Origin of the sequence: Mycobacterium sp. ELW1, assembly GCF_008329905.1 — a bacterium.
GTDB lineage: Bacteria > Actinomycetota > Actinomycetes > Mycobacteriales > Mycobacteriaceae > Mycobacterium.
The window spans coordinates 114,248-171,918 of the sequence record NZ_CP032155.1; the positions used below are offsets into that span (position 1 = coordinate 114,248).

Consider the following 57,671-nt stretch of genomic DNA (forward strand, 5'->3'; position numbering starts at 1 on the left):
CGTCAGGTCGCCACCGACGTTCTGGCACTGACCGCTGGCCGGCCCCAGCGCCGATTGCCCGACATCGCACGGCTTTTCCCGTCGGGATATGACGAACAACGCCGGGTCGCCGAGGTCGCGCTGGCCCAGGGCCTCACCGTGCTGACCGGGGGGCCCGGCACCGGCAAGACCACCACCGTCGCCAGGCTGCTGGCACTGCTGGCCGAGCAGGCGGAGCTGGACGGTACGCCGGGGCTGCGTATCGCCTTGGCTGCGCCGACGGGGAAGGCGGCCGCCCGCTTGCAGGAGGCGGTGCGGGCTGAGGTCGACGAACTGACCACCGCCGATCGCGACCGGCTGAAGGGGCTGCGCGCCACTACGCTGCACCGGCTGCTGGGTCCGCTGCCCAGGACCTCGGCACGGTTCCGCCATCACCGGGAGAACCGCTTGCCACACGACGTGATCGTCGTCGACGAGACGTCGATGGTGTCGCTGACGATGATGGCGCGCCTGGTCGAAGCGGTCCGGCCGGAGTCGCGGCTGCTGCTCGTGGGCGACCCCGACCAGCTGGCATCGGTGGAAGCCGGTGCGGTACTTGCCGATTTGGTGGAGGGCCTCAGTGCGCGCGGCGATACGCCGGTCGCCAAGCTGATCACGCCGCACCGGTTCGGAGCGTCGATCGGGGCGCTGGCGCTGGCGATCCGGGTCGGTGACGCCAACCGCGCGATCGACGTCCTGAATGCCGGTGGCGAGCACATCGAATGGATCGACACCGAAGAGCCCGCCACCGCACTTCGTCGGGTAGTGGTTCCGCACGCGATCCGTCTGCGTGAGGCCGCGGTGCTCGGCGATGGGCGGGCGGCGCTGGCCACCCTCGAGGAGCACCGGCTGCTGTGTGCGCACCGGCGCGGGCCGCACGGCGTGGCGTACTGGAACCGTCAGGTCGAGCGGTGGTTGGCCGAGGAAACCGATGCCCCCCAATGGGCTTCGTGGTACGCGGGCCGACCGGTGTTGGTCACCGCCAACGACTACGGACTGCGGCTCTACAACGGTGACATCGGGGTGACCGTGCTGCGCGACGGGGTGTTGCGGGTGGCGATGGCCGGAGCGGACGGGGCCGCCGAGTTCGCCACCAGCCGGCTGGCCGATATCGAGACGATGCACGCCATGACGATCCACAAGAGTCAGGGCAGCCAGGTCGCGGAGGTGACGGTGCTTCTGCCGCCGACGGATTCACGATTGCTCAGCCGGGAGTTGCTGTACACCGCGGTGACCCGGGCCAAGACGAAGGTGCGGGTGGTGGGCTCGGCCGAGCAGCTGCGCGCCGCGGTCGGACGGCGGGCGGCGCGGGCCAGCGGGCTCAGCCGCCGCCTACAGGACTGACATGCGCACCGGCTCCGGCGCGGACATCATCGTCGACGGCGACGTCGTCATCAAAGTGCACCGGCCCGGTACCGACCCCGACGCGCTGGCCGAGCGATTGCGCATCGCGGCGCGCCTCGGCGATTCTCTGCTGGCGCCGCTGGACACCGAACCGCAACCGGTCGACGGCCGATGGTCGACACGATGGCCCAGGGTCGAGACCGTGCCGGTACAGCCCGGCGGATTGCCGTGGCCGGAGGCAGCGCGCCTGCTGGCGCTTGTGCATCTGGCGCCGGATCGGCCGGCGATCCCGCACGGTGCCGCTGCCCGCACCGAGCGTGCGGTGCGGGGGCTTCCCGCCGACGCCGCCGTCATCGCCAGGGCTGCCGCCACACTGCCGAAGCGAGCCCGGCAGGCCGGGTCAGCCGGCAGGCCGCACACGCTCGTGCACGGCGATTTTCACCTCGGTCAGCTGGGCCGTCTGCCCAGCGGAGGGTGGCGGTTGATCGACGTCGACGATCTGGGCACCGGTGATCCGGCGTGGGATCTGGCTCGGCCGGCCGGCTTCTGGGCAGCGGGGCTCATTCCCGACGACGACTGGGACGCGTTTCTGGCCGCCTACCGCGCGCAGGGAGGGCCGGCAGTGCCGGCGTCGGGCGACCCGTGGCCGGTGCTGGAACCGCTCGCTCGGGCAGCGGTGGTCCAAGCCGCGGCGGCCGGTGCGCATCGCCCGCGCGACGAGACGCAGGACGAGCTGGTCGCGGCCTGCGCGCGGATGATCGCCGGCTAGCTGGAGAAGAACAGCCGGCCGAATCCACCCTTGCGGTAGCGCTGGCCGCCGTGGTTTCCCCACGACGGGCCGTAGCCGTAGCCCTGTTGCGGCGGCGGTGCTGCGGTGAAGCGGTTCTCCAGCTGGGTCAGCGACTCCAGCTCGCCGAAGTCCAGGAAGATGCCCCGACAGCTGTCGCATTGTTCGAGGTGAACCCCGTTTCGCTCGTAAGTGCGCATCACTCCCGCGCACTTGGGACACAGCAGCATGTTGCCGGGATTGGGCGATCCGGGAGACTTCGGCGGCTCATATGGCGGTATCGACATGTATGCACAACGACCGAACGGCCCGGGAAGATCCCGGGCCGCTTCGACCCGCCGCGAGGGTGGCTCTGGGGTGACGCTCGGCGCCGAGGACTCTGGGGTGACGCTCGGCGCGAAAGCTACCGCACGAGCCGGCGCAGCAGTGCTGACGCCGCCGCGACACCGAGCACCGCCGCCAGCGCGAGCACCCCGAGATCGAGCCACGGATGTGCCGACGGAATGCCCACCAGCAGCAACCGAAGCGAATCCACCTCGTAGGACAGCGGATTTATTCGCGACAGCCAGCGCAGCCACTCCGGCATCACCGACACCGGATACAGCGCATTGGAGGCGAAGAACAGCGGCATGGTGATGGCCTGCCCGATGCCCATCAGCCGGTCCCGGTTACGGACCAGCCCGGCCAGCGCCATCGACAGGCAGGCGAAGAACGCCGACCCGAGCATCACCACACCCATCGCGGCCAGAATCCGCAGCGGGTTGTGCGTCATCGCGATGCCCATGATGTAGGCCAGTGCCAGCACCCCGACCACCTGCGCGATCGACCGCACTCCGGCGGCAAAGGCCTTGCCCGTCACCAACGCCGAGGCGGGGGCCGGTGTGACCATGAGCTTGGCCAGGATGCCGGCGTCGCGGTCCCAGACGATCTGGATGCCGTAGAAGATCGAGATGAACAACGCCGACTGGGCGATGATGCCCGGGGCCAGGAACGCCAGGTACGGCACCGAGCCGGTGTCGATGACGTGCAGCCGGTTGAACGTCGTCCCGAAGATCAACAGCCACAACGCCGGCTGCACCATCCGGGTGAACAGCTCGGTCCGGTCGTGGCGCAGCTTCTGCAACTCGACCCAGGCGAACGTTTCCATCCGGGCGGCCATGCGGGGCACCCGCCGCCACCCGCGGGGTGCCCGCAGGAGGCGGGTGCCTGCCGTGGAATCAACCGGCATTGCGCGCCGCCTTTCGTCCGGCCCGGATCCCGCCGAGCCCGTTGTGCTCCACGGCGTCCTCGAGCCCCGATCCGGCGTAATGGCGGAACACATCCTCCAGGGATGCCTGGGGACCGACTTTCGTCTTGAGCTCGGCCGGTGTGCCCACCGCCCGAAGCCGGCCATGGTGCATCAGCGCCACCCGGTCGCACAGCACGTCGGCTTCTTCCATGTAGTGGGTGGTCAGCAGCACCGTCATGCCGAATTCCTGCTGCATGCTCTGCACCTGATCCCAAACACTGTCGCGGGCAATGGGATCCAGGCCGACGGTCGGTTCGTCGAGAATCAGCAGCGACGGCTGGTTGACCAGGGCTTGGGCCAGCTCCAGTCTGCGGACCATGCCCCCGGAGTAGGTGTTGGCCAGCCGGTCGGCGACGTCGACCAGTTGCATCGCGGCCAGTGCCTGCTCGACCCTTCGCCTGCGCGCCGCGCGCGGCACGTCGTAGAGCCGAGCGAACCATTCCACGTTCTGCCGGCCGGTCAGCGCGGGTTCGATCGAAAGTTGTTGGGGCACATACCCGAGGTTGTATCGGATGTCCATGGTGTCGCGACGCGAGTCAAGTCCGAAGATGCGGACCTGACCGTGCTGGACCGGAGTCAACGTGGTCAATACCCGGACGACGGTGGTCTTGCCGGCTCCGTTGGGACCCAGTAGCCCTACGGTTTCTCCGGGCTGCACCTGCAACGTCAGGTCGTCGACGGCGGTGAAGTCGCCGTAGCGGTGTGTCAAGTTCTGGCAGTCGATCGCGGGCGCGGTCATGGTCGCTTCTCCTGCAGTGTGGCGGTGAGGGCGGCGAGCACCCGCATACCCTCGGCGAGGGCTCGGGCATCGTCATCGTCGAGCTGGTCGAGGGCGCTGGCCAGTGCCGCTCGCCGTGCGGCCCGCGAGGCATCGGCGAGCTTCTGCGCCGGCGGGGTGAGGGACAGGCGGCCGACCCGACGGTCGTCGGGATCGGGGGTCCGGGTCAGGAGTCCGTCGGACGACAGCTTGGACACCAGCGTGGACGCGGTGTTGGCGGCCAAGCCGAGTTCGGCGGCGGCCGCGCTGACCGAGATCCCCGGCTGCCGAGCGACCAGCCGCAACAGCTCGGCCTGCGATTCGGTCAATCCGGCGAAGGAGGCGCCCGCGGTCCGGCGGACCGTACGCCGGAACCGGCCGACGGTGCCGAACAGCTCGGCGACAAGATCGGTACGGAAGGTCACTCCACCAACTTAGCTCTGATTCAGAGCTAAGTCTTCTCGATGCGGTGTTGCTGCACGTCGGCCAGCACCCCCGACCGGGTGACCACCGTCATGTAGGTGCAGAACGGCTGGCGACGACGGTCGGTCGGCGAGCCGGGATTCAGCAGCCGCAATCCGGTCTTCGCGGTGGTGTCCCAGGGGATGTGACTGTGGCCGAACACCAGCACATCGGTGTGCGGATACTGCTGCGCCATCCGGGCTTCCCGACCCGTCGCGGCCCCCGTCTCGTGCACGACGGTGAAACGCAGGCCGTCCAACGTCACCTCAGCGCACTCCGGTAGCCGAGATCGCAGCTCGGGTCCGTCGTTGTTGCCCCAGCACGCGATCAGGCGATGAGAGCGCGCCGACAACTCGTCGAGCAGGCCGACCTCGACCCAGTCACCGGCGTGGATCACGGCATCGCACCGCTCGACCTCCTGCCACACCTGCGCCGGCAGATCGCGGGCACGCTTCGGAATGTGAGTGTCGGCCAACAACAGCAGACGCATGCGCCGATCCTTACACGAACCTCAGCCCTCGCTGCGCGCCTCAGCACCGGTCTCGCCGGCGTCGAACGAGTCGTCCGGGCCGGTCTGGCCGACGTAGCTCCCGTCGTCGCCGTCCTTGCCGGCCCGCGACGAGGCGACCTTCGGGTCCTGCTGGACGTCCTCTTCGCTCTGGTCGTCTGTTGGGTTCGTCATGGTCGGCGGACTACCCCGTGACCGGGTGCGCCAACCACTCGCAGCGGCGATGTACCCGGCCTACGCTGAGAACGAGATGAACATGAACCGCAACGATGTGGAGAAGCGCTGGCGCGATCCGGCGGCCTTCCGTGCCGCGGTCACCTATGTGGTGGCCGTCGTGGTGGTGGCCGGTGTGGCGTTCGCCGCGGCGATGCTGTGGCACTCACGTGTCGCGGGCGTGCTCGTGCCGGTGATCCTGTTCACCGGCGGGGTCGGGGCGTTGATCCAGACCTATCGGGTGTGGCGCGCCGAGGGCACCTGGCCGATCTGGCAGGGGGCGGGCTGGTTTCTGCTGGCCCTGTTCCTGTTCTGCCTGGGTGTGCCCGTCGCGGTGTGGTGAGTCGGCAAACCGCCATACTCGTCAGGTGACTGATACCCCTGACCTGCCGTTGGCCGGTGTCCGCATCGTCGAGATCTCCAGCTTCGTGGCGGTTCCGCTCGCCGGTATGACGCTGGCCCAACTGGGCGCCGACGTCATCCGCGTCGACCCGGTCGGCGGTGCGGCCGACTACAAGCGCTGGCCGCTGACGGAGGCCGGGGACAGCATCTATTGGGCGGGTTTGAACAAGAGCAAGCGCTCGGTGGCCGCCGACATGCGCTCCGAGCACGGGCAACAACTGGTAACCCGGCTGATCGCCGATGCGGGTGTACTGATCACCAATGTCGCTGGGCGGCAATGGCATTCCTACGATGAGCTGAGCGCTGTCCGCTCCGACCTCATCCATCTGGAAGTGGTCGGCCGCGGCGACGGGTCCACCGGGGTGGACTACACCGTCAATGCCGCCACCGGATTTCCTCTGGTCACCGGCTCGCCGGACCAGCGCGGTCCGGTCAACCATGTGCTGCCGGCCTGGGATGTCAGCTGCGGACTGTATGCCGCGCTGGCGGTCCTGGTAGCCCTGCGCCGCAGGGAGGCGACGGGCGCGGGCAGCCGCATCCGGCTCCCGCTCGACGATGTCGCGCTGGCCACCGCGGCCAACCTCGGTTTCCTCACCGAGCCGATGGTCAACGGCACCCAACGACCACGACTGGGCAATGCGATCTACGGCCAGTACGGCCAGGACTACACCAGCAGCGACGGCGCCACGTTCATGCTGGTCGCGCTGACCAACCGGCACTTCCGCGACCTCACCGAGCTCACCGGGACGACGAAAGCCGTTGCGGCCGTTGCCGAAGCATTGGACGCAGACTTCACCGACGAAGGCCAGCGCTACGAGCACCGGGCGGTGCTGACCGGCCTGTTCGCGCCGTGGTTTCGAAGCCACACCGCCGACGAGGTGAGCGCGGCGCTGTCGGCCAGCTCGGTGCTGTGGGACCGCTACCGCGACTTCGTCGAAGTCGCGCAGGACCCGCGGGTGACGGCGAATCCGTTGTTCAGCGCTGTGGAGCAGCCCAGGATCGGCACGTACCTGGCGCCGGGGCTGCCGATGTCGGTCGACGGCGCGCACGTCGCCGCCCAGCCCGCTCCCGCGCTCGGTGATCACACCGCGGCCGTGCTGGCCGAGCTCGGTCTCACCGACGGTGAGATCACCGATCTGGTCGAATCCGGCACTGTGGCAACGGGAACCGGTCCCGCATGAGCGCGCTGTCACGGCTGCTGACCGTTGCCCCCGACCCGTCCGGTGGGTTCGTCGGGGAAGCGAGCGGTCCGCCGGACAAACGCGCCTACGGCGGCCACCTCGCCGCGCAGGCCATGGCCGCGGCCTGCCACACCGTCGACGCCGACAAGGCACCGACCAGCCTGCACGTCCAGTTCTTGCGCGGCGGCGACGCGGGCGCGCCGGTCCACTACGAGGTCGACCACGTGTACGACGGCCGCACCACGGCGTCGCGGCGGGTACTGGCCCGCCAGGATGGGCGGCTGCTGACCACCGCCACCATCTCGTTCTCCGCCGCGGCGGACGGTCCCGAGCACGCTGCACAGGCGACAACCTCCGGTGAGCCCGAGCAACTGCCCGCCACCGGTCCCATCGGCCCGGCGCCGTCGCTGCCGCTCGACGAGATCGACATTCGCTATGAAGACGACCGCAGCACAGGCGAATTCGTGCGCAGGCTGTGGTGGCGGATCACTGCGCCGCTGGACGGCCCGGCATGGGTGGGTGCCTGCGCGGCGGTCTACGTCACCGATATCTACGGCATCGATCCGGTGCTGCAGGTGCACGGCCACTCGATGGTTGACCGCAGCCATCGCACCGCCACCACCGACTCGTCGATCTGGTTCCACCGGCCGATTCAGGCCGGCCAATGGAATCTGCTGGAATCACGCTCGCCGGCTGCCGCGCGGGGCCGTGGCCTGGTGACGTTGAACCTCTACGACGCCGACAAGATGCTGACCGCCACCCTCGTTCAGGAAGGGCTGGCGATCGTCCGGACCTGAGGCGCGGGGACGCTTCCTCGTTCTTCGGCTGGCTGTGCCGTGCGTTGTGGCCCGTACCGGCGGACCGGTGGCTTCCCGCATCGGATGGCATTACCCGCCCGACCTATGGCTGTAGTGGTTCCCTGTGTATCAGTTGTGAATTGGCTGTTAGTCGTGGTAATAAGTTGCTTCGAGTCGGATTTCCGACACGCACTCGCGGGGAGTGGGCCGTCTAAGGGGAGTAATGGTTACTGCCGACTTCGATTTTTCTTGCGCGCGTAGTCCGCGGCGATCACGGCAGTTGGTCTTTGCCCCGAATAGCAACGTAAGAAGGGAAGCTCAGAACACATGAAATTCTGTCGGGTTTCATTGGTGGCCGTTGGAATCCTGTTGACCGCGTGCGGCGGCAGTGACGACAAGTATTCAAGCGACCCGGTACTCCAGAAGGCTGCCAAGAAGGCTTGCCAGAATGCCGACGGCATGCCGAATTTGGGCGTGAACTTCAACTGGTCACACAACCTCAGTGGTGACTTCAATCCATCATTTACGGACGAAGGCACCTTTGATTGGGGCATCTACAAGAATCAGCCGCAGAAGTCTTACAAGTTCACCTGCACTGGACGTTTCGACGACGATCACCAGAATGCAAGCGCGATACTGGACCAACTCACCAAGGTCAAGAAGTGATGCGGAGGACACTGGCCGCCGGAGTTCTCGTCGTGGCCGCGACCTGCATGAGCTGTGCCAGTAACGAGTCATCGTCGGGGCAAAGTGCGGCGTCGTCGGATACATCCAAATCATCGTCACAGGCAGAGGCGCCAGCTGATCCTTGTGTCCTGACACCCCAAGCGATTGCCGACGCACTGGGACCTGCCCTGACCTCACCGGCGATCATCACCGATTCGGGCGACGGCATTTGCAACTACGACATGGGTCTGGATGGCAACCGATCGGGCATTCACATGGCGCGTTATCCCTACGCAGGACAGTGGAATACCAGCTCCGTTGGAGGATCGACGAACACCCAGCGCACTTGGGAAATTGGGGGTTCGACGCCCGCCGAAACCTATGCATCGTTCGTTCGCTGGGCGAATGTGCCGGAAGTGAAGAAGGCGAGATATGCGGAGTTGCACCCGGAGATTGGGGGCGGCGCAGCGCTCTACGATACGCACAGCATGTTCGTCGCTACTGATGGAAGTGCGTGGTACAGCTTCAGCCTGACCGGCTTGCCCTATAACCCCGAGTTGGCTCCGTATGTGGTCGGCTTGGGTAAGCAAATCGCATCGGCCGACAGGTAGCGCTGTCGTGCATCCGGAGTAGAAGTTGCGAATGTAGGTCGTACGGTGGACGACTTGACCTACCGAACGGGTAGATGGACGTGACGGCGAGCCTGCCGTTCCTTCGCCAGTGAGCGGCTCTCGTCCGACAGCGGCGCTGCCAGCATCGCGGCGACGGTGTCGACGAGGTGGCTGGTGAACAGTCGGTCGTCGGCGTGGGGTGCGGTGGCCGCGCGGCGGCCCAATTCGACGGCCGCATACACCAGCGCACCCAGCCGGGGATGCAGCGTGACGGCCACTGGGTGGAGCATCGGTTCCAGCTGAGCGCGCCAGCGCAGCAGACTGCCGGAGCGCCCGGTGAGGTCGAACGAGGGCACCGGACGGTTCAGCAGCTCGGCATGGATGGCGCTTTCGATGCTGTCCAGCAGCGCATCGCGACGGGCGTCGACCACCCGGAGATGCTTGTCGGCGATCGCGGCCAGCACCCCGGCCCGGTCGGTGAAGTGATACTGCACCGCCATCACATTGCGGGGCCCCGGCCTCGCGGGCGGTCTCCCGCAGGCTCACTCGTCGATCTGGTTTTATCGGCCGATCGATGCCGGGCAGTGGAACCTGCTGGAGCCGCGTTCGCCTGCCGCCGCCCGAGGCCGCGGACTGGTGACCCTGAACCTCTACGACGCCGACAAGGTGCTGACCGCCACCCTCGTTCAGGAAGGGCTGACGATCGTCCGGACCTGAGGCGCGGGGACGCTTCCTAGTTGTTCTTCGGCTGGCTGTGCCGTGCGTTGTGGCCCGTGCCGGCGGACCGGTGGCTTCCCGCATCGGACGACGTGCCGGACGACGACGTGTCGCGGTCGTTTTTGCTCTTGCTCGACGTCGTACGGGAGCTACCCGCGTTACGCGTCGGTGTCACGCTCCCGGCCTGCGGCGCGGCATCGTCGGGGTTGGTCGATGCGTCAGTCGTAGCCGTGCCGGATTCTTCGGAGTCGTTGGAGACGCCCACCCGAGGCACTCTCCGTCCGGACTTGGCCAAACCCGACTTCTGCGGTGTTCCGTGATCGGGATTGACGGCCGAGCTGGAATCGACGGAGTTGTTGTCCGCGGCGACGATCTTGTCCGCCGCGGCCGACGTCGCAGCCGCAGCGAACGGGTTCCAGCCACCGTAGAGGAAGTAATTCGCTTCTGCCTGAACGAAGCCCGCGAAGCGTTGTGCAGTAACCGATATCCAGTGATTCAGGTAGCCGACATCAAGTGTCCCGGCGAAGAGCACACCGCAGGTCAGAGGCAACCACACCACCGGCCAGATCAAGTAGTTGTAGATGATGTACGCCTGCCGTGCGAACACGTTAACGAAGGGGATTGAACTCCCGACCGCCAGAGTGGAATTCACCGCGTAGTCGACAGCGTCACCGGCGGTGTACGCGATCTGATCGATCGCGATCATGGCGTCTGTCCACCCGGGTATGTAGGCCATCAATTCGACGTCGTACTGAGAAACGCGTTGCAGCGCAGCACTACTCGCTACAACGGCGATCGAGCCTTCGACTCGGCCGGCGACTGGGCCATCAGGTAGCGCGGTGACGATGCCGACCGCCGCAACCCCGGCGATCAAGGTGGAGCGCAGGGACATCCGGACCAACCGCTTCCGCTGACCGATTCCACCTAGATGACTTTGAACAATCTCAACTGCCATGTTTGCGCTTCCTCCCAGGTCTACCGAACTCTGCCCGCGCGAATTCAACCGAGCGATAGATTTGCCAGAAATGGATCCACCCGTCGAAGCCGAGTTCGCGTCCGATGAACGTAACGAATCCGGCGGGGGAAGGGTGTCGCCCAAACGTACGAAACCGGCGGTGAGTGTGCAGGGCCTGCAGTCGGCGATCTGATTCGCCCCGGCTCGCGGGCGGGCGCGTGAACTGCCTCAGTGGGTAAGTTCAGATATTTGCCAGGTCGACCAGAGGCTGGGCGATCGACACACACCGCGAGTGCTGTTAACTTACGGACGCGTCGACCGAACGGACGATACCGGGGGTTGGCCCTCGGCGCTTAGCATCCGGACCATGAGTCGGATCCTCGAGCACTGTGGGCGATGACCAACACTGGTCTACCACAGAATTCATCACCACGCGGTTGGTGGCCGAACGCGTACGCCCTCGGCGCCGCATCATTGTTGGGCGACAAGGCAATCGGGTTCGTGCTGTCACCTTGGCGACCCTGAGGTGCTGATGGACCCTCACCACCCATGTCGTGAGGGCGGCGCAATCTCGACCAGTGCAGGAGCCAACCCGGTGACTGACCTGAGCGCTTCCCATCGTCACATGCTGGAGCCCGCCGCGAGGGTGGGGTTGCTGATGCGCAACTGCGTCAACTTGGTCGTCGCTTCGGTCACGTTGGCGGATTCTGGATCGTCGGCCGAACCGCGCGGCGTGTGGGTTCTGGGCGCGCTCGCCTGCTGGTCTTTGTATCGCGTTCTGACGCGGTCTCGACGTGCGCTTCCATTCGCCGTCGACTACCTGCTGGCGCTCGTCGTATGCGTGGCGATCCCGTTGATGCTCCATGATCCGCAGTTCTACAGTTCGAACACTGCGCCGCAGGCGATCGCAGGTACGGCTGTGGTCAGTTTCGCGGTCTCGGTTTCCCCCTTGGTGAGTCTGCCGATGACGTTGGGCATAGCCGTCGCCTACGCGTGGGGCAGTGCACAAATCCTCGGATGGGATCGCCTGGGTCCGGTGATTGCGCTCTATTACTTTGCTCTGCAATGGATGACAGCTGCGTTGGTGCGATTCATTCTGTTGCGAATCGCGACCACGGTCGACCGCGCGCGTAACGCACGCGCAGCGGCCGAGCTCAATCAGCAGGTTGGTGAGGCGGTCCGAAACTACGAGCGAGAGCAACTCGCACTCCTGCACGACACCGCCGCGTCGACGCTCCTGATCGTCGGCCAGAACGGAAGGTTGCCCGCGGATCGGCTCGCGACCCAGGCCCGTCGCGACCTCGAACTCCTTGCCGAGAGTCCGTGGGAAGCCTCGCCGCCACTTGTCGAACTGGTTGAGGCGCTGCGTAGAAGCGCAGCGCATGTCCGCACTCCAGGGCGCTTCGAGGGGCGTGAGCGACTCTGGCTCGGCGGAGAGGATGCCAAGGCGATCATCGCCGCCTTTCGTGAAACCATAAACAATGTCGATCGCCACGCCGGGGCGAGCGAATTGGTCGTCACCGTCACAAGCCGATCAGTTGTGATCACCGACGACGGCACCGGCTTCGATCCGCAACTTCCCCGAACGGGGCGCGGTGTAACTGACTCGATATTGAATCGGATGCACCGGGCCGGCGGGATCGCACTGGTCACATCTGCCCCCGGCGAAGGGACCCGGATCGAATTATGCTGGGCCCAGCGGCCATCCGAGTCGTCAATCGTTCCACGGGCTGATCCTGACAGATTCATCGAACGCGCCCGCGCGCGATACGGATACGCACTCATCGCCTACGCACTCGCGAACCTGGCCGTCTCGGTTCCACATGCGGCGGTCAACGTTGAGCACGGCGTACTGAACGCCATGCTGGGTGTGGTGGCGTTCGCGAGCACTCTGGCCGCCGTGCCCGCAATCCGCCGCGGTTACACCCGCGCCGCGCGGGCGGCTGCTGCGGTGTTACTGGCCGTCACTGTCCTTCAGCCCTTGTTATTGGACCCCGACGAGCTCGGTGGATACGCGCACTGGTCACAGGGTGCGGTCGGATGGTGTTTATTGCCAATGCTTCTCGGCCTGTCTACCCGGACCGGCGCCATGATTCTGATCGCATACTGGGCCGTCGGTGGTGGGGTAGAGTTCATCAGCAACCCGACGGACGCCACGTTGGTCAATATCGGACTCGGCAGCGCGAGCATTCTGGGCGTGCAGTTGTTCGCGCTCGTGTTCAACGGGTTGATGCGAGATGCCGCCGCCGCTGCCGAGGTCGAAGTCAACGCCTACAAACGCTTAGCGCTGCGCGATTCGCTCGAGCGAGCGTTACGCGCCGAGTACCAAGGGCGTTACGCCCAGTTGGTCGATAATGTCGTCCCACTCCTTCAGGCCCTCAGCGACGGGGCACTTGTGGATGAGCGACTGCAGGCCCGGGCACGTGCTGAGTCCCGCAGGATGCGTGCACTCTTCGATCAGGCCGCGACATTCGACCATCCGTTCATGCAGGCGGTGCGGCCGTTGGTAGACGGGGCGGAGACGCGGCAAGTCGAAGTGACCGTCGACCTGACCGGCGAGCTTCCGGAGATCCCGGCAGCCGATGTCGATGCACTCCTGAGACCGGTAGCTGAACTGATTGCAAGCACCGGTGATTCGGCTCGAATCGTCCTCACTTGTTCCTTAAAGCAGGTGTCGGTGAGCGCCGTGTGCCGGGGAACGACATGTGTCCCGAGGTTCGTGAAGGATCCTCGCGTCGAGATCACGACCGTCGATGCGGACGACATGGTGTGGCTTCTGGTTCAGCGCGTACCCTCGCCCCAAGGAGTCGACAGCCATGTCCTTGTCGGATGACGGTGAACACGCGATCCAGCTGGCGGTCATCGACGACCACGATGCCATTCACGCAGGCATACAGACCTGGTGCCAGCAGGCGCAGCCACCGCTGTGCCTACTGGCCGGCTACACCGACGCGGCTGACTTCTTAGCTCATCAGCGGCCACCGATAGTTGTCGTGCTCGACCTTGAATTACGCAGTCGAAGACCAGATTTCGCAACCGTCGAGCGGATCGCGATGGCCGGCCATCGGGTGATCGTGTTCTCCCATATCGAAAGCGACGAGGCGATCCTGCGTACCCTCGACGTCGGGGCATCGACCTATATCGCGAAGTCTGAGGGCAAGAACCACCTCGTCGAGGCGATCCGCGCTGCGGCCACCGACACCCCATATGTTGGGCCGCGGATGGCAAATGCAATCAACAACGACCGTCGTCACGGCCGGCCCGACCTAACCGACCGGGAACAAGAGGTACTTCTGGCGTGGTTTCGAACCGAGAGCAAGGATCTTGTTGCCCACCAACTGTATATCGCTCCGGGCTCGGTGAAGACCTACCTCCATCGGGTGCGGGTGAAGTATGCCGCCATCGGCCGTCCCGCCCCGACCAAGGCAGCTCTTGTGGCGCGCGCCGTTCAGGACGGCATCATCAGCGTCGACGAACTCTGACTGGCCAGCAATACGCACCCTCTAGGTGGCGAACCGAAAGCCTGTGAACTCTGCTGCGCCAGCCCACACACGGATCACCGGATGGCCGCACTGCCCTGGGGACAACGCCTTTGCGGCCAGACGGCCGTCGACGAGGAGGGTGCTCGCTTTGTCGTCGACAGTGAGATCAATGTCGTGCCATTGATTGTCCAACGCGGCCGGTACCAATCCGTTGTCGTTGTCGCTGGGGTAGACCGCCAGGCGGTAACCGTTCTGACCGAAGTCGAATTGGATTGCGCTGCCGGTCAGGCTCGCTTCGGCAGGATCTCCAGATCCAAGCTCGGCCGTCCCGATCCCGAGACCGCCCGGCACGCCGACAGTGTGGGAAGCGTCGCGGACGCGCCCGGTGAGGCGGAACGCGCAGAGCGGCTCGCCTTCTTGGATCAACCCCGACCACTTGGTGTGCCATGTGTCGGTGGTGTCATGTGTGTTGAGAAACGCAGTGCGGCCGTTGTCGGTGAACTGAGCGTCGACCCCACCGAAGCTTGACCACGACGAGAAGTCGACGAAATTGGCTCCTCGGGTGGGCCAGTCCGGGGTGATTGAAGAGTAGCCGCCGCTCTGCGGGGAATTCGCGTCGTTTGTCATGGGTGTCAACGCGATTCGGGTGGCTGGAGGTGGGCGCATCAACACGAAGGAACCGACTACCGCGGCTACGATGACGACAACCAGCATGACGGGCACCCCGACAAGTGCGCCGATAGCTCGACGCGAAAGCCGCCGCGGCCGCGGCGATTCCGCTGACTCTCCTGGAGGCACGCCGCCCGAGGCGGGCGGTGCCACATCATCCTCGTCCACCCAGAATCGCCATCCGGGAGCTGCCGGGGGCCACGTCGGGTCTGGTTGCCACTCCGGCGTCGGTGAGAACCCCGCCGAAATCGGCCAGGAGGGCGGCGGATTGAAGATCACCGACGCCGCTTCTCGCAATTGGCAGGAGAGCTCTCAGGGAGCGGCATTGCGGGTCCAGTCTGCGAGTAGCTCGCGGTCGTAGCTTTCCTGACGGATCCGCAGATCTGTGTAGATGAGCACCTGCAACGTACGGAAGCAGGCGATCAGGGCGCCCATCGCAATGCACATGAAGATGATCTGGCCCACGAAGCCGGTGACGAACCCCACGACAAACGACGGCACCATCAGCACGGGGATGACGCACAGTGCCCAGAGGAAGTGAATCAACAGCAGCCGACCGAAAACGGGTTTCGCCAACTGTGCGGACCGTTTCAGCGAATCCATGACGTTCCGCTTCTCGAGGACCAGAACGATCGGCGAGAGGCTGAACAACAGGTTCAGGGCAAAGCTGCACGCGAAGATGCCGAGCATCAGAACGTAGAACGCACCGAAGGAGAAGGCGCCCGCATTGAAAAACACTGCGTACAGCGCGCCGGTGAGGATGAGATCAGGCAGGATCGCGAACACGGTGTAGTAGAACAAGGTCAAACGGGAGATAGCGAACATGTGGCCGCGGGCGAGACCGAACAGATCGCCGAACCGCACGCGCTCGCCGCGGACGGCCTTGTCCGTGGCGCGCACGCTCAAGGCGATCAACAGCGCATCGGCCGGCAGGGCAAGGGCGTAGATCAAACCCATGAAGGCGAAATAGATGACGATGACGCCGGTGAACAACCCGCCGAGTCCGCCGGCCGGATTGGCCGTCACATCCGAAAAGACCGACATGGCAGCACTGGCCATCAGCTGCGAGCCAACGAGGAAGATGACCACTATCACGGCGAGGAACGCGATCAGAATCACGATCGGACCGCCGACGAGCGTAGGCCAGTTGCGCCACACAATCTTGAGCGCGCCGATGAAAAGTTCGGAGATCGTCATCCCCCGAAATGGGATGAACTGCACCGGTGCGACAGGACCGGCCCCAGCCGGTTGGCCCCGCGACGGTGCCCGCCGTGGTTGTGGCGAGTGTGTGAGTCCCCGCGCAACGAGTACGTCCTCGATGTCTGGTGGCCACCCAATCGCCTTCGACTTGGTGTACCACCCAGCTCCCGCCAGTCCGAGCGCCACCAACAGCCAGCCGAACCCCAATCCGAACGCCGCGACGAGTGCGATTACCGCGGCACCCCACAACGCGTGGTGAGGTTGGAATCCGAGCGCCGGTGGGGGGACCGAGCTGTTGGCGGCGGTCAAAGGTTGAGGCGACGGTGGTGGTGTCGGCGGGACGTATGGTTGGGTCCGCGGTGGCGCACTGATGGTGGGTGGCGGATAGCGAGGCGGCGACACGCGTGACGACGACGGCGGAGGCCGATCAACCACGGATTCCTGTCGTTGGCCCGATCCCGTGTAGGTCGTGCCCGCAGAGAAGCGGCGCGAAGATTCGCGCAGCAGCCGGGCTGCAGACTCGTGCGAACGCTCAGTCTCTGCCGTGGTCGAGGGAATCGGTTGTGCCGGTTCGACTTGCGTGGACGAATCCTGCGGTGCGCGGAAAATTCTTGGGGCCACGGCCGGCTTCTTCGCGGCCGGTGGGGGAGACGTCGGCGGCGACGCGGGGGGACGGCCGAAGTGAGCTGCAGCTTGTCGCCGGTATTCGTGATGTGGATCTGCGGCCCCGTCGGTGCTCAATATGTTCCTCCCCCGCTGCCCACGACGTCGGCGACGCCTGAGTTCATCGAGAGTCTCGCCGGATCGCACTTTGTCAGAACCGGGCACTGGGCCTGGTGTAGGCACATGATCGCGAAAGATCGGCTGCGGCGGTATCAACCGAACGTAGGACACTGGCAGCGAATCGCTGTCGTGGGGCGATATGACGATCAGTCTGACTGCGGACGCCCGCGGGCTGTCCGCCGATCGGATGATTTCGCAGTGTGCGCCTTCGCTCTGGTGGGCGGATTGTTTAGTCTCGGCTCGATAGGGCGCTATCGGCGCACCGTTCATGGTCGCTGGGGAGGTGCGTCGATGGTCCAGATGGGCATGGATACCGACGCCGTGGAGAGTGCGGGTCGCCAGCTCAAAGGCCAAGCCGCCGAGATCGGCGCGTTGATCGCCCAGCTCGACAAGGCCGTCAACACGTTGCCGTCGGTTTGGGACGGCCGCGACGCCAGTGTGTTCGTCCGGGAGTGGTGGCCTCAGCACAAGAAGGCGCTCGCCGAAGCTCAACAGCACGTCGACGGGCTCGGTCAGTCTGCGCTGAACAACGCGTCCGAACAGCGGCAGACGAGTTCCACCGCGGGTTCAGGGGGCGGCGGATTGGCCGGATTCTCCACTCCAGCTCCACTTTTCCCGAACGTGCTTCCTGGAGGGGGCTTTGACCTCGGCGATCTTGGGCACCGGTACGCAGAGGCTATGGACACCAAGCTGCTCGGGCCCATCTCTGTGGAAAACGTTGTCTCGAAGACACCGCTTGGCGACTACCTGCCCTACACCGACACGGCAGCAATGGTTCTGAACGACCACATCACCACAGGAGACAAGGCTCATGGGGTGGCTGACTTCGTCGGCGGCCAACTTCGAGGAGCGGGTTTCGAGAAAGGGAACCTGCCGCTGTACTTATCGGGCGTCGCGGTATCGCAGTGGGGTGACGTTGTGAACGAGTCTTCCAAAGCCGACTTCAGCTCAAGCGGGATAAAAACAGTGACTGATTACATTGCCTCTGATCCCGGCGGCGCCGCCAAAGGTGCTATGGATGGTGTGGTGGAGTACTTGCCCAAGCTGATCTCGAATTTCAAGTAGTAGGTAATGACCCGAAACTTTGTGCTTACCGACGACGAAGTGATTGCTCTGGCTGCAATCAACAATCAGATGTGGCCAACTGGGCTCACGACGGTTCCTCCAAAGCCCGACGCGATGCGGGATGCCGGGATGCGTGGTATTCGTTCGCTAATGGTGCGCGGCCTGATTAATCCTGAATCGGGTCCGGAGGGTGGGTACCGGGTAGATCCCGAGCTTGACTCCGTCGTGACCGGATTCCTCGGGGGAGCGAAGCGAATCGGGGCGTATTTGGCTCCGGCTCGAGAGTTGAATCGATTGGCTGGCGCGTCGATCACAGCAGCGGGTGCCGGCTCGCAGTGGTGGTTGGCGACCGCGACAGCCGGGGGAATACACAACATCCGGCCCAGCGGTCGTCTCGAAATCATCGACGCTTTGGCGGAGCTCGCCGAGAAGACGTATGACGGAACGCTGTTGGCCGACACGACGGATCCGTCGGTGTACTCCTGCGTGATCCGTTTCGGTGTAGGAGACGATGACAAGATCGTCGTGTCGGGCAATGGTGGGACCACTGGTCCGGAATGGAGCCGGAGCCGACTGGTCGAGGCATTTGCCCCGGTGGTTTGCTGACGGTGGGTATCAGCATCGGATGTCTGGTCGGATCTTGTTTGCGCGACAATCGCATTTGTGCGGTAAGGCTGGACCAGGGTGTCGCGGTTCACGCGATCGGATGAGGAACTGGGGTTAGAGAATTTCTAGATATGGGCACTATGCAATTAGTGCTCCACCGGCCGGTGGAAGTAGAGGACAGCACCGGTCGCGGAGTCCATTTGTGTAGCAGGAACAGCCAGCGTTGGCTATCTTGCAGGTTGGTCAATTGCACATTTGAGCGCGGGGCGTTTCCCCAGGGGGAATTCACGAATGACACTCGCCGATGAGTGGCGGCCACCGACCAGGGTGGCGATCATTGACGACCACGACGTTGTCCATGCCGGTGTGGAGGCTTGGTGCGCCCGTGCGGACCCCCCGATTGAAGTAGTCGGCAGTTTTACAAACCCGGCGGACTATTTTGCGCGCTTCCCCGATCCGGCCGGCCCGGATGTCGACGTGGTCTTGTTGGATTTGCAGATCGATGGGCATCGACCGGAATGGACGGCGTTGTCTCGGATGTGCCAGGCAGGTCAACGTGTCATCGTGTACTCCCACATGTTCACCGATGAGGTGATTTTGAGCTGCCTGGAGATGGGTGCGCTGACCTACGTCGTCAAATCCGAGGGGGAGCGCCATTTGATAGATGCGATCCAGGCCGCCCGCGATGGCCAGCCCTATGTCGCGCCGCGCATGGCCAACGCAATGTTGAACGGCAACACCGTGGGGCGTATCAACCTTTCTGAGCGCGAAAAAGAAGTCCTGGTGGCTTGGTTCCAAACTGAGAGCAAGGATTTGGTGGGTAAACGACTGTTCATCGCACCGACCACGGTTCGCACCCATCTGCAGCGCGCCCGCGCCAAATACGCTGCGGCCGGGCGGCCGGCACCGACGAAGTCGGCTCTTCTCGCGCGCGCAGTCGAAGACGGAATCCTCAGCCTCAAGGATCTGTAGCGGCGCCTACCCGCCGACACACGGCAACATCGGCACGCAGATCTTAGGCAGCTTCGGTGGTGGCGGCAGCTTGATCACCGGTGGTGGCGGCAACTTGATCACCGGGGGCGGCGGCAGCTTCGGCGGCGGCGGTGGTGGCGGCAGCTTGGGTGGTGGCGGCGGCTTGAAGACCGGCAGCTTGGGTGGCGGTGGTGGTGGCGGTAGGTCAATCGGTCCCGGGGGAGGGGGCAATTTGATCGGCCCGGGCGGCGGGGGCAGCTTGATGGGTCCCGGCGGTGGCAACTGGATGATGATGGGCGGTGGCGGCGGAAGCTTGAACGGAGGCAGAACGACGTTCGGCTGTGGCAATCCCGGAGCCGGAACGGCTTCTACCGGCGGCAACGGGACGGAGGCCGGCAGTTGGACGGGGACGCGCGGGACGCCTCCGCCTCCGCCGCCGGAATAGACGACCTTGTAGCCGCCGTCGCTGACGGGGTCCGGCAGGGCTACTGCGTCGGGGACCACGATGTCAGGGCGGCTCTCCAACATCGGCAGGGGCGGAACATATTTGCCGGCGACCGGACCGGTCCCGTTGTCGAACGAGGTGTATACCGGCTGAGCGATGGTCTGCGGGCGAATGCCCATCGCCACCACGACAGCTAGACCAGCCAGCGCTACGACCCCGACCGCGGCCGCAACGCTACCCACCAGCAGCACCTGCGGCCGTGCCGCAGGTGTGACGGAACCGTCGACCTCGGTCGGATCAGAGGTGTAGCTCAGCGGGTGCATCGCACGCTGTAAGGGGACGCTGTCGCGGGGATAGCGAGCCGGATCTTCGATTGACAACGGACCAGAGTCGTAGGCCATCGAGTACGCGAGGTGCGATCCGATCAGCGGACTCTCCTCGGTGGCTGCCACCGGTGCGGCGACGGCGGCGGCAGCCAACGTCGAGCGTTCGGGAACGCGGACGGCCGTCCGCTGCGCGGGGGCAGTAATTTTCGGCGTCTGCGCCGCGGTGGCCGCGCCCCGTGCGATCGCGAAGGCGGGATGCTCAGGCACGGCCAGGGGTAGTTGTGAGTGCAGGCCGGCGGCAACCGATTTCGGGTCGCCGCTGGTGGCTACCAAGTAGACGCCGGTGGCCGCACCGGGTTCCTCGGCGAGCCGACGCAGCAGAGATGCGCACGCCGGCACTGGATCTGCGCCGTTGTAGGGCTCGGCGGCGATGACGGACGTGGTTACCGCGTCGGCCCCGACGATCGAGAGCGTTGCGGTGTCGTCGTCGACGAACAGCAACGCGCACTCACCATTACGCGCGGCTCCCCGCACCAGCGCGGTGGCGGCCTCCGCTCCGGAGACCGTCGTGACGTCATCGACACCGGACTGCGCGAGAGCGTGGGCGAGGCGCTGAGCTTGATCCTGGTCCGGCCAATACAACCGAGTGGCGACAAGTCGGTGGTCGCTCTCGCGCAAGGACTGGTGAGTTCCGGCGATGGCGGTTTGTAGTTGGCCGGCCGGGTTGGACGTCAGGACGATATCCGATTCGTCCAGCACGTCGCCGGTATCGAAGTCCAGCAGCGCCAGACGCGCTGACGGGCCTGTCACGGCCACCCCGAGAGCCACGTCCACCGAGATGTTCCCCTTGCGAATTGATGGTGGCGTCACTATTGCATTTCGATAACGCCCGCAATATCGGTCGAACGGTCGACACGGCGCTCGCGACCAGTGCTATCCCACTGGCTTGACGATCAGCACGAGGACGACAACGACCGCCGCAGCGGCGAGATAGATGCAGCTCATGGCCAGTGCCGCCTTGGCCAGCCCGAAGCCTGCGGTGCCCCCCTGCGCGATTCGGCGTCGCGCGATCAGGCTCAGGGGGATCGTCAGCGGTGCGATGAACGGTCCCATAAGGAGGACCAGCACGAACGAGGCCAGTGCAAGAGAACTGATCGGACCGTTTGACGACGCCCCTGCGAGAGGCGAACTTACGACGGAGGTGGTCTGCGCTGGTGCCGTCGGTGCCGCGACGACCGGAGACCCCGCGGTCGGCGGCGTTGCTCCGACTGTGTAGCCCGCCCCGAACCGGCTGGGGGGTAACACCGAATCGGGCATCCGCGTGGTCCTTCGAGCCGTGCTGGGAGGCAACGCGAGTCGCGGCAGCAGCACTCGCGGGGCCATCGTTGCCGCAGGCCTGCGGCCTGAGCAATCGTACGTTCGACCTACAGACAATCCCCTGCGATCGCGGCATACCGAGCCTAATGTTTGACCGGCGGGCCCACCGTCGTGCGCGCCCAAGAGTGTCCGGGCCGCTGGCAGGAGGGAGTCGACGTGGTGGTGGCGACCACGGCTGCGCGCCGGCAGCCGGTGCGGCCCACAACTCCCGAGAGACTGTGGTGACCGGCACCGCCGACGCGCCGTGCAGCCACTGCGGGTCGACCTTGCGGGCCAATGCGCCGTTCTGCTCGGCCTGTGGTCAGGCGGTGCCCAATCGCCCTACCCATCTGCCAGGCAGTACGAATACCGCTACGCAGCAGCATGTTCCGGCCCAGCCGATAGCGCCTGTGGGTGCTGACCAAATCGTGGAGGCGGCGCGGGGAGTGCGCTGCTGCAGTCACCTGCTCGACATCGCCGCGATGCTGAGCCCGGCGTTTCCTATCGCGATCACGGCAACGATCCTCGGTCTGGTCGACGTCATCTACATCGTGGTGCCGGTGTCCTTTGTCGCGATATCGGTGTGGATGTCGTTGTGGCGCGGTCTGACCGGGATGACCTTCGGCACGGCAACGCTGGGCCTGCGCACGGTGCGTGCCGCCGACAACAGCCCGCCGGGATTCGCCGCCGTTGCGCTGCGTAGCGTGGTCTTCGCCGGGACAGCCGGCCTGGCCGGCCTACCGATCTTGACCAGCCCGTCGCCGCAGCGCGGTACGCATGACCGAATCTCAGGCACCTCCGTGATTGACATCAGCCTGGGTGCCAATCCGTTCGGTCAGCGCCAGCAGACGGCACTGCGCAGAACGCTCGATCGCGGATTGCGCAAAGTCAGCTCACCTGTACCTGTTGCGGCAGGGCGGCCATAGATGCAGCTGAAGATCATCTTGCGCCGGACCGACGGGAGCCATGCGCAGCTCGCGGTCACCGCCGACGCGACGGCATCGATCGGGGACCTGGCGACTGCGCTCGTCTCCGGGGATCCCGACCGGCGGACCGCGCCGGCCCCTGTCGGCACCACCCTCAAGCTCGAACACAGTTCGTTCGACAGCGGTGCGCCCGGCCGGGTGCTCGACCCACGGCGCAGCCTCATCGACTCGGGAATCCGCTCAGGTGCGACGGTCAGCGTGACGGCAGCGCCGGCCGTCCCACCGGCGCGCTCGCGTCGCGGCCGTTCGGTCGCGGTGCTGCGGGTGCTCACCGGCCCCGACGCCGGCCGCGAGTTTCCACTGCCAGCCGGCAATGCCCGCATCGGGACGGCCTTGACCAGCGAGGTGTTACTCAGCGACCCGAGCTTGTCCGACATCCACGCTGCCATCTCGATCGGCGACACGATCGAAATCTCAAACTTGGCCGGTCCGAACGGTGTGTTCGTGGGCGGGGTACCTTCCCAGCGCGCGGTGATCGGGGCGACCGATACGGTGCGGCTGGGTTCCACTGAACTCGCGGTGCTGCCGACGGTGCGCTCCCATGCGGTCCAAACCGACAGCAGCGCAATCGAATTCAACCGCTCACCGCGGGTGATTGCGCGATTTGCCGAACGGCGCTTCGTCACACCCGCGGTACCGCCGCGGCCGGAGCCGCAGCACCTACCGATCGTGTCGATGCTGCTGCCTCTGGTGATGGGGCTGGTGCTGCTGGTGACGACTCGCAGCCTGCTGTCGGTGCTGTTCGTCGCGTTGAGTCCGCTGCTGATGATCGGTATGTACTTCGACACCCGCCGACAGGAGAGGAAGCGGCGCGAGGAGGCGATCAAACGGTTCGCCGAATCTCTGCGGGGCCTGGCCGAGGAGTTGACCGCCACCCAGCGGGTGGAGCGCGCCACCAGACTGGCTGAGACTCCGGCACTGTCGCAAACCGTCGAAGCCATTCACCGGCTCGGGCCCCTGCTGTGGACCCACCGGCCCGAGAATCCTGAATTCCTCACCATCAGAATGGGATTGGGCGACGCGCCGTCGCGTTGCGTGGTCGACATCCACGAGGGACAGGACGGTGATGCCCACTACGCGACCCAGTTGACCGAGCTTCGCGAGGAATTCGCACTGATCAGTGACGTTCCGATCGTCGCTGATCTGCGTGAATGTGGAGCGTTGGGTGTATGTGGCCCACGCGGTTTGGTCGACGGGGTCGCGCGCGGCCTTGTCATGCAACTCGTCGGTCTGCATTCGCCCGCTGACGTAGCAGTGGCCGCCTTCAGCTCGCCGCAGGCGCGCCAATGCTGGGAGTGGCTGGAATGGTTGCCGCACGCAGGCTCCGTGCACAGTCCGCTGACCGGCAACCATCTGACCGAAAGTGCCAGTGGCGCTGCCGCACTGCTTGCACGGCTCGAAGATATGGTCAAAAAGCGGCGCGAGTCGGTCGATACCGCCGCGCCGGTCTTCGGCGTGATCGGCGAGGACTCGTTCGGCTCCGACGCGCGGCCGCAAGGCGTGTTGCCCGCAGTAGTGGTCATCGTGGAAGACACCGCCCCCATCGATCGGCCGCGATTGACCCGGCTGGCCGAACACGGGGCGTCAGTTGGTGTTCACGTCATCTGGGTGGCCACTGAGGTCACCAGCCTGCCCGCGGCCTGCCGCACCTTCCTTCTCGTCGACAACGCCACTGCCGGCTCAACCGTCGGTGAGGTACGTCGCGGCCGGCACACTTTCCCGATCGCCTGCGAGACCCTGGACATCCCTGACGCAGTTCAGGTCGCACTGCTGTTGGCGCCGGTCATCGACGTGGGGGCAGCCGTCGAAGATGAGACGGACTTGCCGCGCTCGGTGTCGTATGTGGCTCTGGCCGGCGCCGGACTGGCCGGCGACCCAGCCACGGTCACGCGCGACTGGTTGGCCAACGAGTCGGTCTTGTCCCGACGGCCACCCAACCAGCCGTCCGGACAACCCATCACGCTGCGTGCGCTCGTCGGCTCAACGGGAACTGCCGACTTTCATCTAGACCTTCGTGAGCACGGACCGCATGCACTCGTCGGTGGGACGACCGGCTCCGGCAAGAGCGAGTTCTTGCAAACCTGGGTGCTCGGGATGGCCGCTGCCCACAGTCCCGACCGAGTGACGTTCTTGTTCGTGGACTACAAGGGCGGCGCTGCCTTCGCCGAGTGTGTGCACCTGCCCCACACCGTCGGGCTCGTCACCGACCTGTCGCCACATTTGGTACGGCGCGCGCTGACTTCCCTGCGAGCCGAAATCCGCCGCCGTGAAGAGCTGTTGAACCGCAAGGGCGCAAAGGATCTGGTGAAGCTGGAGCAGTCCGGCGACCCCGACACCCCGCCGAGCCTCATCATCATCGTCGACGAGTTCGCGGCGCTCGTCAGCGAGGTACCGGAATTCGTCGACGGTGTCATCGACGTAGCACAGCGTGGACGCTCCCTCGGTCTGCACCTGATCTTGGCCACCCAGCGCCCCGCCGGCGTGATCAAGGATAATCTGCGGGCCAATACCAATCTGCGGATCGCACTGCGGCTCAACGATATTGATGACTCGGTCGACGTGATCGAGGATCCCCTCGCAGCTCACTTCCCACTCGGGGTGCCTGGGCGTGCTGTCGCCAAGACCGGCCCGGGAAGGTTGACCGTCTTCCAGTCAGGCTACGTCGGGGGTGTTTCCAGCGAGGAGTCAGAGCAGGCGTCGATCGATGTGTGCGAGTTCGTATTCGGTAGGCGCCGGCAATGGCTGACATCAGTGGGGACAGCCCACAGAGCTACTGGTCCGACCGACATCAAGCGAATTGTCGCCACCATTCGCTCGGCCACCGAGGCACTGGCGATAACACCCCCGCGCCGACCCTGGCTGCCGCCACTCGCTCCGGTGTACGCCTTGGAGAAGTTGGCCGGCGTCGCGCGGGACGAACAATTGGTGATCGGTCAGGCTGATTGGCCCGACGATCAAGCCCAGCGACTCGGAGTCCTCAACCCCGACCGCGACGGCAACATGGCGATCATCGGCACCGGCGGGTCGGGCAAGTCGACGACGCTGCGCACGCTTGCGATCTCGGCGGCGCTGAGACCCGGCGGCGCACCGGTGCACATCTACGGCTTCGATTTCGGATCGGGCAGCCTGCGCATGCTCGAAGCACTTCCCAACGTGTCCGCCATCGTCGACGCATCCGATGACGAACGAATCGGCCGGGTTCTGCGCAGACTCACGGCGCTGCTGGAGGAACGTTCGGCGAAGTTCAGCCGGGCCCACGCCTCCGATGTCGCTGAATATCGTCAGCTCACAGGCGAACCCGAACCGCGGATCCTGCTCCTGGTCGACAGCATCGGCGCATTCCGTGAGGCCTACGAACACGCCTCGCGCTCGCCGTATTTCGGGATGTTCACCCAACTTGCCGCCGATGGCCGCATGTTGGGAATCCACGTGATCGTCACCGCCGATCGTCCCGGTGCGCTGTCGGCGTCGTTGTCATCGACCATCCAGCGTCGGCTGGTGTTGCGACTCGCTTCCGATGACGACTACGGCCTGGCAGGTGTGTCCTCCGATGTGCTGTCGGCCGCCTCCCCGCCGGGACGAGGGGTCATGGACGGCCAAGAGGTGCAGGTCGCGGTATTCGGCGGCGATGCCAACACCGCCGTCCAGGGCCGTGCCATTGCGCAACTCGCTGAAGCGATGCAGGAGAATGGCTTTCGGGAACCTGAACCGGTTGTCCGGTTGGCGGAGCAGATACCTCTGTACACGTTGCCGGCGACCGCGTCACCGGGATGCCCCGCTATCGGCCTGGCCAACGAGACGCTCGCACCGATCGGGATCAACCCGCACGGGGTGTTCATGGTGACCGGGCCACCCGGCAGCGGACGTACCACCACAGTGATGACCCTCGCGCAGGCTGTTCGGCGTGCCAATCCCGGTATCCGACTCGTTTACCTGGCCCCCGCAGAATCGACGGCGACAGGGGCAGGCGGCTGGGACGAGGTGGTTGTCGGTCCTTCACGGGTGTCTGAATACGCCAATGGTCTGATGGCCAGGCTCTCGCCGGACGCGGCCGAAACCCTGATGGTCGTGATCGAATCGGTCGCTGACTTCGGCGGAACGGAAGCCGAAAACGACCTGACCCGACTGGTGAAGACTCTCAGTGAGGCTTCGGTTTTCGTCGTCGGCGAATCGGGTGTTTCATCATGGAGCCAGGCATGGCAACTGGCGCAGCCGTTCAAGTCGGCCAGGCGCGGAATCGTGCTGGCGCCGGACGGCACCGACACCGACAGCCTGTTGAGCACCTCCATCGGACACGTGTACGGCAGCTACTTCCCGCCTGGCCGCGGGGTGCTGATCGAACGCGGTAAGGGAACCTGGCTCCATGTCGCCCAGCCAACCATCTAGTCCCTGGGGAGGCAGTTATGGCCTATAACGGTGCCGACATTGATCATCTTCGTTCGGCGGCAACGCAGTTCGACAGCGTGGCGAGTGCCCTCGAGGGCGTGGTGAAGGCGGTGAATTCCTCCGTCACCGGACCGTGGTGGGGTTCTGACGCCGACCGGTTCCGATCGCAGTGGTCCGGCGTTTCCCAGCCCAATGTGAAAGCGGCGGTGTCGGCGCTACGCGAGGGCGCGCTCAACCTGCGCCGCAACGCCCAAGAACAGGAACAGGTCAGCAACACCGCCGGAGCCAGGTTGGGCGTGGCGGCACCGGTGGGGACTGCGCAGCTCTTCGCGCACATCGACAACTACAACAAAGAGGGCGACGGGGTACGCATCGAGAAAGTCGTCGGCGCCGACGGCAAGACCCGGCTGATCGTCTACTTCCAGGGCATGAACACCACCGAGAACCGTACGCTGGAACGCAACGTTCCCCTGCTGGACGGAAAGGTGGACCCCACCGTCATCGCCCGAATTCGCGAGGTACTGAAGGATTCTCCCGACGGAGCCAAGACCGACATCATGCTGGTGGGATTCAGCCAGGGCGGAATCGACGCTCAGAACGTCGCAGCACAGGCCAACGGGTTGGGGTTCCATGTCACCAATCTGGTCACCTACGGGTCGCCCGTCATCACTCCCGACCTCAACGGCGTCCAGACCGTGCATCTGCACGGCGAGACTTCGGAAGGTTTCGCCGACTGGGTACCGGCGGCGGGGTCTACAGTGCATTCGGCCAACACCGTCGTGCCGGGTGTCAGTCTGTTCACTGGAATCGCTGGCCTTGCCAATCAGAGCCCGTTGCCGTGGAATTCAGTTTTCGAGTCCAAATCCGATGTGCCGATTGGAAAGCTCTTCGAAACGGGCTACGACCACACCCTGCTGTATCCCGATGTGGCCAATGACTTCGACAAGTCGTCGGATTCCCGGTTCACCGACGTCAAGGCCAGCATGCAGAAGTTCCAGGGCACAATCGTCGACGTATCGCCGTCGCAAGACTCTAAGTCCAAGTGAACCCAGCTCCGCACGGCTGGTCCGATCCCAATGCCGCACCGGCGGCCTCACCGCGGACCAACACGACACTTGCGGTTGCTGCCGTCGTACTGACCGCCATTGTGCTGGTAACTCTGGTCGCAGTTGTGCTCACCGAACGCGACACGATTCTCGACGACCCCGGTACGGATCGCGTGACGGCCACACTGATTGCGGCCAATAGCTCCGGAGTCGAATCCTTCATGACCGCAACCGCGATGCCGGCGGTGTCCGTGTCACCGGCCGCCGTGCAGGCCATCCAAACGGCCACCGCTGATTTGGCGGTGTCGCCCGACCGCGGAGTGCGGTTGGTCTCGGGTGCCCATGCCGGACTGTACGGGGCCGCCGCCGACAACGTGCCCTGTGATGGACCCGCCCTGGCCAACTTCCTGGACGCGCATAGCGGACGAGCACGCGCATGGGCGGAGGTCGAAGGCATTCGGCCCGAACAGATTCCGTTCTACTTGAATACCCTGACGCCGGTTGTGCTCACAGTCGACACGTGGGTAACCTCGCACGGCTACGGCACCGACGGTGCGCCGACGCGACAACAGGCGGTGTTGCAAGCAGGCACCGCGGTGATGATCGATCCGGCTGGTGTGCCTCGCATACGTTGCGTGGGCGCCCATCCGCTCACTCCGCCGGCCGATAGCGATTTCGCGCGGCTTGCCTCGGTCGGAACGGCCTGGCCCGGCTACGACCCGAAAAACGTGGTGGCTGTCTCGTATACGAAGGGTCCGTCGTCGTTCAGCGATCCGGCGCCGACGGCGCCGTTGGGCAGCTTCACCCTCACCGACCTGGCCTCCGGGGAGCCGAAATCGCGTAGCGTCGGCGGCACCATCGACCTGAGCTCAATGGGGTCGGCTATCGCCTTACCCGATCCGATCACCGCGAATCGCGCAGGCCCTTCTCACCCGTGACCGTAACCGGCTCGCCCGCGGTGTACGTCATTCGGATGAATCCGTCGACAAAGCCTCGCAGCTCCACTCCGCGGTGTCCTACAGTCTTGCCAACCCGATCAACCATGGCCGGACCCAACCAGGAGGGCATCACCAATGGCACGTATGGGGATGGACGTCGAAGCCGTCGAGACCACTGGTCGTCAGCTCAAGTCCCAGGCCGCCAATATCGGCAACATGGTCTCGCAGATCGACAAGGTGGTGCAGTCCCTGACGTCTGTGTGGGATGGCAAGGACGCCCAGACGTTTGTGCACGATTGGTGGCCGCAGCACAAGAAGGCTCTGCTCGACGCCCAGAATCAGATCGACGGGCTGGGTCAGTCCGCGCTCAACAACGCTTCCGAGCAGCGCAACGTCTCTTCCCACTGACAGTGCTGTGCCGCGGTTGGTCGCGTCATCGAGACGACTGACTCCGCTGCCGGGGCGCTGAATGTTGTTGACTGACCGCTGATCAGCGCCCAGGCGATGAACGCCGACAACGCGACAGCAAGTACACCGAGCACGATCAGAACGATCGTCAACGTGCGAACACTCATCCCGCCGATCTTCGCGGGAGGCGCCGGGGTGCCGCCGTGGCGCACCGGTCCCGCGCTCGGCGTGGTCACGACCGTGTTGGGAGCGGTGCGAAAGCCCGTGCTTTCACCGCGCCGGGCTTGGCGGGCTTCGTCGATGGCGCACCAGGGGCACGCGGCACTCGACGTCGGAATCTGATGCCGGCCGGTGGGGCAGGTAGTCACCGTGATGCGTTGCAGCGCGTCTCGCCAATGGCCGGCGGTCGGCCGCTGGCTCGGGTCAGCGGCGCCCAGGGTGAACGCGCGGTAAAAGCATTGTTGAATCTCACCCGGCAGGAACGTCACGGGTGGAGCCATGGGGTGGGTTCGCAGCTGTGAGGACGGACCCCCAGCCCAATCGCCGTTGCGGGCCAGCGCCAGTGCAGCGGGCTGCTCGCCCAACCCCGTCCATTCGCCGCGCAGGAAGGGATGGTTGCCGCCCATCAACAGTTGGTGGATGTGGATGGCCAGCGCGAACAGGTCTGAGGCCTGGCTCCGCGGCTGTGTGTGTAGGTCTACGCCGGCCAGCTCTGGGGCGGTGAACTCGGGCCTGCCTACCGTGCACAGATATTGCCGGCCGGCCGGATCGGTGAATTGCATTGAGTCACAGTCGACGAGGGTCACCTCGGTGGTGTCGGAGACCAAGATGTTGCGCTCCTGGAAGTCGCCGATCACCGCGCCGACCCAGTGGACGACTTCTACCGCAAGGCAGAGATTCGCCGCGACGTTCACCAGGTGACCCCAGGTGGCGTGCTTCACCCATTGCGGGGCGTTCGGTGGCGGGTCACGCCGATTCGACGGGTTGCTGAGAGCGTGAATCTCCACGGACGTCGCGGTCGCGATCTTGGGCATGACGTAGCCCGTGAGCCCGTGTGCGTCGCTGAGTGTGCTTACCGGCCACGTGAGCACGGCGAAGCCGTTGGGCTGGATCGCCCCCTCTGGTGATGCCTGCGTCATCGCCGCGACCTTGGCCAGCTTGTGATCCAAGTTGGGCAAGGTGGGATGAAACACTTTGGCAGCCCAATCCGGCCGTCCCACGACGTCGTAGATCGTACCTTCACCCGCTTTGGCCAGAGCGGGACCTAGCGTGACCGGCTGGCCGGTCCCCAGCCACATATTCACCGCGCGGATCGCCGAAAGAGTCGCGGCCGGGCGGTCGGCTGGCCGATCGGGGTGGTGTCCGGCTCGGCAGGCGCCGTCTCCCCCGGAGGCCGCGTCACTTCAGCTGCCGGTTCCGGGGGTTGGGGCGCGGGTGCTGGCTCGGCCGGAACCACCTGCGCATCAGTCACTTTCGCGGCGGGGACCGGCGGGCGAGGTGAGCTCGCCGTCATCTTGGTGACGGGTGTCGGGCTCGGATAGTAGTCGTCGTCTTCCCAACGCAGAGTGGCCAGCACCATGGTCTTGTCGTCGCCGGTCTGGTCATCCTCGATGCCGCGCAACAGGGACGCGAAGTTGGCCGAGGTCGCGCCGGCACGGACCCGCTCCCAGGATCCACGGAAGAAGGGTTCGTACGCTTCGCCGCTGGCGACATTGGTGATTTTGTACGTCATTCCGTCGGTGCTGAGGGCGAATGCCGTGACCGCGGGACGAACCACAGTGCGAAAGGATTCTTCAAACGCACCATCCGACTGCAGGAACCACGTCGCGTTCTGGTAGTCGTCCTTTGCCTCGATGAGCAGCGTCTCGATGCGGTCCTCGGTTTGAGTGGCGATGACGCCGTCGCCGATCTGGCCGAAGGCGGCGCGGTCACGATCGGCCAGCGCGACGCACAGTGTGGTGGCAAGTTTGGCACTGTCCAGCCCGAAGAATTGGGCTTGGGCGTGAACATGTTCGGTGGCCTTCTCGAACAGCGCCCGTAGCATGCGCTCGGCCTCTTCGGCTGTGCTGTCCCGGAATTCGTGGATGAAGCGGGACCGCATTGCATTGGCCAGCACGCTTTGACAGGCGGTATACGCCCCCCAGGCCGAGGTGCCGGTGACCGATCCAGCGCCGTCGGCCACTGCTGCCACAACGAAATCCTCGGTGATCCCGAAGCAGTAGGCGTCGTCGCAGCCGAGCCCGCGCCGCTGATGCTCAGAACCGACGACCGAGGCACCGCATACGCCCCACTGCCAACTGCCTCGCGGCCCGGTGACGGGCTGGGTCATGCGCTGGTCCAGCCGCTTACCGGCGGCAGGTTGATTCGGTCGCCCATCGCGCCGAGGGCTTCGTCGCTGCGGGCGTAGTCGGTTGAATTGGACACGTTGCTCAGCGATGCGGACAGCCACTCAAAGAGTTCTTCATACATAAGGCCATTGAGTGGTGCGGGGGACCGCTGCACCGAGAGCCGGCCCAGCTGCCGGTAGTCCACGCCAGACCCGGCGCCCACCGGAAAGACCGTGACACCTCGGCTGGTTTCCGCAGCGTTCAGCCGCGCGACGGCGGCGTCGAAGCCGTCGACGTTGGGCTTACCGTCGGTCAGTATGAGGATCCAAGGTCGGTAGTACTGCAGCCCGGCCGCCTTGTATGCATGCTTGCGGTCCTCCAGGATGTCGAGTGCCAGATGGATCCCCGCGGCCATGTTCGTTGTCCCCGAGGCAGTGAACCGGGCCGGTTGCAGCATGCGAGCCTCCTGCATCGGCACCAGTACGGTGGCAGCCGAACCGAAGGTCACCACTGCGACCTCGACCCGCTTGCTGGCCAGGGTGTCGTTGTGCAAGTAGTGCACGAACGAGGAGAAACCTTGTTCGAGAGCCGTGATGGGGTCTCCGTTCATCGAACCCGATACGTCGCACAGCACGACACAAGCCACCCTGGGATCAGGGTTTTCGTCGTTGAGTTCGACGGCCCAAAAGTCAGACACGGCGCTCCTTAATGCGTCGACACGGCGGCTGCTTCCGCCAGATCTTCTCATCGCAGCCGCTCCGATTCATCGCTTACGGCGGAGCTGGCAACCCGGCCCACGGCCCCCTACCGCCGTCGTCCGTCAAGTTCCGATCCATGAGGCGCCGGTCAGGCCGGCTGGGTGCGGCCCCAATTGCGTTGCTGTAGAAGAGTTTTGCCCGCCGGTCAGGGACAACTTGAGGTGTGGGGACGAGGGACCAGTCGCCGGGCTGGTCAGCTGCACCGACCGTCGGTCGAACGTATGAATTTGCGTCAGTTGGCGGGGATCACGATGAGCTACTCCCAGGTGGGTGGCTGGTGAGATTGCGCCGTTCGTCCGAACGTCTGATTTGGGACCTAACCTCCAGCGCGAAGATGGCCGGTCGGGTTATATGTCCGGAAAAGTCCCAAGCTCCACCTACGGTCCGGCTCATCGGGGGATCCAGTGAACAATCACGCCGACGTCACGGCCTCTGGCGTCCGGGGTGCCAGCCGCTCGGGCGGCGCGCACACGAAGGCTCATCGGTCAGCTGCCGACCCGGCTCTGAAGTGGACCATTGGCCGCGATGCGTGTGCGGTGTTGCTCCACGTGCTCGCACTGTGTGTGCCGTGGAACATCATGTTCGGGATCGGCGTGCCGGCCAGCAGCGGCGCACTGTTTGCGCTGATTTGGTTGGCCGCGCTGCTTTCCGTAGCAGGGATCGTGATCAGCCACCTCGGGGTGGCCAAACCCTTGAAGGATGCCCTGGATCCCAGGGGTACCGGGCGGTTGCGCCTACTCTTCAGCGCACCGCTGCTGGCGGTCGTCAGCGGGTTCGTGGTGTTCACGATCGTGCAGACCCTGCTCCAGGCAGGGACCGGCAGCGTCTCGCCGGGGGTCGGCCCGGGCGCCTTGTGCGCGTTGGCCGGAGCCGTCCTGGGCGCCCAGCATGCGGTGAGTTGGCCGCCGGTCGTCCGTCCGCGTTGGGACGCGTGGGCCCGTCGCATCGCGCTCCTCGCGATGCTGCTGGCGGTGTTGTCCACCTTGTTCAACATCTATTGGCGTACCGAATACATGTGGGATGCCGATTCGCTGGGCAAGTCCGACACGGCGGTCATCGTGCTCACGTTGCTGTATGCCGGCGTTGCCTTGAGCGCGGTGTTGATCGGCTGCAATTGGATACGACGCGATTCCGCCGAATCACAGTTGGCTGTCGTAGTTCTCGGAGCCTCTTCGCTCGTTGCGAGTCTCATCGTGTGGGCACTGGACGTGGGGCGCGAGATTGACGCATTCCATGGCATAGCCCAGAGCACCTCCACCGCGGCCGTGGGCTACGAGGGCTATCTCGCGTGGGTCCTGGCCGCCGGCGTCGCCGGAGTCGTCAGCCTGTCGGCCCTGACGTCGACCGTGCCCGTGGACCGGCACCTGCTTGGTGCGGCAGTGCGCATTGTGCTGACGCTCGTCAGCTACTGGTGCTTGGCTTCGATTGTCTTGCGCGTCGCCGACTTCACCTCCGCCGCCTCTCTGGACTTGCCCCATTCGCTTTATGACACCGCAATGCTGGTGGGTTTCGACGCGGTGACCGGCGTCGTCGCGCTGTGGCTTCGCGCCAACTTCCTGAAGCCCGGGGTATCGCCCCGGGTGCTCATCGCGGTCAGTACAGCACTGGCGGGTTTCGCCGTCGGTCGGGTCGTGATCGGTGTCGCAATGGCACTGAGGGTGTTCTATGTCGACGGGGGGCCGGCCTACAACCCGGTGTACGGCAACACCTTGGCCCAGCAGATCACGTCGACCTTTGACGTGGTCATCTGTGTGGTGGCCTTATGCGTGCTGGTCGGTGCGGTCGCGATGAGCCCGCCTGGAAAAACGCTGCGGACGCGGCGAGCGACCGCCGCTGCGAATCTGGTGGCGAACGAAGCCCCAGGACGTACGCCAACCTCTGCCGGTAGCGCTCCGACGATCTTCAGGACCGCAAGCCCGGCAGCAGAGGCTGCACCGGGAAGCGCTGCCGAGCGCGTCCAACGGGTGCTGGCGGATTCGACTCAACGTTTCGGTGCGGGCACCACCTACACGGGGCCGCAGCACGGTGGACCCGAGACCAACGGCCAAACACAATAATTGGTGATCTGAGCCCGTCTAGGGGTTGAAGGCAGTACTGCCATCGACGGGATGGCTGGTGCTGACGAGCTTTGCGTAGCAATGTTCGCGGTCGAGTCCGTGATCGCGGCACCAGCCGAGCGCGCTGTCCGAGTCGGCGAAGGTGACTCCGGCGATGGTCACCCAGAAGTCCGGCGCAGAAAACGTCGACCAATCTCCCGAGTACAGCAAGCGCACCTCGGGATAGCGCAACCGCAAATCCAAGTGTTCCCGCAGGGTGGCGGCGTTGTCCCAGGTGATGCCGTCGGCCACCAACCCGGGCCGCTTCGAGCTGAGTTGCGGCACCCAGCGATCGGTGAGATTGGTGGTGACGAAGGGTCGATCGGCGTTGGCCAGGGCGCGCAGCGCGTCGAAACTTGCGGATTCGTCGGTCCCGCTGGCGGGCGCAGCGGGACCGGTGGCAGTGCTCGACTGGCTGGCCGAATTACTCTTTGATCCGGTGGTACCGGATGGGCCATCTTGTTGACAGTCGACTGTCAAGGTCGTGACACCGAGATCGGTCGGGCCGGTCTGGCTGGCTCCGCCTGCTGGAATCGCATTGAGCGACACCGGGATCCGCCAGAAAGTGCCGGCCGGGAAAAGGAAGTCGTGGGTGATGGACGGGTTGTCATCGGAACTTGTGGCCGGCGGGATGATGAGGGGTTGCTCCGCGAGGTCGAAGGTGCCTGAGGCGACATTCTGTCCATCGGAGGTGACTGCCAACCGTGTCCTGGCTGAGGACAGAACATCCCCGCCGGGGCACTGCGCCACGATCTTCATGGTGATGACAAGTGCTCCGGATTCGGCGCGAATGGCTTGCGGCTCGAAATGGGCCGGCCGACCGCATTTGGTAGTCAGGCGAGTGCCACCGGACTTTCCGGGCGGGGGCGTGCCGAAAGCCGGCACGGCTGCCGCGGGGCCGGTGGGCCGCAGCAGGGTGACCCCGGAGGTGCCGACGGCAAGGACGCCCTTGCTGGTGGCGTAAATGACGGCAGCTTCGCCGACATCGATGCCGACCTCCCACGCGCGTGATCCGTTGGCAAGTGAAATCGCGGCAATAGCAGAGTATCCCGTCGCGATGATGGCGCGCTCACCGTCGGTGACGGCATTGGAATGAATGGTTCCGCTGTTGCGCCACAGCCGATTTCCGTCGTTCATGTCGTAGGCAGTCATCCCGTCACCGTCGGACACCACGCCGATACTGCCCACGAACCAACCGGGTCCGGTCGCGCCCCCGTCGGGAAGGCGCCACAGCGTACTGCCGGTACGAGGATTCAGCGCCTCGCCGCCGGTGGTGATCAACGGCGGAGAGCCGGTGAATACAGCAAGGTCCTCGTGCTGCAATAGGGCTGGAGTGGTGAATAATTGACGGCCGTCAAAGGTGGCAACCTCAGTGGGCCAGCTATCGAAGTCGGTGCCTGGCCGGCAACGAGTGGCGATGATGCTGTCCGGTTCTCGAACCCGGACGTTGACGACCTCGTGGTCGAACAGGGGCGAACCGTCACTGGAGCGCAAGGCGATCTCGGCTCCGCCCAGATAGCCCCAGAGCACACCGTGACTCACGTGGAGATCCTGGCCGTCGCCGTCACCGTAGGTCCGGCAAAGGTCGTTGGGTATGGTCTTCGTCCACTCGGCGGTGGGATCCTCCGCGGTGCCCTTGCTGACAGTCAGTCCACTGACCTGGTCGCTGTAGTAAGCCGTGTACAAGCTCGTTCCGTCGCTTGCCAGTATCGACGCCCTCGAAGAGACTGTCGCGCTGACCTTCCCAGTGTTCACGTCGACAAACTGCAGTTGTCCTTGTCGGCTGTTCGTGCCGGACTTCTGACAGACCAACAGGTTTCGCAACAGATTCCGTGCGCATCCGTCATTGAGCTGAACCGGCATCGACCATTCGGTGTGTCCGTCAGCCAGGCTCACCGAGACCAACTCGGCGTTCTCGGCCTGTGACGACTGACTCTTTCCGACGGTGTGAAATATGACGTGATCGCCGACGACGACCGCGCCGGGGCTCCCATAGAAGGCGGCGCCGAATACGGGGGTCGCGACTTGACTGGCCGTTCCGTTCGACGCGGCCGTCGGGTGGAACGTCCAGGCAGCGCTGGGCTCGCTCGGAAAGGATTCCGCCAGCATGTTTTCGGGAAGTAGCCGTGGGGAGCTATTGTGCCGCTTCCACATCACGACGCCTGTGACGGTGGCGACCACAGCTACGACGAGCGCGACAGCGCCGATAACGACAACTCGCCGACGCGGAACATGGGCAGGGCGAGAATCATCCGGCGATGTCCGTTCGGAGGCGGGTAGAGGCGCCGAATAGGTTGGTCGATAGGTGTCTTGGACTCCAAGTATCAGAGCTTCATCGACCCAGAACTGCCAACCGGTCGGGGCCGGCGGCCATGATTGGTCCGGCAGCCAGTCCGGGGTGGGGGTGAAGCCAGGTTCCAGCGGCCAGTTCGGAGGTGCGTTGAAGACCGCTGCCATGGTCCTCGCTTTCGGCTGCCGTCACCGCGTAGCGACCGCGGATTCTGTGACGGACTTTAAGCCCAACCGTGTTTGAGTTATCCGGCCGAACGGTGACCGCACCACATATTCATACGTTCGGTCGATAACGTCCGCCGACGCGCCCGAGGCCCCGATCGACCTGGGCGCGCCGAATCGGACGCCGTCAGTAGCCCCGCGGCAGCGACACGTGCGAACCCGGGGCTGCGAAGATCGTCGGCCCGCGAACATCGTCGGCCTGCATGCCGTCGGCATCGAGAGCGCTGTCGGCGTCATTGCTCGCTTTCGACCACAATCCCGAGGTGTGGCACACCTGGTTAGCAAGGTGAATCTCACATCCGCCGTTCTCGAAGGTGTGGCTGTCGTATTGGACGCCCTGCGTTGGACGTTCTGAACCTGTCACGGCATGTGCCCACGAGCCCTGGGTGCCATCGACGTCAACAGACCCGGGGCTGGTGGTGAGTCCGTCAGCGTGCGCGACGCCTCCCCCGGCGACGGCGGCGAAGAGCGCTGCGCCGCCAATCACCCCAGCGGCGACGATCCTCCGACGGCGATGTGCAAATTGGTTTGCCATGAAATCCTCCGTGTGGTGGTTGATGCACTAGAGGCTTTCATTGCGGGCGGGTGAAAAGTAGCTCTAACTGGGAAAATAGGCCGAGCGATATACGCGCCTGTCGACCGAACGGTAGACAACTTGTGTGATGTGATCGTTTGCTGTACCGGTCAAGGGCGTACCTGAGGTCGTGACCGACGCTCCTGCCGCTCCGTCGCCAACGCCCGGGTCTCCTCCGACAACGGCGCGCCGAGCATCGCGGCGACGGTGTCGACGAGATGGCTGCTGAACAACCGGTCGTCGGCGTGTGGGGCGGTGGCCGCGCGGCGGCCCAACTCCACCGCGGCGTACACCAGCGCGCCCAGCCGCGGATGCAGCGTGACGGCCACCGGATCGAGCATGGGCTCCAGCAGGGCGCGCCAGCGTTGCAGGCTGCCGGACCGGCCGGTGAGGTCGAACGACGGTACCGGCCGGTTCAGCAGGTCGGCGTGGATGCGCAGGAACGCCGGGCCACCGTCGGGGTCGGCGAGCTTGGCGGCCAGTGGGCGGACCAGCGCGGAGGCCATCGCCCGCATCGACGGCCGGGCCTCGCTTTCGATGCCGTCCAACAGGGCATCTCGGCGCGCGTCGACGACCGGCAGGTGCTTGTCGGCGATCGCGGCCAGCACCCCGGCCCGGTCGGTGAAGTGGTACTGCACCGCCATCACATTGCGGGCTCCCGCCTCGCGGGCGATCTCTCGCAGGCTGACCGCGTCGACCCCGCGCTCGGCGAACAACCGCTCGGCGGTGGCCACCAGATTGGCCGACGTGTCGGCGGCCATCTACCGGGCCGTCACAGCTGGGCGACCTCGTGTTCGAGCAGTTCGGCCAGCTTGGCCTGCGCCGCCGCGCGCCGGGTCGGGATGTGCTGCGACGGGAACAGTGTGTGGACGGGCTCGTACTCCTTGAGCGTGCGGCGCGCGACCGTGAGCTTGTGCACCTCGGTCGGCCCGTCGGCGATCGCCAGCGACTCCGCGCCCACCAACATCTTCACAAACGGCATCTCGTCGGAAACCCCAAGCGCCCCATGCAAATGCATGGCACGCTGCACCACGTCGTGCAGCACCTGCGGCATGGCGACCTTCACCGCGGCGATGTCGCGGCGCACCTTCTGATAGTCGTGGTACTTGTCGATCTTCCACGCGGTGCGCAACACCAGCAGCCGGAACTGTTCGATCTGGATCCAGCTGTCGGCGATCTTCTCCTGCGTCATCTGGTAATCGCCGAGGGGACCGCTGCGGGTCTGGCGTGACACCGCCCGCTCGCACATCATGTCGAATGCTTTGCGGGCCAACGCGATCGTCCGCATGGCGTGGTGTACGCGGCCGCCGCCGAGCCGGGTCTGCGCGATCGCGAAAGCCTGCCCCTCGCCGCCGAGCACGTGATCGGCCGGCACCCGGACGTCGTTGTAGCGGATGTAGCCGTGGCCGGCGCGGTCGTCGGACTCGCCGCCGACGCCGACGTTGCGGATGATCTCGATGCCCGGGGTCTCGGCCGGCACGATGAACAGCGACATCTTCTGATGCGTGCGCGCATCAGGATTGGTCACCACCATGACGATGAAGAAGCTGGCGTTGCGGGCGTTGGAGGAAAACCACTTCTCGCCGTTGATGACCCACTCGTCGCCGTCGCGCTCGGCATGGGTGGTGAACAGGCCGGGATCCGAACCGCCGTGCGGCTCGGTCATCGAGTAGCACGACGAGATCTCACCGTCGAGCAGCGGCTGCAGGTAGCGCTTCTTCTGATCCTCGGTACCGAACATCGCGAGGATCTCGGCGTTGCCGGAGTCCGGTGCCTGTGAGCCGAAAACCGAAGGCGCCCAACGGGAGCGGCCGACGATCTCGTTGAGCAACGCCAATTTGACCTGGCCGTAGCCCTGGCCGCCGAGCTCCGGGCTCAGGTGCGCCGCCCACAGGCCCTGCTCGCGCACCTGCTGTTGCAGCGGACGCAGCACCCGCAGCACCTGCGGATTGGTCTTCTCATAGGGGTCCAGCGGGGCGAAGTCCAGCGGCTCGAGCTTGTCTTGCATGAACTCCTCGACCCAGTCGAGTTTCTTCTGGTACTCGGGGTCGGTTTCGAAATCCCACATGGTGACGTCCTCAGATCGGCAGCGTTAAGGCGCCGCGATCATAACTTCATGCATCTGCATTAATCAATGACCGGCGACCACAGGCCCACCAGATCAGGCATGCTTCCACCGTGCTGTTGCTCAGCCGGATCGCCGGTCAGGACGTGCGGGCGGCCGGTGACCGGGTCATCGGCCGACTGGCCGACCTGACCGTGATCCTCAGCCAGCCGTCAGGGCGCCATGTCGTCGAGCGGGTACTGATCACCCGCCGCCACGACGTCCCGCTGCTGGTGCCGTGGGATCAGGTCATCAGCTTCGAGCGCGACCAGCTCACCATCACCGAGGACAACCAGTACACCGACTGTCAGCTGCGTGAGCATGAAATCCGGCTGGTGCGAGACGTATTGGACACCCAGATCGTCGACGTCGTCGGCCAGCGGCTGGCCCGCGTCGCCGACGTGGTGCTGACCCGAACGGATGCCCACCGCCTCGAACTGGTCGGTGTGGAGGTCGGTTTCGGCGCGGTGCTGCGGCGCCTGCGGTTGGAACGGCTCGGCGTGCGCGTCGGTCGCGACATCGTCGACTGGGCAGACCTGCACCTGACCTCCGAACGCGGCCACGCGGCCCAGCTCGCCTGCCCACGCTCGGCCGTGCACCACCTCGACGCTCGCGGCCTGGCCGCACTGGTCAGCCGGGTGGACACCGAATCGGCGACCGAGATACTCGCGGTCAAAGGTGCCGAGCTGGCCGCCGACGTCGTACGCGCCGCGCACCCGTCCGTCGCGGAACGCGTGCTGCGCGCGATGCCGGGCGCCCACGCCGCCCAGATCGTGGCGGCGATGTCCGAGGAACACGCGGGGCGGTGGCGTGAGCGGCTCAGACATGCCCCCGGCCGGCACTTCCTGCGCTCGCGGGTCTGGCCGCGGCGCCGGCACGTGCGCGACGAGACGCCATGACCGCGGCGGGCCGCACCACCACCAGGGTCGGCGCACTGCTCGCCGTCCTCGGACCCGGACTGTTGGCCGGGCTGTCCGACGACGATCCGGCGGGTATCACCACCTATTCGGTGCTCGGCGCCGACCACGGCTACCAATTGCTGTGGGTGCTGCTGCTGTCCACCGTCGCGCTGATCGTCTTCCACAGCCTGGCCGCCAAGATGGGGGTGGTCACCGGCCAAGGGTTGATCGGGTTGGTGCGGCAGCGCTACGGCGTCCGGGTGGGCGCGGCCATCCTGGCCGCCCTGGTGATCGCCAACGTCGGTACCACCTGTGCCGAATTCGCCGGTATTGCAGCCGGATTCGAGCTCTTCGGCATCAGTCGATACATCAGCGTCCCCGCCGCGGCGGTGGCGGTCTCGCTGCTGGTGCTGCGCGGCAGCTTCCACCGCGTCGAGCGGCTGCTGCTGGTGCTGTCCACGGTATTCCTGGCCTACGTCGCCTCCGGTTTTCTGGCCAAACCCGACTGGGGGGCCGCACTGCACGGAACCTTCGTGCCGACGATGCCGATGACCGGGCCGGCGATCGCGATTGTGACGGCCACGCTGGGCACCACGCTGGCGCCGTGGGGGTTGTCGTTCATGCAGTCCTACGCCGTCGACAAGAAACTCCGCACCGAAGACCTTCCGCTGGAACGGGTGGACGTGATCACCGGGGCGGTGCTGACCGGTGTGATCGGGTTCTTCGTGGTGGTCGCCTGCGCGGCAACCCTGCACCGCGACGGGCGGGGCATCACCGACGCCGCCGACGCGGCGGTCGCCCTTCAACCACTGGCCGGCAAGGCGGCGGGCACATTGTTCGCCGTCGGACTGATCGGCGCGGCGTTCCTGGCCGCCTCCATCCTGCCGCTGTCGACGGCCTACGCCGTCTGTGAATACGCGGGTGTGGAGGCCGCGATCGACGATCCCTACCGCGAAGCCCGCACGTTCTATCTGACCTACGGGATCGTCACCGTCGTCGGCGCCGTCATCGTCTTGGCCCCCAATGCGCCGCTAGTGACGATCCTGGTCGGCACCCAGGTGCTCAACGCGGTGTTGCTGGTGCCGCTGCTGATCGCGATGATCGGCATCGGCCGTGATCGCGAACTGATGGGCCGGTTCGCGACGCGGCGCGCGGGGACGGTTCTCTACGGCGTCACCACCGTCGTTGTCGTGGTGTGCGTGGCGGCACTGGGCATCACGACGGCCTTCGGCTGACAGCAGCCGGACCTGGTTTCCGGAGCCGACGGGGCGGCGTGCGTGGTCGAGGCGGCAGGCCCCCTGAGCCACCGTTGCCGGTGTCGCGGTCGGCACCCCTCGCACCGTTGCCGCCCGTGCCGCCTTCGCCGCGACTGTCGCCGCCCCGCCGCTGCTCACGACCTGCACACCCGCCGCGCAGTGGCGCTGCTTGGATGCGTGGAGATAGTGAGCCCCTCCGGTTCCCGGATACCCCATGTGGTATCCCAGATATTCGACGGTATGCCGGTGACATCGGGCGTGGCCACAGTCCCCGGTCACCGGTAGCGAGGGACATTTGTCCCCACCAGAGGTGGCGAATGACTCGCCTCGTGGGCCTATCGCGCGGATATGTCAGGATCGCCGCGTGAGCAACGACGCCACGACAGTCTCCCTGGACGTCGACGACATGGGCGTCGCGTTGATCACCCTGGACGGGCCGGAGCGGCTCAACGCCTTCTCCGCCGGCACCGCCCGCCAACTCGGCCAGGCCTACCGCCGGTGCGACGCCGACGATGCCGTGCGGGTCGTAGTGGTCACCGGCGCCGGCCGGGCGTTCTGTGCAGGGGCCGACATGACCGCCGCCGCGGCGGCGTTCGGCGCCCCCGATCGTGGCTTCAGTGCTTCACCCATCCAGCCGCCGGCCTGGCGGGTGCGCAAGCTGGTCATCGCCGCGATCAACGGCCCCGCGATCGGTATCGGGCTGACCTTGGCGCTGCAGTGTGACATCCGGCTGGTCGCCGAGGACGCCAAGCTCGCGATCCCGCAGGTGCGCCGCGGCATGATCGGCGACTGCGCGGTGCATGACACCCTCAAGCGCGCCGTCGGCCTGGCCGTGGCCGCCGACATCCTGCTCACCGGCCGCACGTTCACCGGCAGTGAGGCCGCGGCGCTGGGGATCGCCAGCCGCGCTCTGCCGGCGGCCGAGGTGCTGCCCGCAGCGCTGGACCTGGCCCGCGACGTGGCACTGGCCGCCAACCCGGCCTCGGTGGCATACAGCAAGCGGCTGCTGTGGACCGAGACCGACATCGACGCGGTGGCCGACGAGGAGACTACGGTGCACCTGAAATTGATGGGCGGCCCGGACGCGGCCGAGGGCCCGGCCGCCTGGCGGGAGAACCGGCCCCCGGTGTGGCGGTCCACGGCCGGCGAGACGGGAGACCCCGCATGACCACCACGGCCGAGGTTCTCTCCGGTATCGACCTGACCGGCCGCACCGTCGTCATCACCGGGGCCTCCACCGGGCTCGGGTTGCAGACCGCCCGCGCCATGCAGGCCGCCGGAGCCGAGATCGTCGCGGCGGTTCGCGATCTGGACAAGACCCGCTCGGTGATCGATTGCGAGACCGTGCACCTCGAACTCGGCGACCTGCGCTCGGCGCGCGCAGCGGCCGAGGCGATCGCGGCCGGTCACGACCGCGTGGACGTGCTCATCAACAACGCCGGGGTGATGGCCCCGCCACTGACTCGCACCGTTCAGGGCTACGAAATGCAGCTCGGCACCAACCATCTCGGCCACTTCGTGTTCACCACCGGACTGGCCGACCGCTTCGTGGACGGCACTCGCATCGTCAACCTCAGCAGCCGCGGACATCAGCTCGGCGGGATCCGTTGGGAGGACCCGAACTACGAGGACGAGACCGCCTACGACAAGTGGCAGGCGTACGGGCAGAGCAAGACCGCCAATGTGCTGTTCACCGTCGAATCGGAACGGCGCTGGGGACCGCGAGGCGTGCATTCGTTCGCCGTGCATCCCGGGGTGGTGTTCACCGATCTGGCCCGGCACATGACCCGCGACGATTTCGGTGCGGGCGGCACGCTGGCCAACCTCGAGGTGACCGACGTCGAACACGGGGCGGCGACCACGGTGTGGGCGGCCACCAGCGGTGAACTCGACGGGCGGGGCGGCCTCTATCTCGAGGACTGCCACGTCGCCGACGCGATGGTCGACGGTGTCGAGGGCGGGTACGCCCCCTGGGCGGTCGACCCCGAGCAGGCCGCCCGGTTGTGGGAGTGGTCTCAGCGCCAGGCCACGCTTAATTTGGGTGACTAGCCTGCAGTGGTGCCCATCGACGTCCGTCCCGCCCGCAAGGCTGACATCCCGGCTTTGGCGCGGGTCCTGGGCCGGGCGTTTCACGACGACCCGGTGATGGCCTGGGTGCAACCCGACGTCGAGCGGCGCAAGGCTGCACTGCCCGGAATGTTCAGCGCGCTGACCCGCCACCACTTCCTGGCCGGTCGCGGAACCGAGGTGGCGGTGTCCGACGACGGCGTCGCGGCGGCCGCGCTGTGGGATCCACCAGGCCGGTGGCAGCAGTCGCCCCGCGAGCAGCTGGCGATGCTGCCCGGCGTCCTGCGCGCCTTCCGCGGCCGGCTGGCCGCCGGGCGGGCGGTGACCGACCTGATGAAAGAGCATCATCCGGAGGAACCCCACTGGTACCTGGGTGTCATCGGCAGCGACCCCAGCGTGCGCGGCGGCGGATTCGGCCACGCGCTGATGTGCTCACGGCTGGATCGCTGCGACGCCGAATACGCCCCGGCCTACCTGGAGTCCAGTAACCCCGACAACATTCCCTACTACCAACGGTTCGGTTTCGAGGTGACCGGGGAGATCACGCTGCCCGAGGGCGGCCCGTCGTTGTGGCCGATGTGGCGCGCATCGCGCTGACGGCGCGGGCGGTATGACCACCCCGACGGCGGCGCAGCCCGTTGGTATGACCCATCCAGCGCGGTAGGGCGTAATCGCCTCGCGTCACGCAGGATTCACATCTGTCGCGATCTTGCCTGAACGTTTGCTGAGTCCCGGAAAATCTTGAATTCAAGTTGGTGAAAACTGCGCATCGCGCGTTCCCCATTGTGATAATCGGGCCAGCAGTGCTTCGGACCATGGCGGTCCCCCGGAGGGGAGGGGATCGGCCATGGTCCGTTGGCTTTTCCTACTCCGTTGCGCGCAGCACGACCATCGATCGGGACTCGACTCGCAGCGGTGTGGACGCTTTCACCGCAGCCGCTTCCTCGATCTCGCCGGCTCCCGCCGACGTGTCAACGACAGGTTGCCAAGCCTTACCAAACTCGGCCGGCGGCAGAACGAACTCGATCGGTTCGTGGTGGGCGTTGAAGCACAGCACGAACGAGTCGTCGGAGACGCGCCGCCCGCGGGCATCGAGATCGGGTATGCCGTGGCCGTTGAGATACACGGCCACCGACTTGCCGAAGCCCGAATCCCAATCCTCGTCGCTCATCTCCGAACCGTCCGGGCGGAACCACGAGATGTCCGGCAGGCCTTCGCTGCCCCGGCGCCGCACCGGTAGGCCGTTGAAGAATCGCCGCCGGCGGAAAACCGGATGGGCCGCGCGCAGTGCCGACACCGACGCCGTGAACTCCAGCAGCTCCTCGTTGGCCGAATCCCAGTCGATCCAGGTGATGTCATTGTCCTGGCAGTAGCCGTTGTTGTTTCCGCCCTGGGTACGGCCCAGTTCGTCGCCGTGGCAGATCATCGGAACGCCTTGGGACAGGATCGTGGTGGCAATCAGGTTGCGCTGCTGACGATCTCGCAGGGCGTTGATCTCGGGGTCATCGGTCGGACCCTCGACGCCGCAGTTCCATGAACTGTTGTTGCTCTCGCCGTCGTTGTTGTCTTCGCCGTTGGCCTCGTTGTGCTTCTCGTTGTAGGACACCAGGTCTCGCAACGTGAAGCCGTCATGGGCGGTGACGAAGTTGATCGATGCGACCGGCCGGCGCGCGGTGTGCTCGTAGAGGTCGGCCGAGCCGGTCAGCCGGGAGGCGAACTCGCCCAGGCTGGCATCTTCGCCGCGCCAGAAGTCGCGGACGGTGTCGCGGTACTTGCCGTTCCACTCCGTCCACTGCGGCGGGAAGTTACCCACCTGATACCCGCCGGGGCCGACGTCCCACGGCTCGGCGATCAGCTTCACCTGGCTGACGGTCGGATCTTGTTGCACGAGTTCGAAGAACGCGCTCAGGCGGTCGACGTCGTAGAACTCGCGGGCCAGGGTCGAGGCGAGGTCGAACCGGAACCCGTCCACGTGCATCTCGGTGACCCAGTACCGCAGCGAGTCCATGATCAGCTGTAGCGAGTGCGGGTGACCGACGTTGAGGCTGTTGCCGGTTCCGGTGTAGTCCATGTAGTAGCGCTTGTCGTCATCGACGAGCCGGTAGTAGGCGGCGTTGTCGATCCCGCGGAAGGACAGCGTCGGCCCCATGTGGTTGCCTTCGGCGGTGTGGTTGTAGACCACGTCGAGAATGACCTCGATGCCGGCTTCGTGCAGCGCCCGCACCATCGCCTTGAACTCCTGCACCTGACCACCCGGCGTCGAACTGGCCGAGTACTTGCTGTCCGGGGCGAAGAACCCAATTGTGTTGTAACCCCAGTAGTTCGACAGGCCCTTGTCGATCAGGGTGGAGTCATTGGCGAAGTGGTGCACCGGCATCAATTCGATAGCGGTGGCGCCGATCGCTTTCAGGTGGTCGATGATCGCCGGGTGTGAGATCGCCGAGTACGTACCTCGAATGGCATCCGGAATGTCGGGATGGGTTTGCGTCAGGCCTTTGACATGCGCCTCATAGATGACGCTATCGGCGTATTCGCGCTGCGGGGGCCGGTCGACGCCCCAGTCGAAGTACGGGTTGATGACCACGGACTTGGGCATGCTTGCCGCGGAGTCGTCATCGTTGCGGCTGTCGGGGTCGCCGAAGTCGTAACCGAACAGCGACTGGTTCCAGTCGAAACGGCCGTCGATAGCCTTGGCGTACGGGTCGAGCAGCAGCTTGTTGGGATTGCAGCGGTGCCCTTCGGCGGGATCGTGCGGGCCGTGCACGCGGTACCCGTAGCGCTGGCCGGGTTCGATGCCCGGCAGGTATCCGTGCCAGACGAATCCGTCCACTTCGGGAAGGGCCACGCGCGTCTCGGCGCCGTCGTCGTCGAACAGACACAGCTCCACCCGCTCGGCCACTTCGGAGAACAGCGCGAAGTTGGTGCCGTAGCCGTCGTAGGAGGCGCCCAAGGGGTAGGCCTTACCAGGCCATACCTCGATAGCAGCGTTGGTCACGTGGGACTCCCTAGTTAGACGGGCTGGACTGTGGCGTGTACCCCGGAATGGGTCGCGCCAAATCAGTCAGAACAGGTTTGTGACAGGGGTGACAATTGACGTCACGGAGTTGCTTCGTGACCGGGTCGGCCGCTGGTCCGGCGGCGCTCTTTCATCTCGGCTTCGAACACGTGGCGATGCCCGTCCATCAGCTGATCACGCACGTCGCGCTCGTGTTGGCGCAGCACTGACCAGTAGTCGTCGTCGAATTCCTCGACGACCTGGAAGGTCCAGCGGCCGTGGAGAACATTGCGGCCGACCATGTCCTCGGTCAAGCGATCGGCGATGTCGGCGTGACCGGCATCGCGCAGCTTGTCGCAGGCCTCCCCGAGCAGCAGGTCGGCGTGGCCCATCAGCTGGTGGAAGGAGTACAGGTGGCCGCGGGCGCGCTCCACGTACTCCAGTGCCTCGGACAGTGATCCGACCGCTTCGACGGTGTCGTCGTCGACGCCCTCGGGCCGACGGCTCAGGGAATCCTCGCCGCTCATGTGCCGGCCTGCCTTTCGTGTCCCGGACGTAACGCAGTGGCCCGTTTCGGCTGCTGCACCGCCCGGCTCATGGGCAGTCTCTACCCGGCTGTGGACAGGGCAAAACCCCACTCAGAGCAGGGCGGCGATCGGTGAACCGTCGAGGTTGTCGAGCAGCTCCTGCACGTCGTCGAATACGGCTGCAGCTCCGGCCTTTTCGAGTTCGCCTCTACCGACGCCGCCAGACAGCACCGCGATGCACGGCACCCCGGCGCGGGCGCTGGCCTCCACATCCCAGACGGTGTCGCCGATGAACACCGCCTGCTGCGCCGACACCCCGGCCTTCTTCAGTGCGACGTTGACGATGTCGGGCCGGGGTTTGGCCTCCTCGACGTCTTCGGACGAGGTGATGGCCGACACGAGCTCGTCGCAGTCGAGCGTTGTGCGCAACATGGCCAGTTCGTTCTCCGGCGCTGAGGTCGCCAGCACGACCTGCAGGCCCAGGTCGGCAACACGCTGCAGCAGTCCGCGCGCCCCGGGCAGCGTGGTCAGCAGATCGGCGCAGGCCTCGTAGTGGCGGGTGTGGAAGTCCTTGAGCCGCTTCTGCACATCGTCGTCGGCGCCGCCGGACAGTTCCTCGACCAAGGTGGACCCGTCCATGCCGATCGAGCGGTGGACATGCCAGGCCTGAACCGGCAGGCCGACCTCGTGGAAGGCCTGCTGCCAGGCATGGACGTGGAGGTAGTTCGAGTCGACGAGGGTGCCGTCGATGTCGAAGAGCACTGCGGGCTTGGCCATGCGGGATGGGGTACCCGGTTTCAGGGCGGGTTCTCAGGCCTCGGGCGCGTTGTCGTCGGCCGGCAGCGCCTCGTCATCCTCGTCGACCACCGGCGCGGGCTCCCAGGCATTGACACCGACGGTGATCATCCGCAGCTGTTTGACCGCGGTGCGCTTGATCTCGTCGAGCGCGGCCGCGTCGTGGGCGTCCTCGATGGCCTCGGCGATGATGATCATCGAGTTCACGAACAGACTGGCCAGGATGTTGAGGTCCTCGGTGCTCCACTCGTTGAGCCCAGGGAACCGCGCGAGGTCGGTGGCGAGCTCCGAGGTGATCAGCCGGATCTCGGTGCGGATCGCATAGCGCAGCACCGTCACGCCGCTGGAGCGCTCGCGCCCGATGAACCGCCAGTGCTCACGCTGCTCGGCCACCCCGGCGACCAGGATGTCGACCGTGGACTCGATGACGCGGTTCGGGTCGAGCTTGCCCGCGCGGGCGCTGCGCAGCATCTCGCGCAAGGTGCGGAAGGACTCGTCGATCAGAACCAGGCCGAGGGCGTCCATCGACTCGAAGTGGCGGTAGAACGCGGCAGGCACGATCCCGGCCTCGCGGGTGACTTCACGCAGGCTCAGACCGCTGAAGCTGCGCTCGTCGAGGAGCTTCAATGCGGCCGCGATGATGGCCCGGCGGGTGGCCTCTTTGCGCTCTTCCCGCGATGGTGTTTCGCGAGAGCGTGACTTCCCTGAACGCTCGCGACGTGAGCTGGGCGTACGACTGTTCACTGGTGTGAACCCTACCACAGACTGGTCGGATTCCTTGACGACGTGCACTTTCACGACACAGAGTGTACACATGTTCACTCAAATCTTGACCGAGAAGGTGCTCCGCTCGCCGCTGGTCGATCTGCTCACCGGTCCGCATGGCGTGGACCGTTACACCGAGCTGGTGGACGCGACTTGGACCACCGACGCCCGCGCCAGGGTGGTCGACGTACGACGCTCCACCCCGCGCAGCGTCACCCTGCTCCTCGACCCCAATGCCGCTGTCACCGGCTACCGCGCCGGCCAGCATCTGAACCTGACGGTGGAGATCGACGGCCGCCGCCACACCCGCTGTTACTCACCGGCCAGCGCCGAGGGGTCCCCGCTGATCGAATTGACGATCGGATCCCATGACGGCGGCCTGGTGTCCAACCACCTCTACCGCCACGCCCGCCCCGGCATGGTCGTCGACCTGTCCGACCCGGCCGGCGACTTCGTCCTGCCCGAGGCCAGGCCCCAGCGCATCCTGTTCGTCTCCGGCGGCAGCGGCATCACCCCGGTGATGTCGATGCTGCGCACCCTGCAGGCCGAAGGCTTCGACGGCGAGATCGCCTTCATCCACTACGCCCGCACTCCGGCCGAAGCCTGCTACCGAGCCGAACTGGCCGCCACCGGTGTCCGGGTGCTGCACGGCTACACCCGCGCACCGGGCGGCGAGCTCGACGGCCGCTTCGGGCCCGAGCACCTTCAGGTCGCGATGCCCGATGCCGACGCCGTCTACGTGTGCGGGCCGCCCGCACTGGTCGAGGCGGTGCGCGAACACTGCCCGAACGCCTTCTCGGAGAGCTTTGTCCCGGTGCCCTTCGTGGTGCCCGATGCTCCGTCGGGTGGCCGAATCAGCTTCCGGGACAGCGGCATCGACGCGCAAGACGACGGACGTCCCCTCCTGGACCAGGCGGAGGACGCTGGTCTGAACCCCACCAGTGGATGCCGAATGGGCATCTGCCACACCTGCACCCGCCGTAAGCATCGCGGCGCCGTGCGCAACCTGACCACCGGAACGATCTCCACCGCCGACGAGGAGGACGTGCAGATCTGCGTGTCCGTGCCTGTCGGCGACGTCGAGATCGCGCTCTGAGCAGAAAGGGACGAACCATGAACACCCAACACGTCACACTGACCCGCGAGCAGGCCGACGAGTTCGGCCGTGAACTCGACGCGATCAAGGAACAGGTGATCGCCGACCTCGGCCAGACCGACGTCGACTACATCCGCCGGGTTATCAAGGCCCAGCGCGCCATGGAGATCGGCGGCCGCGCATTGCTGATGGCCGGCATCTTCCCCCCTGCCTGGCTGGCCGGAACCGCGCTGCTCGGGATCTCGAAGATCTTGGACAACATGGAGATCGGCCACAACGTCATGCATGGGCAGTACGAGTGGACCGGCGACCCGGCCCTGCGCGGCCGCACCTTCGAGTGGGACACCGCGTGCCCGGCCGACCAGTGGCGGCACTCGCACAACTTCTCTCACCACACCTTCACCAATATCGTTGGTATGGACCGCGATATCGGCTATGGCATCCTGCGAATGAGCCCCGATCAGCCGTGGCGACCCTATTACCTGGGCAACCCGGTGTACGCCTTCCTGCTGATGGTGCTGTTCCAGTACGGCGTCGCACTGCACGAGCTGGAGGCCGACCGCATCCGTTCCGGTGAGATCTCGCTGGCCGACAAGCGCGAGATCGCCAGTGAAATCTGGCGCAAGACCCGTCGCCAGCTCCTCAAGGACTATGTGGCGTTCCCGTTGCTCGCCGGACCGATGGCACCGTTCGTGTTCACCGGCAACATGACGGCCAACCTGATCCGCAACGTGTGGTCGTACATGATCATCTTCTGCGGGCACTTCCCGGACGGCACACAGGAATTCACTATTGAGGAAACTCGTAACGAGTCTCGTGGCCAGTGGTACTTCCGCCAGATCCTCGGTTCGGCCAACCTGACCGGCGGCAAGCTGTTCCACCTGCTGTCGGGCAACCTGTCCCACCAGATCGAGCACCATCTGTTCCCGGACGTGCCGGCGCGCCGGTACGCCGAGATGGCCCCGCACGTCCGCGAGGTGTGCGAGCGCTACGGCATCCCCTACAACGCAGGACCGCTGCCCAAGCAGTTCGGCACCGTGATTCGCAAGATCGTCAAGCTGGCGCTACCCACCCGCCAGCGCAGCGAGGATGCCGCGCTGGTCGAGGCGGCCTGATCACTTGGGCCGGGACAGGTCGTAGACATCGTCGTCGCCGACCTGGGTGACCGTGAACGTCGCGCTCACCCAGTCGGTGATGCCAGTGTGGTTGCGGTTGATGCCCGGCCACCCGCCGGCCTTGCCCCGCCAGTCCCGCTCGACGATGTAGTAGGCCACCTTGCCCGCCGCCACATCCGCCTTGAACTGCCCCAGGCTCGGGGCGGGGTCACTGCCGGTGAAGCCGCCGACGGCCATCACCGCTGTGCCGGTGGATAATTCAAGAGCAGCGGCGGCGGACGAGCCGGAGATCGCCGCAGACCACCGCGTGGTGGTGGCGCGCAGCAGGGCGTCCAGTTTCGGATTGTCCTTCGACTCACCGAACCCCGCGCCGAAGCCGGTCGTCGATCGGGCCGGGCCGACGGTCGGCCCGCCACCGCGATGCGGAGCGCCGAGCGTGGCGACGGCGTAGGCGGTCGGCCCGGCCAGGACCGCCACCACACCCAATGCCGCGGCGGCCACCGCGACCCTGCGGCGCCGCGGCGCCGGCAAGGCCAGCGCGACGGCGGCCAGCACGGTCACTACCAGGACCGTCCACCGCAGGGCGGGCAACCAGTCCTCGTTGCGGCCGAGCACCCACCAACTCCAGATGCCGGTCACCGCGATCAGCCCCGTCAACCCGGCCCGGCCGAACCAGGACTGTCTGCGCGCCCACATCTGTTGGGCGCCAATGGCAACCGTGCCGGCCACCGCGGGTGCCAGCGACAGGCAGTAGTACGGGTGCACCATGCCCTTCATATAGCTGAGCACCACACCGTCGATCACCAGCCAGCCGCCGAACAGAAGGACACCGGCCCGCACCGGGTCGGTGCGCGGTGCGCGACCGCGGGCGATCAGCACCAGAACCAGACTGAGCAGAGCTGCCGGTATCAACCAGCCGATCTCGAAACCGAACTCACCCGCGAACAGCCGGCCCAGACCTTCCTTCTGGTTGCCCATGCCGCCGAAGCCGCCGAGGTGGCGGAGCTGGCTGCCGGCCGAGTTGCCGAGCGGATCGCCGGGCCCGAAATTCATGTGATTGCGGCCGAGAACGCGCGCGAAGCCGTTGTAGCCCAGCACCAGATTCATGAAGTTGTCATCGGTCGACCCGGCGATGTAGGGGCGCGACGACGACGGCCACACCAGGGTCAGGACCACGAACCAGCCGGCCGACACCACGAAGGCGGCCGCGGCGCCCAGCAGGTGCAGCAGCCGCCGGCGCAGCGGCGTCGGTGCCGCGATCAGATAGGCCAGGCCCACCGCCGGCGCGATCATCAGGCCTTCCAGCATCTTGGCCAGGAACGCGAACCCGAGCGCGACACCGGCCCACGCCAGCCACTTGCCTCCTGCTCGTTCCAGCGCGCGCACTGTGCAGTACGCCGAGGCCATCATCAGCAGCACCATCGCGGCGTCGGGGTTGTTGAACCGGAACATCAGCGCGGCGACCGGGGTGAGCGCCAGCGCGGCGCCGGCCAGCAAGCCGGCCCGCGGGCCGCAGATGCGCGCGATCGCGGAGTAGAGCAGCCACACCGTCGCCACGGCCATCAACGCCTCGGGCACCAGCATGCTGGCACTACTGAAGCCGAACAGCTGCCCGGACAGACCCATCACCCACTGCGACACCGGGGTTTGTCGACGGTGATGAAGTTGGCTGAATCGAGCGAGCCGAACAGCAGCGCCTCCCAGTTCTTCGAGCCGGCCTGAGCGGCGCCGGCGTAGAACTGGTTGCCCATCCCGTTGACGGTGATGTTCCACAGGTACATGACCGTGGTCGCGACGAGCAGCACCACCAGCCCGATGCGATCCGATCGCGACGGGCTGGCCACCGCGCGATCGACCTCGGCGGAATCCTGCGGTGCTTGGGCTGGAAACGTCGTTGTCACATGGACTATTGACCCATTCACGGCTGACCGTTGGCTGACAAGGGGCTGGGAGCCGCCGGCCCTCCGCCGCAGTGGGTGTGGGGCGGTGGGTGTTGCGGATTTGGGACTCGACCGTTACGACTCGCTGCTCGCCTGGGCCCGCGTGCTGTGTCAGCGTCGACGCTGTGGCCGCGAACGACGCGAGAAAGACCGATAACCGACTAGCCGCTCGATGTGCGGCGGTGGCGTCGATCGGTGCCGCGGTCATCCACTTCGCCGTCGCGCCCATGCACTGGAAGGACTGGGTGCCCGCCGGGGTGTTCTTCGCGTCGATCGCGGGCTTCCAGCTCGCGTGGGGATTTCTCGCCTGGTCACGACCGACGCGGCTGTTGCTGGCGGCCGGGATCGCCGGCAACGTCGGTTCCGCCGCCCTGTGGGTGGTGTCCAGGACTGCGGGTGCGCCGTTCGGTCCCAACGCAGGTGCGGCGGAGGCCGTGGAAGCGGCAGGCATCTGTGTTCTCCTCCTGCAGTGCTACGTGGTCATGGGTGCCGCGTGGGTGTTGCTTCGGCGCTACCGGGCGCCCGCTCTTTCGGGTGTCGGGCGGACGCTGGTACTTGTGGGCGCGAACACCGTGATGGCGCTCGCCGTCACCGCCGGCCTGGCGTCCGGCCTCCAGGGCCACCAGCATCACCATGGCGCGCCCGTCGACGCCGAGGCCGGACGCGACCCGGCGCACGAGGCACACGGGGTCACTGATCACGGCTCGACGCCCGCGGTCACCGAGCCGGGTCGACCGGTTACGGACATGGGGCTGAGCACCGGCGGCGATCACGCTCCGTCCGGGTCTGACGGGCATCAGCACGATCACCACGACTAACCGCTCCCCGACACACACGCATCGCAACGCCATGTCGGCACCGGTTCTGCGCCCTCGTTGAGGGCGTTCTTTATCGAATCTTCACAGAACCACTACGACACACCTGCCGGAGCCTGGTGAAGCTGGGTGGGGATCGACTGATCCGATGCGACGAAAGGGATGTGTTGTGAACAAAGCCAGGACTGTGGTGACCGGGGTGGCCGCGTTGGCTGCGGTTGCCGCCATCGGCGCGTGTAGCAACTCGGGCACCAAGGACGCGGCGTCGCCGTCGGCGACGTCCACTGTCCAGAGTTCGACCACGGCGCCGGTAGCCGCGCACAATCAGGCCGACATGATGTTCGCCCACATGATGATTCCGCATCATCGGCAGGCGATCGAGATGAGCGACATGATCCTGGCCAAGCAGGGCATCGATGCTCGGGTGGTGGACCTGGCCAAGCAGATCAAGGCGGCGCAGGGCCCGGAGATCGACACGATGCAGGGTTGGCTGAATCAGTGGGGAATGCCCGGGATGCCGGGCATGACCAACATGCCGGGGATGAACGGTACGACCGGCAGCGCGCCCTCAGACCACGGCGGCATGCACGGGTCGGACACCCCCACAGCGGCACCGACCACCTCGACCATGCCGATGCCGGGTATGCCCGGAATGGATGACATGCCAGGTATGGACGGGATGATGTCCCCGGCCGATATGCAGGCACTCCAGAACGCCCAAGGCGTCGAGGCCAGCAAGCTGTACCTGACCCAGATGATCAAGCATCACCAGGGTGCAATCACCATGGCGCAGAACGAGATCAAGGACGGCCAGTTCGCCGACGCCATCGCCCTCGCCAAGTCGATCGCCACCAGCCAGCAAAAGGAGATCGGTACCATGAATCAGATTCTGAGCTCCCTGTAGTCGGAGCAGACAGTCACGCGTACTCGCGCTGATTGCCGCGGCGAGCTCCGGCGACCGGCAGGCTGGGCACCGTCACCGTGAAGGTGGTGCCTTCCCCGGGGCCGGGGCTGGTCGCGGTGATGGTGCCGCCGTGCGCCTCGGTCAACGCCTTGGCGATCGCGAGGCCGATGCCGGAGCCGCCCCGGTCACGATTACGCGCCGAGTCGGCACGGTAGAAGCGCTCGAAGATGTGCGGTAGGTGCTCTGCGGCAACACCCTCGCCGTCGTCACTCACCGTGAAGACGACCTCGCTGCCCACGGGCGCCGCGGCGAGTCGAACGTGACCGCCAGGCGCAGTGTGACGTAATGCATTGTCCAGCAGGTTGTTCAACACCTGCGTGAGGCGTTGACGGTCGGCCCAGAACCGGGTGCCCTCACTCACCTGAATGCTCAGTGCAACGTTCTTCGCAGCGTAGCGGTCGGCCAGCGCGGCGCTGACGGAGCGGGCGACCTCGTCGGCATCGACCCATCCCGGGGTGATCGTGGCGTGAGCGTCTTCGGCCTGGGCCAGGGCGGCGGCGTCGGCGGAGAAGCGCACCAGCCGGCCGGTCTGCTCTCGCAACATCGCGATCGTCGGCTGGTCCAGGACCTTCACGCCGTCCTCAACGGCTTCCAGATAGGCCTCCAGCACGGCCACCGGTGTCCGGATCTCGTGAGCGAGATCGCCGAACAGCTGGCGCCGGCTCGATTCCACAGCTTGCAGCCGAGCTGCCATCTTGTTGAAAGCTGTTGCCATATCGTCGAATTCACGGCCGAGTCGAGGTGGTGCGACACGGATGTCGTAGCGGCCCTCGGCCACCGCCGACGCGGCTGCCGAGACCTCGGCGACGGAGTGCTGCAGCCGCCGGCTCAGGTAAGCGGTGGCGATCAGCGCGGTGAGGGCGGCCACCGTGATCGCGACTCCGATGGAGAGTGCGGTGGCGTGCTGGTAGGCCTGCTCGGCGTGATACTGCTCGTTGGAATCATGGGCGACGCCGGCCATGTGGAGATGCTCTCGGAACAACGGCGGCCCCACCACTGATGCGACCACCCACGTGGTCACCCCGCCGGCCAACAGGACCAGCGTCTGCGCGAGCAGCAGCCGCCGGCGCATGCCGAATCCGCTGACCGCGGTCACCGGCACGTGCGGCGATGCCTGCGAGGGAAGATTCATGCCTTCATCGTGCCGCGCCTGGGCGGCATGGCGCGGTCTTGAGCGAATCTTCATAGAACCAACACCAAACCCGCTGTGGGTCCTCCGCAATCTGGGAGACGAACCCGTGAGAAGACAGGATTGGTGATGAGTCGACAGGCGCTGACTCGGCGCGGCTTTCTGGCGGCAGGAGTACTTGGTGGCGCGGCGTTGGTGGCCTGCGGTCGGTCGACCAACCCCGGGGCCACCGGTGGCTCCGCGTCGCCGGGTGCGATCGCCGCGGCGGAGGCGGCCCGACCGCACACCGGCAGGACAGTCACCGCGCACCTGGCCCCGGGTCCTGCCGACATCGACCTCGGCGGGACCAGGGCGCGGACGCTGGCCTACAACGGTCAGGTCCCGGGCCCGCTGATCAGGGCCAACGTCGGTGACGACATCGCGGTCATCGTCGACAACGGACTCGATCACCCGACCTCGGTGCACTGGCACGGGATCGCGTTGCGCAACGACATGGACGGCGCCGCCCCGGCCAGTCCGAACATCGCACCCGCCAGCGGCTTCACCTATCGGTTCAGCTCCCCCCATCCCGGTACGTACTGGGCGCACCCGCATACCGGGCTGGACACCGACTTCGGCTTGTATGTGCCGGTCATCATCGACGATCCGGCAGAGCCGGGACGCTACGACGCCGAGTGGATCGTGATGCTCGACGACTGGACCTCCGGCGTCGGAACCAGCCCGCAACAGATCTTCACGGGGCTGCAGTCGATGGGCGGCATGGGGCAGATGCAGATGCCGGGGATGGGCGGCATGGGACACATGCCGGGCATGGGCGGTATGGGATCGATGCCGGGCGTCCCCGGCGTCGGCGGTGTGGGAACCAGTGACGTGCTCGGCGGTGACGCCGGCGATGTCAGCTACCCGTACTACATCATCAACGGCCGCGTCCCGTCGGCCGCGACGACATTCACCGCGAAACCCGGGAACCGCATTCGTATTCGGATCATCAACGCCGCCGCCGATACCGCGTTCCGGGTCGCGCTGGCCGGGCATCGCATGACCGTCACCCACACCGATGGATTCCCTGTCCGGCCGGAGGACGTCGATGCGCTCCTGGTGGGTATGGGTGAGCGTTACGACGTCATCGTGACCGCGGGTGACGGAGTGTTTCCGCTCGTTGCCGCGGCGGAGGGTAAGAACGCTGTCGCACGTGCGCTGTTGTCGACCGGCGGCGGGAGCGCTCCGGACGCCGCGTTCCGGCCTCCGCAACTCGCCGGGCGGACCGGAACGGTCGACACCTTCACTGCCACAACGGAAGTCCAGCTGCCGGGCACCAGCGACCACGCATTGCAGGTTCGGCTCTCGGGCATGATGATGCGGTACGACTGGATGATCAACGGCCGGCCCTATGACCAGACGGTTCCGCTGAGCGTCCACCAGGGCCAGAACGTGACGCTGACGTTCGTCAACGACTCCATGATGTGGCATCCGATGCACCTGCACGGCCACACCTTCCAGGTGCTCAAGCCAGATGGCAGCGCAGGACCGCGGAAGGACACCGTGATCGTCAAACCGATGC

General features: G+C 65.9%; 52 protein-coding genes and 3 pseudogenes (2 of these 55 running past the window's edge). 30 read left to right on the forward strand and 25 right to left on the reverse strand.

Features of this window, described 5'->3' with window-relative positions:
* Positions 1-1,362: the 3' portion of an exodeoxyribonuclease V subunit alpha gene (gene recD / locus D3H54_RS00570; protein ID WP_149377396.1), read on the forward strand. 372 nt of this gene lie to the left of the window's left edge; the window shows 1,362 of its 1,734 coding nt (coding positions 373-1,734); its start codon lies off the left edge, out of view; its stop codon occupies positions 1,360-1,362.
* A gap of 1 nt (position 1,363) precedes the next feature.
* On the forward strand, positions 1,364-2,131 hold the full coding sequence (locus D3H54_RS00575) for a phosphotransferase (RefSeq protein WP_149377397.1): 768 nt from the start codon (positions 1,364-1,366) through the stop codon (positions 2,129-2,131).
* On the opposite strand, the gene D3H54_RS00580 is transcribed toward D3H54_RS00575, so the two are convergent.
* From D3H54_RS00580 to D3H54_RS31050, 6 genes are all read right to left on the reverse strand, one after another.
* Positions 2,128-2,436 carry a TFIIB-type zinc ribbon-containing protein gene (locus D3H54_RS00580; protein ID WP_149377398.1) on the reverse strand — a complete coding sequence of 103 codons (309 nt, stop codon included), beginning with the start codon at positions 2,434-2,436 and terminating at the stop codon, positions 2,128-2,130. The two genes, D3H54_RS00575 and D3H54_RS00580, sit on opposite strands and share 4 nt — an antisense overlap.
* A 116-nt stretch (positions 2,437-2,552) precedes the next feature.
* Complete coding sequence (locus D3H54_RS00585) at positions 2,553-3,377, reverse strand: ABC transporter permease (RefSeq protein WP_149377399.1); 825 nt, start codon at positions 3,375-3,377, stop codon at positions 2,553-2,555.
* Positions 3,367-4,176: an ATP-binding cassette domain-containing protein gene (locus tag D3H54_RS00590; RefSeq protein WP_149377400.1), complete on the reverse strand. Its 810-nt coding sequence runs from the start codon at positions 4,174-4,176 to the stop codon at positions 3,367-3,369. Before D3H54_RS00590 ends, D3H54_RS00585 begins: the two co-directional genes overlap by 11 nt.
* Positions 4,173-4,619 (reverse strand): MarR family transcriptional regulator, encoded by a 447-nt coding sequence (locus D3H54_RS00595; RefSeq protein WP_149377401.1) that lies wholly within the window; start codon positions 4,617-4,619, stop codon positions 4,173-4,175. Before D3H54_RS00595 ends, D3H54_RS00590 begins: the two co-directional genes overlap by 4 nt.
* A 26-nt stretch (positions 4,620-4,645) precedes the next feature.
* Complete coding sequence (locus D3H54_RS00600) at positions 4,646-5,146, reverse strand: metallophosphoesterase family protein (protein ID WP_149377402.1); 501 nt, start codon at positions 5,144-5,146, stop codon at positions 4,646-4,648.
* A gap of 21 nt (positions 5,147-5,167) precedes the next feature.
* Positions 5,168-5,338: a hypothetical protein gene (locus D3H54_RS31050; protein WP_168214738.1), complete on the reverse strand. Its 171-nt coding sequence runs from the start codon at positions 5,336-5,338 to the stop codon at positions 5,168-5,170.
* 76 nt (positions 5,339-5,414) lie between these two features.
* Between D3H54_RS31050 and D3H54_RS00605 the strand changes: the two genes are divergently transcribed.
* From D3H54_RS00605 to D3H54_RS00625, 5 genes are all read left to right on the forward strand, one after another.
* Positions 5,415-5,720 (forward strand): hypothetical protein, encoded by a 306-nt coding sequence (locus D3H54_RS00605; protein ID WP_115318046.1) that lies wholly within the window; start codon positions 5,415-5,417, stop codon positions 5,718-5,720.
* Positions 5,721-5,745: 25 nt separating this feature from the next.
* Positions 5,746-6,960 carry a CoA transferase gene (locus tag D3H54_RS00610; protein ID WP_149377403.1) on the forward strand — a complete coding sequence of 405 codons (1,215 nt, stop codon included), beginning with the start codon at positions 5,746-5,748 and terminating at the stop codon, positions 6,958-6,960.
* Entirely contained in the window at positions 6,957-7,757 is an 801-nt protein-coding gene (locus D3H54_RS00615) for an acyl-CoA thioesterase (protein WP_149377404.1), read from the forward strand. Before D3H54_RS00610 ends, D3H54_RS00615 begins: the two co-directional genes overlap by 4 nt.
* Before the next feature lie 351 nt (positions 7,758-8,108).
* Positions 8,109-8,423, forward strand: a complete 315-nt coding sequence (locus D3H54_RS00620) for a hypothetical protein (protein WP_147291969.1) — start codon at positions 8,109-8,111, stop codon at positions 8,421-8,423.
* Complete coding sequence (locus D3H54_RS00625; RefSeq protein WP_149377405.1) at positions 8,423-9,034, forward strand: hypothetical protein; 612 nt, start codon at positions 8,423-8,425, stop codon at positions 9,032-9,034. The genes D3H54_RS00620 and D3H54_RS00625 overlap by 1 nt, the downstream gene beginning before the upstream one ends.
* Before the next feature lie 59 nt (positions 9,035-9,093).
* Here the strand turns inward: D3H54_RS00625 and D3H54_RS00630 are convergent, their stop codons facing one another.
* The gene (locus tag D3H54_RS00630; protein ID WP_149377406.1) at positions 9,094-9,528 is read right to left on the reverse strand and encodes a hypothetical protein; all 435 of its coding nucleotides are present in this window, start codon (positions 9,526-9,528) and stop codon (positions 9,094-9,096) included.
* A 52-nt stretch (positions 9,529-9,580) separates the two neighbouring features.
* Between D3H54_RS00630 and D3H54_RS00635 the strand changes: the two are divergent.
* Positions 9,581-9,751: pseudogene (locus D3H54_RS00635) on the forward strand (hotdog family protein); the annotation flags it as partial.
* A gap of 16 nt (positions 9,752-9,767) precedes the next feature.
* Here the strand turns inward: D3H54_RS00635 and D3H54_RS00640 are convergent.
* Positions 9,768-10,850, reverse strand: coding sequence for a hypothetical protein (locus D3H54_RS00640; RefSeq protein ID WP_149377407.1), 1,083 nt, complete (start codon positions 10,848-10,850; stop codon positions 9,768-9,770).
* A 451-nt stretch (positions 10,851-11,301) separates the two neighbouring features.
* Here D3H54_RS00640 and D3H54_RS00645 point away from each other — a divergent pair, with 451 nt between their 5' ends.
* Positions 11,302-13,539 carry a sensor histidine kinase gene (locus D3H54_RS00645; protein ID WP_149377408.1) on the forward strand — a complete coding sequence of 746 codons (2,238 nt, stop codon included), beginning with the start codon at positions 11,302-11,304 and terminating at the stop codon, positions 13,537-13,539.
* Positions 13,523-14,188: a DNA-binding response regulator gene (locus tag D3H54_RS00650; RefSeq protein WP_149377409.1), complete on the forward strand. Its 666-nt coding sequence runs from the start codon at positions 13,523-13,525 to the stop codon at positions 14,186-14,188. The genes D3H54_RS00645 and D3H54_RS00650 overlap by 17 nt, the downstream gene beginning before the upstream one ends.
* A gap of 21 nt (positions 14,189-14,209) precedes the next feature.
* On the opposite strand, the gene D3H54_RS00655 is transcribed toward D3H54_RS00650, so the two are convergent.
* Positions 14,210-14,815 carry a LamG domain-containing protein gene (locus tag D3H54_RS00655; RefSeq protein ID WP_149377410.1) on the reverse strand — a complete coding sequence of 202 codons (606 nt, stop codon included), beginning with the start codon at positions 14,813-14,815 and terminating at the stop codon, positions 14,210-14,212.
* A 354-nt stretch (positions 14,816-15,169) separates the two neighbouring features.
* A complete protein-coding gene (locus D3H54_RS00660) occupies positions 15,170-16,054 on the reverse strand; it encodes a hypothetical protein (RefSeq protein ID WP_149377411.1) in 885 nt (294 codons plus the stop codon).
* Positions 16,055-17,131: 1,077 nt separating this feature from the next.
* Here D3H54_RS00660 and D3H54_RS31430 point away from each other — a divergent pair.
* The 3 genes from D3H54_RS31430 (at position 17,132) to D3H54_RS00675 (ending at position 19,483) form a co-directional block, all read left to right on the forward strand.
* On the forward strand, positions 17,132-17,905 hold the full coding sequence (locus D3H54_RS31430; RefSeq protein ID WP_210419626.1) for a WXG100 family type VII secretion target: 774 nt from the start codon (positions 17,132-17,134) through the stop codon (positions 17,903-17,905).
* A 6-nt stretch (positions 17,906-17,911) separates the two neighbouring features.
* Positions 17,912-18,511 (forward strand): hypothetical protein, encoded by a 600-nt coding sequence (locus D3H54_RS00670; RefSeq protein WP_149377412.1) that lies wholly within the window; start codon positions 17,912-17,914, stop codon positions 18,509-18,511.
* A 291-nt stretch (positions 18,512-18,802) separates the two neighbouring features.
* Entirely contained in the window at positions 18,803-19,483 is a 681-nt protein-coding gene (locus tag D3H54_RS00675; protein ID WP_149377413.1) for a response regulator transcription factor, read from the forward strand.
* Positions 19,484-19,489: 6 nt separating this feature from the next.
* On the opposite strand, the gene D3H54_RS31435 is transcribed toward D3H54_RS00675, so the two are convergent.
* Both D3H54_RS31435 and D3H54_RS00685 read right to left on the reverse strand, forming a co-directional pair.
* Positions 19,490-21,124: a DUF7159 family protein gene (locus D3H54_RS31435; RefSeq protein WP_210419627.1), complete on the reverse strand. Its 1,635-nt coding sequence runs from the start codon at positions 21,122-21,124 to the stop codon at positions 19,490-19,492.
* A 63-nt stretch (positions 21,125-21,187) separates the two neighbouring features.
* Complete coding sequence (locus D3H54_RS00685; protein WP_149377414.1) at positions 21,188-21,382, reverse strand: hypothetical protein; 195 nt, start codon at positions 21,380-21,382, stop codon at positions 21,188-21,190.
* A 335-nt stretch (positions 21,383-21,717) separates the two neighbouring features.
* Between D3H54_RS00685 and D3H54_RS31580 the strand changes: the two are divergent.
* From D3H54_RS31580 to D3H54_RS00710, 6 genes and pseudogenes are all read left to right on the forward strand, one after another.
* Positions 21,718-21,936: pseudogene (locus D3H54_RS31580) on the forward strand (zinc-ribbon domain-containing protein); the annotation flags it as partial.
* Positions 21,937-22,020: 84 nt separating this feature from the next.
* Positions 22,021-22,536 carry an RDD family protein gene (locus D3H54_RS31585; RefSeq protein ID WP_286199342.1) on the forward strand — a complete coding sequence of 172 codons (516 nt, stop codon included), beginning with the start codon at positions 22,021-22,023 and terminating at the stop codon, positions 22,534-22,536.
* Positions 22,537-26,982 (forward strand): type VII secretion EssC family protein, encoded by a 4,446-nt coding sequence (locus D3H54_RS00695; RefSeq protein ID WP_149377416.1) that lies wholly within the window; start codon positions 22,537-22,539, stop codon positions 26,980-26,982.
* Between the two features lie 17 nt (positions 26,983-26,999).
* Positions 27,000-28,028 (forward strand): PGAP1-like alpha/beta domain-containing protein, encoded by a 1,029-nt coding sequence (locus D3H54_RS00700; RefSeq protein ID WP_149377417.1) that lies wholly within the window; start codon positions 27,000-27,002, stop codon positions 28,026-28,028.
* Positions 28,025-28,966, forward strand: coding sequence for a DUF6777 domain-containing protein (locus D3H54_RS00705; RefSeq protein WP_149377418.1), 942 nt, complete (start codon positions 28,025-28,027; stop codon positions 28,964-28,966). Before D3H54_RS00700 ends, D3H54_RS00705 begins: the two co-directional genes overlap by 4 nt.
* Before the next feature lie 135 nt (positions 28,967-29,101).
* The gene (locus D3H54_RS00710) at positions 29,102-29,374 is read left to right on the forward strand and encodes a WXG100 family type VII secretion target (protein ID WP_286199065.1); all 273 of its coding nucleotides are present in this window, start codon (positions 29,102-29,104) and stop codon (positions 29,372-29,374) included.
* On the opposite strand, the gene D3H54_RS00715 is transcribed toward D3H54_RS00710, so the two are convergent.
* The 3 genes from D3H54_RS00715 to D3H54_RS00725 form a co-directional block, all read right to left on the reverse strand.
* On the reverse strand, positions 29,323-30,552 hold the full coding sequence (locus D3H54_RS00715) for a hypothetical protein (protein WP_210419628.1): 1,230 nt from the start codon (positions 30,550-30,552) through the stop codon (positions 29,323-29,325). The two genes, D3H54_RS00710 and D3H54_RS00715, sit on opposite strands and share 52 nt — an antisense overlap.
* A gap of 122 nt (positions 30,553-30,674) precedes the next feature.
* Complete coding sequence (locus tag D3H54_RS00720) at positions 30,675-31,703, reverse strand: PP2C family serine/threonine-protein phosphatase (RefSeq protein ID WP_149377419.1); 1,029 nt, start codon at positions 31,701-31,703, stop codon at positions 30,675-30,677.
* Positions 31,700-32,398, reverse strand: coding sequence for a vWA domain-containing protein (locus D3H54_RS00725; protein ID WP_286199066.1), 699 nt, complete (start codon positions 32,396-32,398; stop codon positions 31,700-31,702). The genes D3H54_RS00720 and D3H54_RS00725 overlap by 4 nt, the downstream gene beginning before the upstream one ends.
* Positions 32,399-32,863: 465 nt before the next feature.
* On the opposite strand from D3H54_RS00725, the gene D3H54_RS00730 reads away from it, so the two are divergent.
* A complete protein-coding gene (locus D3H54_RS00730) occupies positions 32,864-34,516 on the forward strand; it encodes a DUF7937 domain-containing protein (RefSeq protein WP_149377420.1) in 1,653 nt (550 codons plus the stop codon).
* Between the two features lie 18 nt (positions 34,517-34,534).
* Here D3H54_RS00730 and D3H54_RS00735 read toward each other — a convergent pair whose 3' ends face one another.
* The 4 genes from D3H54_RS00735 to D3H54_RS00750 form a co-directional block, all read right to left on the reverse strand.
* Entirely contained in the window at positions 34,535-36,664 is a 2,130-nt protein-coding gene (locus D3H54_RS00735; protein ID WP_168214739.1) for an outer membrane protein assembly factor BamB family protein, read from the reverse strand.
* Between the two features lie 532 nt (positions 36,665-37,196).
* A complete protein-coding gene (locus tag D3H54_RS00740; RefSeq protein ID WP_149377422.1) occupies positions 37,197-37,604 on the reverse strand; it encodes a hypothetical protein in 408 nt (135 codons plus the stop codon).
* Between the two features lie 149 nt (positions 37,605-37,753).
* The gene (locus D3H54_RS00745; RefSeq protein ID WP_149377423.1) at positions 37,754-38,404 is read right to left on the reverse strand and encodes a TetR/AcrR family transcriptional regulator; all 651 of its coding nucleotides are present in this window, start codon (positions 38,402-38,404) and stop codon (positions 37,754-37,756) included.
* An 11-nt stretch (positions 38,405-38,415) separates the two neighbouring features.
* Entirely contained in the window at positions 38,416-39,711 is a 1,296-nt protein-coding gene (locus D3H54_RS00750; RefSeq protein WP_149377424.1) for an acyl-CoA dehydrogenase family protein, read from the reverse strand.
* 110 nt (positions 39,712-39,821) lie between these two features.
* Between D3H54_RS00750 and D3H54_RS00755 the strand changes: the two genes are divergently transcribed.
* From D3H54_RS00755 to D3H54_RS00775, 5 genes are all read left to right on the forward strand, one after another.
* Entirely contained in the window at positions 39,822-40,646 is an 825-nt protein-coding gene (locus tag D3H54_RS00755) for a magnesium transporter (protein ID WP_149377425.1), read from the forward strand.
* A complete protein-coding gene (locus tag D3H54_RS00760; protein WP_149377426.1) occupies positions 40,643-41,881 on the forward strand; it encodes an NRAMP family divalent metal transporter in 1,239 nt (412 codons plus the stop codon). The genes D3H54_RS00755 and D3H54_RS00760 overlap by 4 nt, the downstream gene beginning before the upstream one ends.
* Positions 41,882-42,308: 427 nt before the next feature.
* On the forward strand, positions 42,309-43,070 hold the full coding sequence (locus D3H54_RS00765; RefSeq protein ID WP_149383267.1) for an enoyl-CoA hydratase/isomerase family protein: 762 nt from the start codon (positions 42,309-42,311) through the stop codon (positions 43,068-43,070).
* A complete protein-coding gene (locus tag D3H54_RS00770; protein WP_149377427.1) occupies positions 43,067-43,951 on the forward strand; it encodes an SDR family NAD(P)-dependent oxidoreductase in 885 nt (294 codons plus the stop codon). The genes D3H54_RS00765 and D3H54_RS00770 overlap by 4 nt, the downstream gene beginning before the upstream one ends.
* Positions 43,952-43,960: 9 nt before the next feature.
* Entirely contained in the window at positions 43,961-44,566 is a 606-nt protein-coding gene (locus D3H54_RS00775) for a GNAT family N-acetyltransferase (RefSeq protein ID WP_149377428.1), read from the forward strand.
* Between the two features lie 268 nt (positions 44,567-44,834).
* Here D3H54_RS00775 and glgX read toward each other — a convergent pair whose 3' ends face one another.
* The 4 genes from glgX to D3H54_RS00795 all read right to left on the reverse strand — a co-directional run bounded on the left by glgX (position 44,835) and on the right by D3H54_RS00795 (position 49,030).
* Entirely contained in the window at positions 44,835-46,964 is a 2,130-nt protein-coding gene (gene glgX / locus D3H54_RS00780; protein ID WP_149377429.1) for a glycogen debranching protein GlgX, read from the reverse strand.
* A gap of 101 nt (positions 46,965-47,065) precedes the next feature.
* Positions 47,066-47,491: a hypothetical protein gene (locus tag D3H54_RS00785; protein ID WP_149377430.1), complete on the reverse strand. Its 426-nt coding sequence runs from the start codon at positions 47,489-47,491 to the stop codon at positions 47,066-47,068.
* Between the two features lie 111 nt (positions 47,492-47,602).
* Positions 47,603-48,268, reverse strand: a complete 666-nt coding sequence (locus tag D3H54_RS00790) for an HAD family hydrolase (RefSeq protein ID WP_149377431.1) — start codon at positions 48,266-48,268, stop codon at positions 47,603-47,605.
* A 33-nt stretch (positions 48,269-48,301) separates the two neighbouring features.
* A complete protein-coding gene (locus tag D3H54_RS00795; protein WP_149383268.1) occupies positions 48,302-49,030 on the reverse strand; it encodes a TetR family transcriptional regulator in 729 nt (242 codons plus the stop codon).
* 70 nt (positions 49,031-49,100) lie between these two features.
* On the opposite strand from D3H54_RS00795, the gene D3H54_RS00800 reads away from it, so the two are divergent.
* Positions 49,101-50,147 carry a ferredoxin reductase gene (locus D3H54_RS00800; RefSeq protein ID WP_149377432.1) on the forward strand — a complete coding sequence of 349 codons (1,047 nt, stop codon included), beginning with the start codon at positions 49,101-49,103 and terminating at the stop codon, positions 50,145-50,147.
* A gap of 17 nt (positions 50,148-50,164) precedes the next feature.
* Entirely contained in the window at positions 50,165-51,262 is a 1,098-nt protein-coding gene (locus tag D3H54_RS00805) for a fatty acid desaturase family protein (RefSeq protein WP_149377433.1), read from the forward strand.
* On the opposite strand, the pseudogene D3H54_RS00810 reads toward D3H54_RS00805, so the two are convergent.
* Positions 51,263-53,163, reverse strand: a pseudogene (locus D3H54_RS00810) (ArnT family glycosyltransferase). It abuts the gene before it with no gap.
* 221 nt (positions 53,164-53,384) lie between these two features.
* Between D3H54_RS00810 and D3H54_RS00815 the strand changes: the two are divergent.
* Together D3H54_RS00815 and D3H54_RS00820 are read left to right on the forward strand one after the other, a co-directional pair.
* Positions 53,385-54,020, forward strand: coding sequence for a hypothetical protein (locus D3H54_RS00815; RefSeq protein WP_149377434.1), 636 nt, complete (start codon positions 53,385-53,387; stop codon positions 54,018-54,020).
* 145 nt (positions 54,021-54,165) lie between these two features.
* A complete protein-coding gene (locus D3H54_RS00820; protein WP_210419629.1) occupies positions 54,166-54,921 on the forward strand; it encodes a DUF305 domain-containing protein in 756 nt (251 codons plus the stop codon).
* A gap of 13 nt (positions 54,922-54,934) precedes the next feature.
* Here the strand turns inward: D3H54_RS00820 and D3H54_RS00825 are convergent, their stop codons facing one another.
* Positions 54,935-56,113: a sensor histidine kinase gene (locus tag D3H54_RS00825; RefSeq protein WP_286199067.1), complete on the reverse strand. Its 1,179-nt coding sequence runs from the start codon at positions 56,111-56,113 to the stop codon at positions 54,935-54,937.
* 126 nt (positions 56,114-56,239) lie between these two features.
* Here D3H54_RS00825 and D3H54_RS00830 point away from each other — a divergent pair, with 126 nt between their 5' ends.
* A protein-coding gene (locus D3H54_RS00830) for a multicopper oxidase family protein (RefSeq protein WP_149377436.1) crosses the window boundary here: on the forward strand, positions 56,240-57,671 show its 5' portion. It continues 113 nt past the right edge of the window; only the first 1,432 of its 1,545 coding nucleotides appear in the window; it begins with the start codon at positions 56,240-56,242; its stop codon lies off the right edge, out of view.

Excerpts from the sequence above, each read along its gene's own strand:
- D3H54_RS00575 (WP_149377397.1), top strand. The coding sequence starts at position 1,364 with ATGCGCACCGGCTCCGGCGCGGACATCATCGTCGACGGCGACGTCGTC.
- D3H54_RS00580 (WP_149377398.1), bottom strand. The coding sequence starts at position 2,436 with ATGTCGATACCGCCATATGAGCCGCCGAAGTCTCCCGGATCGCCCAAT.
- D3H54_RS00585 (WP_149377399.1), bottom strand. The coding sequence starts at position 3,377 with ATGCCGGTTGATTCCACGGCAGGCACCCGCCTCCTGCGGGCACCCCGC.
- D3H54_RS00590 (WP_149377400.1), bottom strand. The coding sequence starts at position 4,176 with ATGACCGCGCCCGCGATCGACTGCCAGAACTTGACACACCGCTACGGC.
- D3H54_RS00600 (WP_149377402.1), bottom strand. The coding sequence starts at position 5,146 with ATGCGTCTGCTGTTGTTGGCCGACACTCACATTCCGAAGCGTGCCCGC.
- D3H54_RS31050 (WP_168214738.1), bottom strand. The coding sequence starts at position 5,338 with ATGACGAACCCAACAGACGACCAGAGCGAAGAGGACGTCCAGCAGGAC.
- D3H54_RS00605 (WP_115318046.1), top strand. The coding sequence starts at position 5,415 with ATGAACATGAACCGCAACGATGTGGAGAAGCGCTGGCGCGATCCGGCG.
- D3H54_RS00615 (WP_149377404.1), top strand. The coding sequence starts at position 6,957 with ATGAGCGCGCTGTCACGGCTGCTGACCGTTGCCCCCGACCCGTCCGGT.
- D3H54_RS00625 (WP_149377405.1), top strand. The coding sequence starts at position 8,423 with ATGCGGAGGACACTGGCCGCCGGAGTTCTCGTCGTGGCCGCGACCTGC.
- D3H54_RS00650 (WP_149377409.1), top strand. The coding sequence starts at position 13,523 with ATGTCCTTGTCGGATGACGGTGAACACGCGATCCAGCTGGCGGTCATC.
- D3H54_RS00655 (WP_149377410.1), bottom strand. The coding sequence starts at position 14,815 with ATGACAAACGACGCGAATTCCCCGCAGAGCGGCGGCTACTCTTCAATC.
- D3H54_RS00660 (WP_149377411.1), bottom strand. The coding sequence starts at position 16,054 with ATGACGATCTCCGAACTTTTCATCGGCGCGCTCAAGATTGTGTGGCGC.
- D3H54_RS31430 (WP_210419626.1), top strand. The coding sequence starts at position 17,132 with ATGGTCCAGATGGGCATGGATACCGACGCCGTGGAGAGTGCGGGTCGC.
- D3H54_RS00670 (WP_149377412.1), top strand. The coding sequence starts at position 17,912 with ATGACCCGAAACTTTGTGCTTACCGACGACGAAGTGATTGCTCTGGCT.
- D3H54_RS00675 (WP_149377413.1), top strand. The coding sequence starts at position 18,803 with ATGACACTCGCCGATGAGTGGCGGCCACCGACCAGGGTGGCGATCATT.
- D3H54_RS00695 (WP_149377416.1), top strand. The coding sequence starts at position 22,537 with ATGCAGCTGAAGATCATCTTGCGCCGGACCGACGGGAGCCATGCGCAG.
- D3H54_RS00700 (WP_149377417.1), top strand. The coding sequence starts at position 27,000 with ATGGCCTATAACGGTGCCGACATTGATCATCTTCGTTCGGCGGCAACG.
- D3H54_RS00710 (WP_286199065.1), top strand. The coding sequence starts at position 29,102 with ATGGCACGTATGGGGATGGACGTCGAAGCCGTCGAGACCACTGGTCGT.
- D3H54_RS00720 (WP_149377419.1), bottom strand. The coding sequence starts at position 31,703 with ATGACCCAGCCCGTCACCGGGCCGCGAGGCAGTTGGCAGTGGGGCGTA.
- D3H54_RS00735 (WP_168214739.1), bottom strand. The coding sequence starts at position 36,664 with ATGCTGGCGGAATCCTTTCCGAGCGAGCCCAGCGCTGCCTGGACGTTC.
- D3H54_RS00740 (WP_149377422.1), bottom strand. The coding sequence starts at position 37,604 with ATGGCAAACCAATTTGCACATCGCCGTCGGAGGATCGTCGCCGCTGGG.
- D3H54_RS00745 (WP_149377423.1), bottom strand. The coding sequence starts at position 38,404 with ATGGCCGCCGACACGTCGGCCAATCTGGTGGCCACCGCCGAGCGGTTG.
- D3H54_RS00750 (WP_149377424.1), bottom strand. The coding sequence starts at position 39,711 with ATGTGGGATTTCGAAACCGACCCCGAGTACCAGAAGAAACTCGACTGG.
- D3H54_RS00760 (WP_149377426.1), top strand. The coding sequence starts at position 40,643 with ATGACCGCGGCGGGCCGCACCACCACCAGGGTCGGCGCACTGCTCGCC.
- D3H54_RS00765 (WP_149383267.1), top strand. The coding sequence starts at position 42,309 with ATGGGCGTCGCGTTGATCACCCTGGACGGGCCGGAGCGGCTCAACGCC.
- D3H54_RS00770 (WP_149377427.1), top strand. The coding sequence starts at position 43,067 with ATGACCACCACGGCCGAGGTTCTCTCCGGTATCGACCTGACCGGCCGC.
- D3H54_RS00785 (WP_149377430.1), bottom strand. The coding sequence starts at position 47,491 with ATGAGCGGCGAGGATTCCCTGAGCCGTCGGCCCGAGGGCGTCGACGAC.
- D3H54_RS00790 (WP_149377431.1), bottom strand. The coding sequence starts at position 48,268 with ATGGCCAAGCCCGCAGTGCTCTTCGACATCGACGGCACCCTCGTCGAC.
- D3H54_RS00800 (WP_149377432.1), top strand. The coding sequence starts at position 49,101 with ATGTTCACTCAAATCTTGACCGAGAAGGTGCTCCGCTCGCCGCTGGTC.
- D3H54_RS00805 (WP_149377433.1), top strand. The coding sequence starts at position 50,165 with ATGAACACCCAACACGTCACACTGACCCGCGAGCAGGCCGACGAGTTC.
- D3H54_RS00820 (WP_210419629.1), top strand. The coding sequence starts at position 54,166 with ATGCGACGAAAGGGATGTGTTGTGAACAAAGCCAGGACTGTGGTGACC.
- D3H54_RS00825 (WP_286199067.1), bottom strand. The coding sequence starts at position 56,113 with ATGAATCTTCCCTCGCAGGCATCGCCGCACGTGCCGGTGACCGCGGTC.